General features: G+C 43.7%; 47 protein-coding genes and 1 tRNA gene (2 of these 48 running past the window's edge). 33 read left to right on the plus strand and 15 right to left on the minus strand.

Features of this window, described 5'->3' with window-relative positions:
* The 18 genes from H9628_RS05815 to H9628_RS05900 all read left to right on the plus strand — a co-directional run.
* Positions 1-508, plus strand: partial view of a 2Fe-2S iron-sulfur cluster-binding protein gene (locus H9628_RS05815; protein WP_251833181.1) — the end only. The gene continues 617 nt to the left of window position 1, outside the view; the window shows 508 of its 1,125 coding nt (coding positions 618-1,125); its start codon lies off the left edge, out of view; its stop codon occupies positions 506-508.
* A 77-nt stretch (positions 509-585) separates the two neighbouring features.
* On the plus strand, positions 586-1,143 hold the full coding sequence (locus H9628_RS05820) for a SanA/YdcF family protein (protein ID WP_251833715.1): 558 nt from the start codon (positions 586-588) through the stop codon (positions 1,141-1,143).
* A gap of 51 nt (positions 1,144-1,194) precedes the next feature.
* Positions 1,195-1,851 (plus strand): uridine kinase, encoded by a 657-nt coding sequence (udk, locus tag H9628_RS05825; RefSeq protein ID WP_317172620.1) that lies wholly within the window; start codon positions 1,195-1,197, stop codon positions 1,849-1,851.
* Positions 1,835-2,188 (plus strand): FtsB family cell division protein, encoded by a 354-nt coding sequence (locus H9628_RS05830; RefSeq protein ID WP_251833183.1) that lies wholly within the window; start codon positions 1,835-1,837, stop codon positions 2,186-2,188. The genes udk and H9628_RS05830 overlap by 17 nt, the downstream gene beginning before the upstream one ends.
* A gap of 2 nt (positions 2,189-2,190) precedes the next feature.
* Positions 2,191-3,357, plus strand: a complete 1,167-nt coding sequence (locus H9628_RS05835) for a methylmalonyl-CoA mutase family protein (protein WP_251833184.1) — start codon at positions 2,191-2,193, stop codon at positions 3,355-3,357.
* Between the two features lie 13 nt (positions 3,358-3,370).
* Complete coding sequence (locus H9628_RS05840) at positions 3,371-4,525, plus strand: class I SAM-dependent methyltransferase (RefSeq protein WP_251833185.1); 1,155 nt, start codon at positions 3,371-3,373, stop codon at positions 4,523-4,525.
* Positions 4,526-4,587: 62 nt separating this feature from the next.
* Positions 4,588-4,872 (plus strand): hypothetical protein, encoded by a 285-nt coding sequence (locus tag H9628_RS05845; RefSeq protein WP_251833186.1) that lies wholly within the window; start codon positions 4,588-4,590, stop codon positions 4,870-4,872.
* A 97-nt stretch (positions 4,873-4,969) separates the two neighbouring features.
* On the plus strand, positions 4,970-6,355 hold the full coding sequence (locus H9628_RS05850) for a dipeptidase (protein WP_251833187.1): 1,386 nt from the start codon (positions 4,970-4,972) through the stop codon (positions 6,353-6,355).
* A 178-nt stretch (positions 6,356-6,533) separates the two neighbouring features.
* On the plus strand, positions 6,534-7,241 hold the full coding sequence (locus H9628_RS05855; protein WP_251833188.1) for an SDR family oxidoreductase: 708 nt from the start codon (positions 6,534-6,536) through the stop codon (positions 7,239-7,241).
* A gap of 116 nt (positions 7,242-7,357) precedes the next feature.
* A complete protein-coding gene (locus tag H9628_RS05860; protein WP_251833189.1) occupies positions 7,358-8,104 on the plus strand; it encodes an electron transfer flavoprotein subunit beta/FixA family protein in 747 nt (248 codons plus the stop codon).
* Positions 8,105-8,136: 32 nt separating this feature from the next.
* A complete protein-coding gene (locus H9628_RS05865; RefSeq protein WP_251833190.1) occupies positions 8,137-9,084 on the plus strand; it encodes an electron transfer flavoprotein subunit alpha/FixB family protein in 948 nt (315 codons plus the stop codon).
* 222 nt (positions 9,085-9,306) lie between these two features.
* Entirely contained in the window at positions 9,307-9,900 is a 594-nt protein-coding gene (locus H9628_RS05870; protein WP_251833191.1) for a bifunctional nuclease family protein, read from the plus strand.
* 15 nt (positions 9,901-9,915) lie between these two features.
* Positions 9,916-11,238, plus strand: a complete 1,323-nt coding sequence (locus H9628_RS05875) for a nucleoside permease (RefSeq protein ID WP_251833192.1) — start codon at positions 9,916-9,918, stop codon at positions 11,236-11,238.
* A gap of 91 nt (positions 11,239-11,329) precedes the next feature.
* The gene (locus H9628_RS05880; protein ID WP_251833193.1) at positions 11,330-12,508 is read left to right on the plus strand and encodes an acetyl-CoA C-acyltransferase; all 1,179 of its coding nucleotides are present in this window, start codon (positions 11,330-11,332) and stop codon (positions 12,506-12,508) included.
* Between the two features lie 100 nt (positions 12,509-12,608).
* Positions 12,609-14,093, plus strand: a complete 1,485-nt coding sequence (locus tag H9628_RS05885; RefSeq protein ID WP_251833194.1) for an MFS transporter — start codon at positions 12,609-12,611, stop codon at positions 14,091-14,093.
* A gap of 92 nt (positions 14,094-14,185) precedes the next feature.
* Positions 14,186-15,112 carry a mevalonate kinase family protein gene (locus H9628_RS05890; protein WP_251833195.1) on the plus strand — a complete coding sequence of 309 codons (927 nt, stop codon included), beginning with the start codon at positions 14,186-14,188 and terminating at the stop codon, positions 15,110-15,112.
* 48 nt (positions 15,113-15,160) lie between these two features.
* Positions 15,161-16,051, plus strand: coding sequence for a UbiA family prenyltransferase (locus H9628_RS05895; RefSeq protein WP_251833196.1), 891 nt, complete (start codon positions 15,161-15,163; stop codon positions 16,049-16,051).
* Positions 16,052-16,327: 276 nt separating this feature from the next.
* Positions 16,328-17,272: a pseudouridine synthase gene (locus tag H9628_RS05900; protein WP_251833716.1), complete on the plus strand. Its 945-nt coding sequence runs from the start codon at positions 16,328-16,330 to the stop codon at positions 17,270-17,272.
* A 55-nt stretch (positions 17,273-17,327) separates the two neighbouring features.
* Here H9628_RS05900 and H9628_RS05905 read toward each other — a convergent pair whose 3' ends face one another.
* The 4 genes from H9628_RS05905 to H9628_RS05920 form a co-directional block, all read right to left on the minus strand.
* Positions 17,328-19,529 (minus strand): TonB-dependent receptor, encoded by a 2,202-nt coding sequence (locus tag H9628_RS05905; RefSeq protein WP_251833197.1) that lies wholly within the window; start codon positions 19,527-19,529, stop codon positions 17,328-17,330.
* A 75-nt stretch (positions 19,530-19,604) separates the two neighbouring features.
* A complete protein-coding gene (locus H9628_RS05910) occupies positions 19,605-22,418 on the minus strand; it encodes a T9SS type A sorting domain-containing protein (RefSeq protein ID WP_251833198.1) in 2,814 nt (937 codons plus the stop codon).
* Between the two features lie 111 nt (positions 22,419-22,529).
* Entirely contained in the window at positions 22,530-22,967 is a 438-nt protein-coding gene (locus H9628_RS05915) for a hypothetical protein (protein WP_251833199.1), read from the minus strand.
* 84 nt (positions 22,968-23,051) lie between these two features.
* The gene (locus H9628_RS05920) at positions 23,052-25,271 is read right to left on the minus strand and encodes an NADP-dependent isocitrate dehydrogenase (RefSeq protein ID WP_251833200.1); all 2,220 of its coding nucleotides are present in this window, start codon (positions 25,269-25,271) and stop codon (positions 23,052-23,054) included.
* 158 nt (positions 25,272-25,429) lie between these two features.
* Between H9628_RS05920 and tpx the strand changes: the two genes are divergently transcribed.
* From tpx to gcvP, 7 genes are all read left to right on the plus strand, one after another.
* Positions 25,430-25,927 (plus strand): thiol peroxidase, encoded by a 498-nt coding sequence (gene tpx / locus H9628_RS05925; protein ID WP_251833201.1) that lies wholly within the window; start codon positions 25,430-25,432, stop codon positions 25,925-25,927.
* Between the two features lie 148 nt (positions 25,928-26,075).
* Positions 26,076-26,504 carry a VOC family protein gene (locus H9628_RS05930; RefSeq protein WP_251833202.1) on the plus strand — a complete coding sequence of 143 codons (429 nt, stop codon included), beginning with the start codon at positions 26,076-26,078 and terminating at the stop codon, positions 26,502-26,504.
* Between the two features lie 72 nt (positions 26,505-26,576).
* Complete coding sequence (locus H9628_RS05935; protein ID WP_251833203.1) at positions 26,577-26,990, plus strand: SRPBCC domain-containing protein; 414 nt, start codon at positions 26,577-26,579, stop codon at positions 26,988-26,990.
* Between the two features lie 26 nt (positions 26,991-27,016).
* Positions 27,017-27,877 (plus strand): VOC family protein, encoded by an 861-nt coding sequence (locus tag H9628_RS05940; protein WP_251833204.1) that lies wholly within the window; start codon positions 27,017-27,019, stop codon positions 27,875-27,877.
* A 31-nt stretch (positions 27,878-27,908) separates the two neighbouring features.
* Complete coding sequence (locus H9628_RS05945; protein ID WP_251833205.1) at positions 27,909-28,349, plus strand: SRPBCC family protein; 441 nt, start codon at positions 27,909-27,911, stop codon at positions 28,347-28,349.
* Between the two features lie 70 nt (positions 28,350-28,419).
* Positions 28,420-29,070, plus strand: coding sequence for a J domain-containing protein (locus H9628_RS05950; RefSeq protein WP_251833206.1), 651 nt, complete (start codon positions 28,420-28,422; stop codon positions 29,068-29,070).
* A 292-nt stretch (positions 29,071-29,362) separates the two neighbouring features.
* Entirely contained in the window at positions 29,363-32,224 is a 2,862-nt protein-coding gene (gcvP, locus tag H9628_RS05955; RefSeq protein ID WP_251833207.1) for an aminomethyl-transferring glycine dehydrogenase, read from the plus strand.
* A 76-nt stretch (positions 32,225-32,300) separates the two neighbouring features.
* On the opposite strand, the gene H9628_RS05960 is transcribed toward gcvP, so the two are convergent.
* Both H9628_RS05960 and H9628_RS05965 read right to left on the minus strand, forming a co-directional pair.
* Positions 32,301-33,221, minus strand: coding sequence for a T9SS type A sorting domain-containing protein (locus H9628_RS05960; RefSeq protein ID WP_251833208.1), 921 nt, complete (start codon positions 33,219-33,221; stop codon positions 32,301-32,303).
* Between the two features lie 102 nt (positions 33,222-33,323).
* Positions 33,324-34,058 (minus strand): endonuclease, encoded by a 735-nt coding sequence (locus tag H9628_RS05965; protein ID WP_251833209.1) that lies wholly within the window; start codon positions 34,056-34,058, stop codon positions 33,324-33,326.
* A gap of 78 nt (positions 34,059-34,136) precedes the next feature.
* Here H9628_RS05965 and dgt point away from each other — a divergent pair, with 78 nt between their 5' ends.
* Entirely contained in the window at positions 34,137-35,492 is a 1,356-nt protein-coding gene (dgt, locus tag H9628_RS05970; protein ID WP_251833210.1) for a dGTP triphosphohydrolase, read from the plus strand.
* 1 nt (position 35,493) lies between these two features.
* Here dgt and H9628_RS05975 read toward each other — a convergent pair whose 3' ends face one another.
* Complete coding sequence (locus H9628_RS05975) at positions 35,494-37,281, minus strand: amidohydrolase family protein (RefSeq protein ID WP_251833211.1); 1,788 nt, start codon at positions 37,279-37,281, stop codon at positions 35,494-35,496.
* A 2-nt stretch (positions 37,282-37,283) separates the two neighbouring features.
* The gene (locus H9628_RS05980) at positions 37,284-40,121 is read right to left on the minus strand and encodes a S8 family serine peptidase (protein WP_251833212.1); all 2,838 of its coding nucleotides are present in this window, start codon (positions 40,119-40,121) and stop codon (positions 37,284-37,286) included.
* Positions 40,122-40,483: 362 nt separating this feature from the next.
* Here H9628_RS05980 and H9628_RS05985 point away from each other — a divergent pair, with 362 nt between their 5' ends.
* A complete protein-coding gene (locus H9628_RS05985; protein WP_251833213.1) occupies positions 40,484-41,416 on the plus strand; it encodes an SPFH domain-containing protein in 933 nt (310 codons plus the stop codon).
* A 110-nt stretch (positions 41,417-41,526) separates the two neighbouring features.
* Complete coding sequence (locus H9628_RS05990) at positions 41,527-42,201, plus strand: hypothetical protein (protein ID WP_251833214.1); 675 nt, start codon at positions 41,527-41,529, stop codon at positions 42,199-42,201.
* A gap of 32 nt (positions 42,202-42,233) precedes the next feature.
* On the opposite strand, the gene H9628_RS05995 is transcribed toward H9628_RS05990, so the two are convergent.
* Together H9628_RS05995 and H9628_RS06000 are read right to left on the minus strand one after the other, a co-directional pair.
* The gene (locus H9628_RS05995) at positions 42,234-42,545 is read right to left on the minus strand and encodes a DUF962 domain-containing protein (RefSeq protein ID WP_251833215.1); all 312 of its coding nucleotides are present in this window, start codon (positions 42,543-42,545) and stop codon (positions 42,234-42,236) included.
* Positions 42,546-42,552: 7 nt separating this feature from the next.
* Positions 42,553-44,241 (minus strand): amino acid permease, encoded by a 1,689-nt coding sequence (locus H9628_RS06000; protein ID WP_251833216.1) that lies wholly within the window; start codon positions 44,239-44,241, stop codon positions 42,553-42,555.
* Between the two features lie 130 nt (positions 44,242-44,371).
* Here H9628_RS06000 and H9628_RS06005 point away from each other — a divergent pair, with 130 nt between their 5' ends.
* The 4 genes from H9628_RS06005 to H9628_RS06020 all read left to right on the plus strand — a co-directional run bounded on the left by H9628_RS06005 (position 44,372) and on the right by H9628_RS06020 (position 52,964).
* Positions 44,372-47,920, plus strand: a complete 3,549-nt coding sequence (locus tag H9628_RS06005; RefSeq protein ID WP_251833217.1) for a T9SS type B sorting domain-containing protein — start codon at positions 44,372-44,374, stop codon at positions 47,918-47,920.
* A gap of 160 nt (positions 47,921-48,080) precedes the next feature.
* The gene (locus tag H9628_RS06010; RefSeq protein WP_251833218.1) at positions 48,081-51,041 is read left to right on the plus strand and encodes a tetratricopeptide repeat protein; all 2,961 of its coding nucleotides are present in this window, start codon (positions 48,081-48,083) and stop codon (positions 51,039-51,041) included.
* Positions 51,042-51,089: 48 nt separating this feature from the next.
* On the plus strand, positions 51,090-52,868 hold the full coding sequence (locus H9628_RS06015) for a porin family protein (RefSeq protein ID WP_251833219.1): 1,779 nt from the start codon (positions 51,090-51,092) through the stop codon (positions 52,866-52,868).
* 22 nt (positions 52,869-52,890) lie between these two features.
* Positions 52,891-52,964 (plus strand) — tRNA-Arg (locus tag H9628_RS06020).
* 77 nt (positions 52,965-53,041) lie between these two features.
* On the opposite strand, the gene H9628_RS06025 is transcribed toward H9628_RS06020, so the two are convergent.
* From H9628_RS06025 to acs, 5 genes are all read right to left on the minus strand, one after another.
* Positions 53,042-53,464 (minus strand): organic hydroperoxide resistance protein, encoded by a 423-nt coding sequence (locus tag H9628_RS06025; protein ID WP_251833220.1) that lies wholly within the window; start codon positions 53,462-53,464, stop codon positions 53,042-53,044.
* A 5-nt stretch (positions 53,465-53,469) separates the two neighbouring features.
* Positions 53,470-53,904 carry a MarR family winged helix-turn-helix transcriptional regulator gene (locus H9628_RS06030; protein ID WP_251833221.1) on the minus strand — a complete coding sequence of 145 codons (435 nt, stop codon included), beginning with the start codon at positions 53,902-53,904 and terminating at the stop codon, positions 53,470-53,472.
* 19 nt (positions 53,905-53,923) lie between these two features.
* Entirely contained in the window at positions 53,924-54,556 is a 633-nt protein-coding gene (locus H9628_RS06035) for an NAD(P)H-dependent oxidoreductase (RefSeq protein WP_251833222.1), read from the minus strand.
* A 139-nt stretch (positions 54,557-54,695) separates the two neighbouring features.
* Complete coding sequence (fsa, locus tag H9628_RS06040) at positions 54,696-55,349, minus strand: fructose-6-phosphate aldolase (RefSeq protein ID WP_251833223.1); 654 nt, start codon at positions 55,347-55,349, stop codon at positions 54,696-54,698.
* 74 nt (positions 55,350-55,423) lie between these two features.
* Positions 55,424-57,331 (minus strand): acetate--CoA ligase, encoded by a 1,908-nt coding sequence (acs, locus tag H9628_RS06045; RefSeq protein WP_251833224.1) that lies wholly within the window; start codon positions 57,329-57,331, stop codon positions 55,424-55,426.
* Between the two features lie 242 nt (positions 57,332-57,573).
* Here acs and H9628_RS06050 point away from each other — a divergent pair, with 242 nt between their 5' ends.
* A protein-coding gene (locus tag H9628_RS06050; RefSeq protein WP_251833225.1) for an aspartate carbamoyltransferase catalytic subunit crosses the window boundary here: on the plus strand, positions 57,574-57,671 show its beginning. Its footprint extends 793 nt past the window's final position; 98 of the gene's 891 nt are visible here — the first part of the coding sequence; its start codon is at positions 57,574-57,576; its stop codon lies beyond the right edge, outside the window.

Below are 57,671 nucleotides of genomic sequence, written 5' to 3' on the forward strand. Positions count from 1 at the left end.
TCATCTTATCATCAATCAGATCCTGCATTTGGATGATACTGATGAAGAAAGTACAATTTGGGATGCCGTAGATGAAGTGCTGATCTGCGGCAAAGGTGAGATGATCCGCTCGCTCGCTAACGCCTGCTATAACAACGGGATTCCAAAAAAGAACATTCATTTTGAACTTTTTGAAACATTTAATGAAGATATTTATCCAGTAGAAAAGGAGTTTCCGCTCGTGCAAAATATAGCGGTTGACTTTAAACTTTTTAATAGAGATTATCATTCTACACTACCAAATAACAAAGCCAGATTGTTGCAGCAACTGCTGGCGCAGGGTTTTCCGGTACCTTATTCATGCAAATCGGGGATTTGTGGTATTTGCGAATGTAAGCTTGTGGAAGGGGACGTGGAGCTGCTTGAAAACGAATATCTGACCGAAAAAGAAGAATCGGCCGGAAAGATTCTTGCGTGTATGTCAGTCGTCTTAAGTGAGAAGGTGAAAGTAAATTTTGATGTTGCTTAAATCCAGCTGCCGTGGTAAAAAAGATTTTAGACATATTCAGGACTTTTTTTACGCTGGTTGAGATCGCGGTATTGCTGATGATTCTTGCTAATATCTGGGTATATGCCCTCACGAATGGACGCACTTTCACCAAAATCTCCAAAATTCCGCCACGTGAGACGGCGTTGGTTTTAGGAACTTCGCCGCGAATGAAATCCGGGGCATCCAATCCGTATTTCACTTCGCGGATGGATGCCACCGCATTGCTTTATCATCACGGAAAAATAAAAAAAATCATTGTCAGTGGCGAGAAAAGTCCGGGTTATGATGAACCTTACGCGATGAAGAACTATCTTGTGTACCAGGAGGGCGTGCCGGAAAGCATCATTACGGAAGACCCAAAAGGCTTCAAGACGCAGGCCAGCATCCAAAACTGCAAACGCGTCTTCCAAAAGAACGATATCATCATTGTTTCGCAGGGATTTCACAATTTGCGCGCGCTTTTTTATGCACGTAACAATAATATGAATGCCCTTGGCTTTGATGCGCAGGACGTGCTGGCGAACAGAAGTTATTACAGAAACCAATCACGGGAGTTTCTGGCACGCGTGGTAGCGGTGATTTACTACATTTTCGGGATCGAGCGAAAAGGGTAGCGACGCTGTTTATTTGCCAAAGATTCGGATAGAAACCGCGCATAGTATTATATTTGCACAAACAAAAAGGATATGCTCGTAATAGGAATCGCAGGCGGAACTGGCTCCGGAAAAACCACGGTGGTGAATAAAATTCTTCAACAACTGAATACTGAAGGTGTAAATGTGCTTTCTCAGGATAATTATTATCATGATAATCAGCAGCTTACATTATCAGAGCGCGAGGTCCTTAACTATGATCATCCAAAATCAATCGATTTTGAACTGCTGATTCAGCACGTGAAAGCGCTCAAACGCGGTGAGTCTATCGAACAGCCGCTGTATTCATTCGTAACACACTCACGCACAGGCGACCATCTGCTCATCGAGCCGAAAAATGTACTGATAGTAGAAGGGATTTTAGTTCTTACCAATGCAGAGCTGCTTAAAGAATATAACTTAAAGGTGTTCGTACACGCAGATTCCGATGAAAGGCTCATCCGGCGTATCCGTCGGGATACACAGGAAAGAGGACGTGATCTGCAGGAAGTGCTTCACCGCTACCAGACTACGCTGAAACCTATGCATCAGGAATTCATCGAGCCTTCGAAAAATGAGGCAGATCTCATCGTTCCAAATATGAAGCAAAATACGGTGGCCATTGATTTTCTCTCCACTGTCATCAATAATACGCTGAAAAAGCAGACGCGCCATGAAAACACTAATTAAAGAAATAAAGCCTAAATCACCTGCGCTGCGCTGGTTTCGCAAATATATGCTCAATAAATATGCGATTACCATTGCACTTTTCCTTTGCTGGATGGTTTTTTTTGACAGTACATCATTTCTGGTCATCAATGAAATGAATGGCGAGATACGCAAATACGAAAAACAACTTGCGTACTACAAAGATGAGTACAAGAAAAACGACGATTTCTACAAGAAATTAATGAATGATAAGCAGGAGAAGGAAAAATTTGCGCGCGAAAACTATTTCATGAAGAAACCCAATGAAGAAATCTTCATTCTGGTGGTGGACAGTACAAACGTCAATAAAACGCAGTAAAGATGTTCGAAAAAACAACGCTTAAAGATTGGGAAAATCTGGTTCAGAAACAGCTGAAAACCGGTGATATTTATGCTGTGCTGCAGAAAGAAAACCTTGAAGGCATCAGCGTAAAACCTTATTATGGAGCCGGAGGAGCTTCGTTGCCGGTTTTGCCTAAAATAGAAGAGTCCACGCAATTGGTTTCTTACTTTGATGAAAATCTTGAAAGTGAAGTATTTGCTTTTTTGCTCGATGAAAACGTTGAAAATCTGTCTCAAAAGCTAGTCTTTATCAACAATAAAGACCTTGCGGAACACATCCTGGTTGAAGAGAACAACCGGTATATCTCCTTGGTTGACCCGATTGAAGATATTCAACATGCTGGATTGGATGAACAACTGACCAGGGAACTTTTGGCTAAAAACTTCGAACGCAACATCTGTATTGATGTATCGCTTCACCAAAACGCGGGCGCATCTATCGTGCAGCAGTTGGCATTTGCTTTGGCTAAAGCTAAAGAGCTTACCGAAAAATTTGGTTCCGAAGTGTTGTCAAAACTTTCGTTCAGGTTTGCTGTGGGCGCTAATTATTTCTTTGAAATTGCTAAAATCCGCGCGTTTAAACTTTTATTTAATGAGTTCTCGAAAGAATTCGGTCTTGATCTATGGCCCTATATTTTTGCAGAAACTTCCAAACGGAACAAATCGATAAGTGACCCCGAAAACAACCTGATCCGCTCTACGCTTGAGATTTCTGCTGCTATGATTGGCGGTGCAGACGCGGTTTACAGTCATGATTTTAGAATAGAAAATGCATACAGTCTCTCGCGCGAAATTTCCTTTAAACAGCAGATTGTACTGGCTTACGAAAGCATTGTAAACGTCTTCGAAGACGCGGCGAACGGAAGTTATTATGTGGAAGAAATCACGCGGCAATTTGCTGAGAAGACGTGGAAATTATTTCTGGATTTAGAGGCTGATGGTGGATTTATCACTGCTATATCGACTGGTAAAATCCAAAAAATGGTCTATGATCAGGCTACGGAAGAACAGCGTTGGGTTGCAGAAGGAAAAATAAAACTGATCGGCGTCAATCTTTATCCGGCAAAAGAAGCTACAAAAAGCATCGAACAGTTATACGATTCATCACGTATAAAAGCTGTACGCCTCGCCGAAATGTTTGAATAAATTGTTTTCAGGCATGAACCGGCACCTGCTTTCAGATGACGTACAGAATTTCATCGAAAAAAACTTAAATGCTGATCTGCATGCACTTCTGCTAAAGCGTTCGCCATTTGCGGACGTGGCAATGAATGAAATTGCGCAACAGATTAAAGGCCGCAAGGTTGCCGCCAAGAAATTTCCCTTTCTGCAAAAACGCGGAATTGTTTTTCCGCCAAACCTCAATCTGGAACAGGCTTCATCACAAACCACCGCAGAGTTTAAAACGCAGGGACTCTCCGGTAAAAGATTTGTTGACCTTACCTGCGGTTTCGGAATTGACGCTTATTTTCTAAGCAGGAATTTCGAAGAAGTTTTCCTGGTTGAACAAAATGCACAATTATCTGAAACGGTGGAGCATAACTGGGTTAACCTCAATCAGCAGGCGAACTTCATTGTGGACAATCTGGAAGCCTTTTTGGCCAAAAATTCGGTCTTTTTTGATCTTATTTATCTCGATCCGGCACGACGCGACGTGAACAAAAACAAAAAATTTCTGCTTGAAGACCTTTCCCCGAACCTGCTCGAAATCCTGCCTAAACTTCGGCAGATTTCGGCCAAAATAATGGTGAAACTATCCCCGCTGATTGATATTTCGTATTTGATTTCGATAATTTCAGATCTTGAGAGGATTCAGATTATTGCTGTCCGGAATGAGGTTAAAGAGTTGGTGTTGACCATCTTGCCGAATTCTACTTCAAGTGACGTTCAGATCGAATGCGTAAATCTGGAAAGTGCGGATTCGGTCTTTAGCTTTAAATTTAACGATGAAAAATCGGCCGCGGCGACGTACTCGGAAGTTCAGCAATACCTCTGCATCCCGAACTCTGCTGTGCTTAAAGCCGGTGCCTTTTCCCTGATAAGCAGTGTTTTTGCACTTAATAAACTGCATCCGAACTCGCATTTGTACACTTCTGACCGCTTAATCGAAAGCTTTCCGGGACGCGTTTTGAAAGTTGAACAAATTGAAGCAAAAGAAATCAGGAAAAAAGAGAAATTCAACATCATCTCTAAAAATCATCCACTTTCACCAGACCAGATCAAATCAAAATATAAGATAAGTGATGGCGGCGGGCAATATCTTATTTTCACGCAAGCCAACTCGGGTAAAGTGATTTTAAAATCTTTCGCATAAACACGCGTTCATTTTGCCAAAACTCATAATATTTCTTACTTTTGACCCATCAAAAATTTCATATGAAAAAAATACTTTTATCGCTGTCATTTTTAGGTTTGCTAATGAGCTGCCACAAGGTTCAGGAAGGTTCCAACAAATCTGTTCTCCGCATGAACAATGTTTCGCACGAAGGTTTCCCGTACAGCGCAGATGCTCAGGGTGAAAGAGAGAAACAACTCGCAAAACCCGTAGCCGCAGAAACACCTGCAATAGGCGTAAAACTCGATTCTACCGCTACAACTGAAGTTCAGGGCACGAAGATTTCTACAGAGCAGCCAACCTCCGGACAAGCTGACGTAAAGTAATAAGCCTTCTATAATAAAAACACGATGTCTTGCTGATGCAGGACATTTTTTTTATTTTTACAAGATTCGAATTTTTAAATTATTTAAATAAAATATAATGCAAGAAACCCTCAATTACATTCAGCAGAATAAACAGCGCTTCGTAGATGAACTTTTTGATCTTTTGAAGATTGCATCTATTTCGGCAGATCCCGCTTACAGTGCGGAAGTGCTGCGCTGCGCCGATGAAGTAGCAAAACATCTTACCAATGCCGGTGCTGACAAAGTAGAAGTTTGCAAAACTGAAGGTTACCCGATTGTTTACGGTGAGAAAATCATATCCGCTGATTTACCTACAGTACTGGTTTATGGGCATTATGACGTGCAGCCGCCGGATCCGCTTGATTTGTGGAGAAAGCCACCATTCGAGCCTTACATTGAAAAAACTGCGCTACATCCCGATGGTGCCATTTTTGCGCGCGGAGCAGCGGACGACAAAGGACAGTTTTTTATGCATGTGAAAGCATTTGAGGCGATGATGAAAGCCAATTCTCTGGCTTGCAACGTTAAATTTTTAATTGAAGGTGAAGAGGAAGTCGGTTCAAAAAGCCTGGAAGCGTTCGTGAAACAAAACACCGAAAAACTGAGCTGCGACACTATCCTCATTTCAGATACGCACATCTATTCTAATGAGCAGCCGACTGTGACAACTGGTCTGCGCGGGCTGAGTTACGTGGAAGTAGAGGTGGAAGGTCCGAACCGTGACCTGCACTCAGGCCTTTACGGCGGCGCGGTACCAAACCCAATTCACGTGCTTTCTCGCATGATCTCGAAGCTTATCGATGATGACGGACACATCACAATTGACGGATTTTATGACAACGTAGAAGTGGTTTCTGCCGAAGACCGCGCAGAAATGAACAAGCTGAAAGATGATCCTGAAGCTTTCAAAAACTCCATCGGTCTGAAAGGCACCGAAGGTGAAAAAGATTATACCACGCTGGAACGCACATCCATACGCCCAACACTTGACTGCAACGGAATCTGGGGTGGCTACACAGGCGAAGGAGCGAAAACCGTGATTCCAAGTAAAGCTTTTGCAAAGATTTCGATGCGTCTCGTGCCTTATCAAACGCCGGACGAGATTACGGAGAAGTTCACGAAATATTTCAACAAAATCGCGCCGGATAATGTGAAAGTGACTGTACGGCCGCACCATGGCGGAATGCCTTACGTTTTGCCAAGTGATACAAAAGAATTCAGAGCTGCTAAAAAGGCGATGGAAACTGCTTTCGGAAAAGAAGTTTTGCCATACCGAAGTGGTGGTTCCATTCCGATTACTGCGATGTTCGAGCAGGTTTTGGGCGCAAAATCTGTATTGATGGGCTTTGGATTGGATTCCGATGCGATCCACTCACCGAATGAGCATTACGGACTGTTCAATTTCTATAAAGGAATTGAAAGTATCCCGCTTTTCTTTGAAAATTATACGAACGGAAACTGATTTTAATTCAGTTGCTAAGATTGCCCGCAAACTGTTGCGGGCTTTTTTTATGTTTAAAAATTTCCTCTAAATCGCGAAATTTTGCGCTAATAATATCGTCTTTTTCCATTTAAAAATCTAATATAAAGCGTCTGATCACGATAAATATGTTAATTTTACAGAATAAGTACTTTTAAAAATGACAGATAAGAAAACAATCTACATTACAGGCGGAACTAAAGGAATCGGTTACGGAGTAGCTGAAATATTGCTGAAAAACGGCTACGCGGTAGCATTCAGCGGAAGAAAAGAAGAAGATGTGAAGCGTGCTGAAGAGCAGTTGTCTCAGATCTCTGAGGACGTTTTGGGTGTGGTTTCAGATGTGAAAAACTTTGAGGATGAAGTAAACGCTGCTAAGAAAGCAGTGGAGAAATTCGGACGGGTAGACAGTGTTATCGCAAATGCTGGACTTGGCGTTTTCAAACCGGTTGACCAGCTGTCACTTGATGACTGGAACAGCATGATTGATACCAATCTTACCGGTATTTTTCACACCCTGAAGGCGTTTGTTGAAGAACTTAAAAAATCTGAAGGTTATTATATCTCAATTTCAAGTCTCGCGGGAACCAACTTTTTTGAAAGTGGAGCAGGCTACAACGCGTCGAAGTTCGGTGCAGTAGGTTTCACACAGGCGGCAATGATCGATTTACGGAAATACAACATCAAAGCAGTGACCATCATGCCGGGCTCGGTTTCTACTCATTTTAACGGGAATGAACCTTCCGAAAAAGATGCCTGGAAAATTCAGCCGGAAGACCTTGGCGACGTGATAATGAATGTTTTCAACATGAATCCGCGCGCGTTGACGAGCAAAATAGAGATCAGACCTACAAGACCAAACAGCTAAAATTATGTATAAAATATTAAAATTGCAGGCGATGCTATGCATGCATAATATTTTAATGTTATCTTAGCCTCAACGTATTAGACAGTTTTAAACAAAAAATAAATTTAAACTTTAAGATGAAAATATTAGTTTGCATCAGTAGTGTTCCAGACACCACTTCCAAAATTAATTTTACGGCAGATAAAACTGCGCTGGATAAAACCGGAATTCAGTGGGTGATCAACCCGCTGGACGAGTTTGCGCTTACCAAAGCAGTGAAACTGCAGGAAACGCAGGGCGCGACAGTTACTGTTTTGAATATCGGAGAAGCTACGACCGAACCGGTAATCCGCAAAGCGTTGGCAATAGGTGCTTCTGAAGGAATCCGTGTGAATACGGAGCCTAAAGACAGTTTTTCTGTAGCTACCGAAATCGCTAATGTGGCGAAAGCAGGCGGATACGAATTAATTTTATGCGGTAAAGAATCAATTGATTATAATGGTGGCGCTGTTCCGGGAATGGTGGCACAAATTCTTAACCAGCCTTTCGTGAACGCTTGTGTAGGTCTTGAAGTAAATGGGGCGGAAGCTACGGCTATCCGTGAGATCGAAGGCGGAAAAGAAACCATTTCGGTAAAACTTCCGGCGGTTATCGCAGGACAGAAAGGTTTGGTAGATGAAAAAGATCTGATTATTCCAAACATGCGCGGAATCATGTCTGCACGTACGAAACCACTTCACTTGCAGGAAGCTACAGCTTCAGATGTGAAAGTTCAGGGTGTTTCTTATGACGCTGTGCCGCCGCGTGCATCTGTAAAGATGGTTTCACCGGATAATCTGGATGAGCTTGTGAGATTGCTCCATGAAGAGGCAAAAGTAATTTAATACAAATTCAAAAAAACTTAAAAAAGCATAAAATGGCAGTATTCGTATATGCAGAAAATATAAACGGTGTTTACAAAAAAGCAGCATTCGAGGCGGTTTCTTACGCAAAGGCTGTTGCAGGCCAGACAGGCGATACCGTGACGGCAGTTGCAATAAACCCGACAGATTCATCAGACCTTCTTTATAAATATGGCGCTGATAAAGTGCTGAATATTAAAGATGAAGGCCTTAAAAACTTTAGTGCGAAAGCTTACGCTCAGGCGTTAGCAGAAGTATCTGACGGCAATGTTTTCGTTTTTCCACACACTACAGACGCTTCGTCAGTAGCGCCGATGCTGGCTGTGATGAAAGATTTTGCATTGATCACCAATGTTTTGGAAGCTCCGGAAAGCACACAGCCTTTCCAGGTGAAAAGAAGAGCATTTTCCGGTAAAGGATTTATGCATGCAAAAGCTGAGGCTCAGGGTGCGATATTTACAGTTTCGCAAAATGCATTTGGTATAAAGGAAAATCCTGCGGCAGGTAGCGAAGAAATAAAGGATCTTACCGTCAGCAATGAGGATACAAAAGTACTTTCGCATGAACAAAGCACCGGAAAACTGGATCTGAAGGAAGCTGAAGTAGTAGTTTCGGCGGGTCGCGGTATGAAAGGTCCGGAAAACTGGGGCATGATCGAAGAACTTGCAGAAGTTCTGGGCGCAGCCACAGCTTGCTCGAAACCGGTTTCAGATATCGGTTGGAGACCACATTCCGAGCACGTGGGCCAGACCGGAAAAGCAATCGCTCCGAACCTTTACATTGCGGTTGGAATTTCAGGTGCGATCCAGCACTTGGCGGGAGTTAACTCCTCTAAAACCATTGTGGTGATAAACAGTGATGCGGAAGCGCCATTCTATAAATCAGCAGATTATGGAGTGGTGGGTGATGCTTTCCAGATCATTCCTGAATTGACTCAGAAAATCAAGGCTTTGAAAGGATAAGCCAACATTGTAGTTTAATAGTTGAAGACCGGAAAATTTTTTCGGTCTTTTTTTGTTTAATAACTTAAAAAATGCCTGTTCGATCCAGCGTGCATATTTTTGGAAGCAGGAAAATATCAGTTCTTCACAAAAGCCCGTGATTAAGCTGTTTTAAAGCAGGTTTTTCATTTAATATGCTTTTATTTAAATCCGAAATCTAAAAAAACAATTATATTTGTAACCATGGATTACCAACGATTAACGATTCGCGGAATTTCTTACAGCCAGACGCAATCCGGTGCTTACGCGCTGCTTTTGGAGCATGAAGAAACGAACGTAAAACTTCCGGTTGTGATCGGCAACTTTGAAGCGCAGGCCATATCTTTAGGTCTTGAAAAAGATATTCATCCACCAAGACCGCTTACACACGATCTGTTTTCAAAATTTGTACGGTCTGCGAATTATTCGCTCGCCTCAGTGATCATCTATCAGATCCTCGACGGCGTCTTTTTTTCTAATCTGAATTTCAAAAATAACGAGACCGGGGACGAACTGATTCTGGATGCACGAACTTCCGATGCCGTTGCAATGGCAGTGCGGTTTGATGCACCCATTTTCACCACACCTCAGGTGCTCAGTGAAGCCGGTATTTTGCTCGAACTGGAAGAGCCAACACCTGCGCAGGAAGATATTGATGCTGTGATGGAAGGTGATCTCGCGATGGTTCCGCTTGAAGGATTACAGAAATTGCTGGATGAAGCTGTGAAGGATGAAGATTTTGATGCCGCGCTGGAGCTTCAGAAAGAAATAAAGCGCAGAAACCGCAAAATAGAATAACGTTATAAATAAACTATGAACTTAAAATTACGTCTTACTTTTCTAAGTTTTCTGCAGTTCTTTGTTTGGGGTGCGTGGCTCACAACCCTGGGAACCTACGGATTTTCTTATAAACAATGGAGTGGTGCCGAATTTGGCGCCGTATTTTCTACCCTCGGCATCGCATCGATATTCATGCCCGCATTGATGGGAATCATCGCCGATAAATGGGTGAACGCAGAAAAACTTTACGGTACACTACACATCCTCTACGGTATTACACTTTTCCTTCTGGCCCGAACCGATGATCCAACCACATTCTTCTGGATCTTGCTCATTGGTATGTGTTTCTATATGCCAACCTTATCGCTTTCAAACTCAGTATCTTATAAACTTCTCAAAGACAGTCATTACGATGTAGTGAAAGTTTTTCCGAAGATCCGTGTATGGGGAACCATTGGGTTTATTGCCGCGATGTGGTGTACTAATATCTTCAGTGACGAACGCTCATTTTCGGAAACCGGTATAAGCATCGGTAACACATTTGCCAATATTTTTGGCAATTCACTAAATGCGAACCAGTTTTATTTTGCCGGAATTTTTGCCGTGGTCCTGGGAATCTTTGCATTCTTTCTTCCGAAATGTCCGCCACCACGTTTGATGGGCAAGGAGTCTACTTTGGCTCAAAAATTAGGTCTTGATGCGTTCAAGCTGTTCAAAGAGAAGAAGATGGCTTTGTTTTTCATTTTCTCGATGTTTCTGGGAGCGGCGTTGCAACTTACCAATATGTATGGCGACACTTTCCTTAAAGATTTTGGAAATGTAGCGGCATTTAAAGATTCTGCGGTGGTGCAGTACTCAACGATGATCATCTCGATTTCGCAGATTTCTGAAACTCTTTTCATCCTTGCGATCCCGTTTTTCCTTTACAAATTCGGTATAAAGAAAGTGATGCTTATTTCGATGTTTGCGTGGGTATTGCGTTTTGGCTTTTTCTCATTGGGTGGACCTGAAGGTTTTGGTTTGGTGCTTATTATCTTCAGTAATATTATCTATGGTATGGCCTTCGATTTCTTTAATATTTCGGGTTCACTCTTCGTTGAAAGTACTACAGACAGCAAAATCAGATCCTCAGCGCAGGGGCTGTTCATGATGATGACCAATGGTTTTGGAGCTATCCTCGGAAGTGCCGTAAGCGGCTGGCTGATAAGCACCTATTACACCACAACGGACGGCGGAAAAATGTGGCCGGATATCTGGCTTGTTTTCGCGGTTTATGCACTGATAGTGGCCATAGCTTTTGCTTTAATGTTCAAGCACAAGCATGATCCCGCCCGTATGGCACAGATTAATCACTAAGAAATACACTAATATTATTTTAAAAACACATTCCCTTCGGCGTGTGTTTTTTTTGTAATTTGCCATTCATAAAAAACCATTTAAAAATATTATGCAAGAAGTATTCATCGTATCAGCCGTGCGAACACCGATAGGAAGTTTTATGGGAAGTTTGTCCGGTGTTCCGGCCACAAAATTAGGTTCAGCAGCCATCAAAGGTGCATTAGAAAAAATAAACCTGGCTCCGGAGCAGGTGAAGGAAGTATATATGGGCAATGTGCTGCAGGCAGGCGAGGGCCAGGCACCTGCCCGTCAGGCTGCGTTGGGAGCTGGCCTGTCAAATAATACGCCGTCAACTACCATCAATAAAGTATGTGCGTCCGGAATGAAAGCGGTGATGATGGCTGCACAGGCTATTAAAGCCGGTGATCAGGACGTTATTGTTGCCGGCGGTATGGAAAACATGTCTTTGGTTCCGCATTATTTTAATGCACGGAATGCTACAAAACTGGGCGACGTGAAAATGCAGGACGGAATGTTGCTTGACGGCCTCACTGATGTTTACGGAAAAGTTCACATGGGTGTCTGCGCTGAGAAATGTGCGGCAGAACATCAGTTTTCGCGTGAAGACCAGGATAATTTTGCGATAGAATCCTACAAACGTTCAGCTGCAGCTTGGGAAGGAGGTAAATTTAAAGATGAAGTGGTTCCTGTAGAAATTCCACAGCGAAAAGGAGACCCAATAATTTTCGCCGAAGATGAAGAGTATAAAACTGCCAAATTCGACCGTTTCCCGACTTTACCTACGGTTTTCCAGAAAGAAAACGGTACGGTAACCGCTGCAAACGCTTCAACCTTGAATGACGGTGCGTCTGCTTTGGTCTTAATGTCTAAAGAGAAAATGGAAGAACTTGGCTTGAAACCATTAGCCAAAATCATTTCATACGCCGATGCTGCACACGAGCCTGAATGGTTCACTACTGCACCCGCGAAAGCGTTGCCAATCGCTTTAAAAAAGGCCAATCTAGAGGTTTCAGATATCGATTATTTTGAATTTAATGAGGCGTTTTCGGTTGTAGGTCTTGCCAATAACAAAATTTTGGGACTGGATGCCGCAAAAGTAAATGTGAATGGCGGCGCGGTTTCCCTTGGTCATCCACTGGGGAGTTCAGGCTCGCGAATCATCGTTACATTGATCAATGTCTTAAAACAAAACAACGCAAAATACGGCGCTGCCGCTATTTGCAACGGGGGAGGTGGTGCTTCCGCGATAGTGATTGAAAATATATAATAAACACGATTTACAGCCCGAAACCATTAAGTAATATGCATGAAGTTTTCATCTGATTCTTAATGGTTTTTTTATTTTTGCGCTACTAATTTCTTCAACCATGCCTGAAAACGACCAATTGCCCATGTCTCAAATCAAAAATAACCCGAAAATCATGCGGGCTTGGGCATATTATGACTGGGCAAATTCGGTGTATTCGCTGGTAATAACGTCCACCATTTTCCCGATCTATTATTCAATTCTTACCACTGCTTCAGAAAAAGCAGAGTATGTGAAGGAGACCGGACAGTGGATCAAAGTGCCGGTGCGTCATATGATTACGATATTCGGAAAAGATTATCAGCCGGATGCAATCTATGGTTATTCGCTTACCATTTCATTCCTGATTGTGGTTTTGCTGTCGCCGATATTATCTTCGCTGGCCGATACAATCGGGAATAAGAAGTCGTTTTTGCAGTTTTTCTGTTATTTGGGAGCCACTTCGTGCATGGGTTTAGCTATGTTCACAGGAATGCAGAATGTGTTTCTGGGTTTGCTTTTCAGCATAACCGCCAGTGTCGGATTTTGGGGTAGTTTGGTTTTCTACAACTCCTTCCTGCCCGACATTGCATCGCGCGACAGGCAGGATGCGCTTTCCGCGAAAGGCTATGTTTATGGCTACATCGGGTCTGTGGTGTTGGTTGTGATCTGTTTGATATTGATTCAGGTTTTCGCCAAAACACCGGAAGACGCCAAACTTTATACCCGGATTTCGTTTCTGCTGACGGGTGCGTGGTGGTTTGGTTTCTCGCAGTACACTTTCAAGCATTTGCCTCAATTTGGCGCAGTACATTCCCAGTTGCCAAAAGATTTAGTGCTGCTCAACTATAAGAACATTTTTAAGCAACATAAGGAACAGGGAGGATTTTGGATGGTTCTGAAAGATAATATCAGTTTCTATAAAGATGTAGTAAACGAGAGTTTTCATGAACTTTTCAAAGTAGGACGTAAGCTTTTTGCTGACCGAAACCTGAAATTTTTCCTTTCGAGTTTCTTTTTTTACAGTGTGGGGATGCAGACCATTTTCCTTATGGCGACACTGTTTGGGAAAAGTGAGATCAATCTGGCGCAGGATAAACTTATCCTGACACTTTTGGTGATCCAGATAGAAGCCATCATCGGAGCGATTATCTTTTCAAGACTTTCACGCGTCATCGGGAACAAGAATGTGATTTCAATCGCGATCATCCTTTGGATCGTTGCGTGTCTGTCTGCATATTTTCTAAACAAAGAGAATCCGTATGTGGAGTATAAATTTTACGGAATCGCAGCCATTATCGGCCTGGTAATGGGCGGTTTGCAGGCGATGTCGCGTTCCACGTATTCGAAACTGCTGCCTGAAGATTCAATGGACAACACCACATTTTTCAGCTTTTATGACGTGCTCGAGAAACTGGCGATCATCCTCGGAACCTTTATTTTCGCGACAATGATTGATAAATACCACAATATGCGGTATTCAGCGCTTTCGATGTCACTGTTTTTCGCGGTTGGTTTAATATTAATCCGGTTTGTGAAACTTTCAATCTTTAAACCTAAGGAATAAGAATCAAAGTGCCGTTTTGGCTGCATTTTTGGTAGTAAGAGTTTAGCAAACAAATTCGTATCTTTGCATTTGAAAATCAATCCTTTGAGCTAATGACAAATCCTCTATTTTACGCTAAAATACTCCTTTTCGGTGAATACGGTATCATTGAGGATTCTCAGGGACTTACGCTTCCCTACAGTTTTTATAAAGGCACGCTTAAGTTCTCAGATTTAAATACCGACTTCGAAAAAAAATCGAATACATCTCTTGGCAAATACGCTGATTATCTCACAGATATTACGCTTCCCGAAAAGTTTGAACTTGATGTAAATGCCTTCAAAGCAGACATTGCTAAAGGTTTGTTTTTCGATTCTAATATTCCTCAGGGGTACGGTGTAGGAAGCTCCGGCGCTTTGGTGGCCGCGATCTTTGAAAAATATTCGGTTCTAGATTATCAGCCTGAAAGCATTTCAAAAGACGAACTTAAAGAACTTAAAAAAGTATTTGGTTTGCTAGAAAGCTACTTTCACGGCAAGAGTTCGGGCATCGATCCGCTGATCTGCTACATGAACCTTCCGATTCTTATTGAAAACCGAGATAATGTGGACCGTGTTACTATTCCCCAAGGTGAAGCGGGAAAAGGAGCGATTTTTCTTATTGATTCTGGTATGACCGGCGAAACCGGTCCGATGGTGCAGATTTTCTTTGAAAAAATGAAGACCGAAGGCTTCCGCAAGACACTAAAAGAAGAATTCATACGCTACAATAATGCATGTATCGACGCTTTCCTTAAAAAAGAGATGACGCCGCTGTTCAGGAATCTTAAAAACCTTTCGGTATGGGCATATGAACATTTCAAACCAATGATTCCTGAAAGCCTATACAACGCCTGGAAAAAAGGTCTTGATAGCAATGCATACTACCTTAAACTCTGTGGTAGTGGTGGCGGTGGCTATATTTTGGGATTTACCAGAGATTACGGAAAAGCTGAAAAGATGCTTGCGGGCTTTGAAAAAGAAGTTATTTACAGATTTTAATCATTCGGTCGCGAGCTAATTTTCATAATTGATTTCGGTTTTTTTCGAATGAAAAACCCTTTATTTTACCGTTTTTCACAACTCGTAGGTTTTTTGCTTGGCGCACGGATTTTCGTGGCTTTGCTGCTCACTTTCGCGCTGTATGTGTCCACCTTTTTCCTCTTTAACCAGGAGGAAAGTCTGGCCGATTTTGTGTTTGATTTCCGCGTCCACGGCATTATTTTTTGCACCGTTCTGAGCATTTTGGCCGGTGGGATCATCAATCAGTTTTATGACCTTGAAAAGGACCAGCTCACCAAACCTTTCCGCACAAAAATACAAAGCTTCTTAAAGCAAAAATACTTCCTGTACGCCTATCTTACATTGCTGGTGGCTTCGTTACTGTTCTCATTTCTTATCTCACCACGCGTCTTTTTCTTTTTTGTAATCTACCAGTTTTTTATGTGGTTTTATAGCCATAAACTTAGCAAGGTGTTGATTGTGAACAATTTGACATTCGTAAGTCTTACACTTTACCCCTTTTTCGGGATGATGGTTTATTACCGGACCTTCTCGCTAAATGTTTTCCTGATGGCGCTTTTTATCTTCGTAATTCTGCTGCTGATAGACATCATCAAAGATACACTCACCAAAAACGCCGATAAAATGTTCGGTTACAGCACCATTCCTAATTTTTTTGGAAATAAAGTCAGCCGTGCAGTCATTATTTTCCTTAGTCTTTCACTCATGCTCTGCTCGGCACTGATCATCAGACTGAATGGAATTCACAGTATTATGGATATTTATTTCGCCAGTGGATTATTGGTGATTGTCGCAGTCATCTTTCTGTCACTGCAGTCTTTCAAGAAATCGAATTTTTATGCGCTGAATATGCTCAGGATTTGGATTTTTGCAGGCATCATCGCGATGCTTTTGGACGGAATTTATACCCAATTCTAGCCTTTAATAATTTTACTATAATATTTTAATCCTGCGCAGCCAATTGCAACAGGTAGCAGATTATCAGCGATAAAGTTTTATCTTTGCCCTAAATTTTTAAATATAATGAGCCGAGACCGAAACAGCAACGATAAACCGAAACGACCACGAATTTCCAAAATCTCAAATTCCGGTAGTTCACGCACCGCTGCATCGCGCGCCAGAGCTCCAAAGAAAAGCGACGAGCCCGAAGCCAAAAAGACTGCACGCTCCGAGAAAGCCCGTGAACCAAAACTGATGTCCGAATCTGAAGCAAGGTCTTACGAGAAAAATATAAACAGACCCGCATCGCGGAAACCTGCCGGTAAACGCACCGGAAAATCCTTCGATACACGCGACAAATACGAAAAGGGCGACAGTAAGTCAGGACCTAAAAAGCCTTTCAAACCTTTCGACAGGAAAGATGAAGGCGAAAGAACACGCTCTTTTGTACAAAAAAGACGATTTGATAAGCTTGCTAAAGAAACGCCGAAAGAATCTATCCGACTGAATAAGTACATTGCCAATTCCGGCATTTGCTCACGCCGGGAAGCTGATGAACTCATCACGCAAGGTTTGGTAACGGTAAATGGCCAGGTGGTGACAGAGATGGGTTACCAGGTGCAAAAAACCGATAAAGTGGTGTTTGACGGGCAGGGAATCACACCTGAGAAGCCGGTTTATGTACTGCTGAATAAACCTAAAGGTTACATTTCCACTACGAAAGACGAAAAAGCCAGAAAAACAGTGATGGATCTGGTGGCGAACGCGTCCCCGTACCGAGTTTTCCCGGTCGGAAGGCTTGACCGTTCCACCACAGGTGTCATCTTGCTGACCAATGATGGTCACATGACCAAGAAACTCACGCACCCTTCATTTAACATGAAGAAAATCTACCATGTCACTTTGGACAGAAAACTTGACCGTGCTGATCTCAACACGATTGCGGAAGGCATCCGTCTTGAAGAAGGTATCGCCGAAGTTGACAGCATTTCATACATCGAAGGAAAACCAAAAAACGAGATCGGTATCGAAATTCACATCGGCTGGAACCGTGTGGTTCGCAGAATTTTCCAGAAATTAGGTTATGAAGTGGAAGCGCTGGACCGTGTGATGTTTGCAGGTCTGACGAAGAAAAACATCAAACGCGGACACTGGCGGATCCTTACCGATTTGGAAGTGAATAATCTTAAGATGATGTAGTCATTTATTAAAATACACAAAAACTTCCCGCAGACTGTCTGCGGGAAGTTTTTATTTAGAAATGGTATTTTAAGTTAAGTCCTGTAAAGAAATAAGCCTTGCCAGGCCCCGGATTCACGTCCGTGAAAACATTTGGATCGTTGTATTGGTTGTCTGCATCGGTATCATTGATGCTGTTTCCATAAAACAAAAACGTGTAATTGATTTGGTTCAACAGGTTGTTGCCGACCACGAAGATATCAGCATCTATTTTGTTGAAGCTGTGTTTGTAGCCGATCTTTGAATTCAAAAGACTGAAACTCCGAACCTCATTGCTGTTTGCAAAATCGGTGAACACGCTTCCCATGTAATTCAATGTATTCTGCCAGTACAATCCGGGGTTCGTCTCGATATCGAAACCGATGGAATACTTGTATTTGGGAATTCCGGGCACGTTTTTCCCGTCATAATTCATCACCGCTGCAGGACTGCCGCTTTCTTTTAAATAAGTTTTAAAATCAGAATATTTAAAATCACTGTACGTCACACTTGCAAATGGCTGAAAGTTTTTCACAATAGATTTCTCGGGTTGCAACAGGTAGCCGATACTGAATTCCAGACCGCGGTTCCGTTGGTTTCCGGTATTGGCCCAGTAGGTGTAGGCCGTCGTAAGGTTATCCGGAATTTGCCCGCGCAATTGGGTAAGTTTGTCGTTAATATCAATTTGAAAAACTGAAAACTGGTAATCCACTGACGTGTCCGCAAAAAGTCCGTGCACACTGAAATCCCACGTTTTGGCCTTTTCGGGAGTCAGATTGTCGTTGGTCTGATTAAGTCCGGCAATAAAAGCCGTGGCTGACGTCGGCGCATTATATCCCTCGCTGTAGCTAAGGTTAAAGATGTGTCTGTTAAAGCTTTTTTGGAGTGCAAAATGTGGAGTAGCCACAACATCAAAACTTTTCCCGAACGAAAGATTTTTGTTGTAAAGGTCTTTTCCATTAACCACGAAAAGTCCAGGCAGCGCAAGCAGATCCTCGCGGTGGTAACTGATTTTATTTAAACTTACGCCACCTAAAAGCAGCAGGCCCCAGGGCTTGTATGTCACTTTTTCGACAATGAAAAAATTTGACTGATTGTTTTCATTCTTAAAGTAAGATCCCTCATAGATCGGTCTCAAGACCGGCGGTTCTGTGCTTTTTACGCCTTTGTACCGATAATTTGTAACCAACGGTCGTGATTGCTGCATTTCCACTCCAAACTCGGTTTGGCTGCTGAATTCTTCCCAGTCCTTTGCAAAATTAAAAACCGAACGTAAGCCATAGTTTGGCGTAGAAGAGGTTTCGTTGGCGCCCGCTGCGATCCGGTCACTTGTTGTCCCGCTGTAAAAAAAGGTGGTGTTATTCCGCAAGTCCCCTGTGATATCCCAAGTGTGTCCTAAACCTACGCGACTGGTGATGAATTTGGTTTTCGCGCCGCGACGGATGTAGGCGAAGTTTCCGTTATCAATACCATTATAATAATCGTCGTATGAGATTTGTCCGGATACCTGCTCCAAAGAATTGCCGTGAGTAGCAAGCCACGTTATTTTTTGGGAAGGATTCAGCTTGACTTCGCCCGTCAGATTATAAAAATTTTTGATTGTTTTACCGTTTGGTCTGTAACCGTCACTTCCGATGTGGCCATAATTTGCCGTTACCGAATGGTTTGCACCCACGTTGTTTAAGGCCGTCAATGACTGGAAAAGCCCAAACGAACCGGTAGTAAACTGTTCAGAAACGGAAGTTCCCATTTTGGTTTCAGGCCGAACGTAAAATCTTACCGCACCACCAGACCCGCCACCATAAAGCGTTGCCGCGGGACCTTTTATCACCTCGATTTGATTGACCGTGGCAAAGTTTACGTCGTCTAACACCGTTACGCCGTCTGCGCCCGTAAGCGGTACGTTGTTGAGATACATCTTGACGCCCCAGCTGTTGAATTTCTGATCGTTTCCATATCCGCGAAGGATGATGCGCTGGCCGCCGAGCTGCGTGCGCTTTTCTACCTGCACACCAGCCATCGTATTCAGGCTCTGTTCTATAAATGCAGGGTTGTTTCTGTTAATTTCGTATTCCGAAACTACCTCGGTGGCCTGTGCGTGACGCTTGAACTCATCACGTTCTTTCTGTACTTTCTTTCGGGCGTGGATATTCACCGTTTCAATATTTTCCGTAACCTCCTGTCCTTTAATTGCGATTACAGAAAGCAATGCTGCCGCAAGAATATAATTTTTAAGCATATTTTAATTATTTAAATCTTAAACCGAAAAAAAGGTAAAGCACAGCCTTACCTTTTTATATAGTTTTGATTATATCTATTTTCTTATCACGACAGAAGAGTAAATCATCGTACCGTTTTGGCTGGCTTTCAGCACATAACTTCCTTTGCTGAGGCTTTCAATGCTGAACTCTTCATTTGATTTTATATTTTTCTTCTTGAAAACCAGTCTTCCAGCCGCGTCGAACACTTCAATGTCTGCAGTGTTACCGCCTTTCGTGTCAAATTTCAACTGTATCGGACCGCGCGTAGGGTTCGGATATACTACGTTCGAAAGTAAACTGTGCTGCCCATCTGATGTGGCAAGCGTACGGTCTATCTTCGTAGTGAACGCTCCCCGGCCATACGTTACTGCCAGGATGGTCTTATCCGAAGGTCTATAATCAAAATGGTTTACTTTAAATTTACCTAAACCGTCAGAATACAGTGCCCACTGCGGAGTCTCACTCTGGAAGGTGGATGTTCCCCAAACACCGTAATACGTTCCAAGGATCACTTCATTATTATCTTCAGGGTTCATGAAGATCGCTTTTACAGGGATATCAGGTAGGTTTCCTTCTTTTGAAACGAAGTTTACACCGCCATCGGTACTGTAAAATACGCTGGTTTTGTTAAAATTGGAAACCGTCACCAGGATTTCATTTTCCGACGCCCCAAGTTTGACATCTGAAATGTAACCGCCAAAATTTAAAGCGAACAGGCTTGTAACAGGCGTTGTATCTGCATTGGTAACTTTAAACAGTTTTCCGGACGACAGACCTACAAACAATGTAGAACTTGTGGTGGAATAGGGCGAAACCAAAATATCCGAAATCAGTTCACCACTGGTCACCGTAGCTATATTGAGCTGCGAACGGGTTGGTGAAAAAGGCAATGTATCGAGCCCTTTGATTCTGTGCAGGATTACGGAAGTGCCGCTTCCTGTGGCGTTGGTGTAGGCGATATCAAGATTTCGGTCCACAGCTAACGGATTGATGAACTGACCTGAATTTTGTTGGGTCGAATTATTAATCAGTGCATACATCCCCTGACTGTTAAACAAATAGTGGAAATTGTAAACGTAAGAAGCAATCAAATATTTGTCCTGGTCGTCAAAGGCTGTGTACGCTCCGTCACCACCATATACTACGGATGAATTGTAGAAAGCGTTTGATAGTGCAGAACCTGACAGTTCCTGCGTACCGTTATCCTGAGCTCCCAAAATCATTTGCTCATTTGCTGTAGTGGCAGTTGGATTCAGTGTACCGTGATAAAACTGGGTGATATTGAATCTTCGGTTTCGCATTGCGATTGCCGAAGTACTTGCAAGGCTGTTTTTGTTTGCGGCGAAGAAGATCCCGCCGTCATTTCCCATTACAAATTGATCGGTATTTTTTGGATTGAAAACCAATGCATGCTGATCGGCATGTACCAGTGAGATTGGAGCGGCAGCCATCAGGTTGTTATTGCTCCATTTCGTAATCTGCGCCCAGGTAAGACCTCCGTCGATACTTTTATAAGAATCAACGCCACCGGCGTAAACTATCTGGTCGTTGGTAGGATCTGTTTCAATCACCAGATCGTAAAAAGCCTGGCCGCGCGTGAAGTCATTGTCCGGTTGGCCTGTGTCAATAGGGTTTGGCAAGGTAATCCCAGAAAGCGGAACATTTGTGGAGCTCCAGGTTACCCCACCGTCAATGGTTTTCGCCATCCGGATCGGTTCGGAGCTCGTATTGGCGCCCTGCATCAGCGCGTACGCTTTCAGCGGATTGGTTTCTGAAACTTCCACCATCACTCTTGAACTGGCGTTCCCTACATCGTATACGTTTGTAAATGTGGTACCGTTATCAGTTGATTTAAAGATTTTCCCGCCGGAGTTACTACCGGAAAAATAGCTTCTTCGCGTGGCTACCCAGATGGCATTGTCTGCGCCGATCTCAATGTCCTGAATATCGTAGCCACGCGTGCTGGTGGCCATCAAACTTGCCATTAAGGTAAAGTTAGTACCGTCAGTTGACTTATAAAGGCCCGCTTCGTAAAGTCCGGCAAAAGTTTGCGCATCACCGAAATAAGTTCCGGCAACGCCGGCAAGTACGATTGATGCACCGTTGTTGTTCAATACTTTAATGGTTGGAATGTTATACATCCCTCGTTTTACATTACCATTATATCCGTTCTCCAGGGTGAAGACCTGCTGCCAGGTTGCGCCACCATCGCTAGTTTTCCAGATTCCGAGACCGCTGAAGTCTCCGGTTTCCACTTCACCCGTACCTACATAGAAAATCATCGGGTTATTTGGGTCCGATGTAATACAGGAAACGGTAGTGTTAGACCAAAAGGCATCTACAAGTGTCCATTCCGAGTTGGCATTGGTGATATCATTGTTGTACCACAATCCGCCGGAAACACCTCCAGCCCAAACCTTTTTACCGGTCGCGTCATTTGGGTCGAACATGATGCCGCGTACACGTCCACCCACCGAATAAGGGCCACGTTCAACCCATTGGTTCGAAATTCCGTCTTTGGCATTCATGTCTTTTACGCCCCCAAACATTTTAAGTGACTGTTTGGGTGTATATTTCCCGGCAGCAACTGCCTGCTCCAGTGCTACATAATTTTGGTTTCGTACCGCGCCGGTTTCGGGGTCCATGGTTGCGATATAATCGTGCAGGAAGTACTCATCAGGTGGTTTTTGGTTATGCTCTTTCGCATAAGCGACACTTTTTTGATAAGAATTAATGATTTCGCGGACGTGTTTAAGGTATTTTTTATTTACCTTATTATTTCGTGCAGCGTTTATGGGCGAAACCTGCGCATTGAGGTGCAGAGAGGCTACTGTGAGCCCAATTCCTAGAATAAATTTAAATTTCATGGTATTTGGATTTAATATTTTGTAAATATAAGTGTATAACGTTGATGTTTTTAATGTTTTTTTAATGTTTCCGCGATGTTATTTCTAAGGAAGTTTCAAAATCGCTGTCCTTTATTCAGGGACGTCCTCGTTTTCCGGTGAAGAGGCGCCATTTGATTTATTTTTAAAGATGATTTTCTGGCGTATTTCAGTTTTTGCACTGATATTCTCGGAGACCAAATAAGCGGCATTCAAATCAAAATTATCGTCCGTATGCACAGTTGTTCCGCTTTCAGTTACTGTGGGTTGGTTTTCGGGGAAGTAAGCGCCCGTCAAAATTATATTACCACTATGTCTTGAGCTGGTCAAAGGGATTTTAATATTTCCAATCATTAAATGTAGCGGCTTCACCGTTTCGTTTTCTTTCACGATAATTGTAAAACGCTCGGCTCTTGCACCTCGAACGCCGCCCAAACTCACTTCGTGCCACGCATTTTCAATCTTTAAATTTTGCGCTGAACTGCACGAACACACTAAAAACAGCACAGTAAGAAGAATTAAGGTTCTCATGATTTGTGTAAATTAATTGCAGGAAATGTACAAAAAAAACTTCCTGCGGTATGCAGGAAGTTTACTGTTTATCTTTTTGAAGCATCAAATAGAATCGATGATTTGGTTCAATGTTTTGGACGGACGCATTGCAGCGTAAGTTTTAGAAGAATCGGGGTGATAATATCCGCCGATATCCTGTGCTTTGCCCTGTGCACCAATAAGTTCCTCATTGATTTTTGATTCATTTTGCATCATTGCGTCCGCAACAGGTTTGAAAGTTCCAGCAATGCCCTGATCCTGTGTTTGGTTTGCCAAGGCTTCTGCCCAATACATCGCAAGATAGAAGTGCGAACCACGGTTATCAATAAGGCCTACTTTTCTTGCCGGCGATTTGTCTTCAGCTAAAAACTTTTCATTGGCCGCATCTAACGCGTCAGCCAAAATTTGCGCTTTACTGTTGTCCTGAGTCTGTGCAACATGCTCAAGGCTCGCCTGCAGTGCCATGAATTCACCCAAAGAATCCCAACGCAGGTAACCTTCCTCAATGAACTGCTCAATATGTTTCGGTGCAGATCCTCCGGCTCCGGTTTCGAATAGACCGCCGCCATTCATCAAAGGAACGATGGACAGCATTTTTGCAGAGGTTCCCAGCTCCAGGATAGGGAAGAGGTCGGTAAGATAATCCCGCAGTACATTTCCGGATACCGAAATCGTATCAAGTCCCTGACGGATTCTTTCGAGCGTCAAGGTCATCGCGTCCTCAATATTCAAAATTCGGATGTCCAGACCTTCAGTATCGTGATCTTTAAGGTATTTTTCTACTTTATTGATCATTTCATTATCGTGGGCACGCTTTTCATCTAACCAGAAAATCGCCGGTGTAGCTGAAAGTCTTGCGCGGTTTACCGCCAGCTTTACCCAATCCTGAATTGGAGCATCTTTCGTTTGGCACATTCTGAAAATATCCCCTTTTTCCACAGTTTGTTCCATGAAGATATTTCCGTCTGCATCGGTTACACGCACTGTACCGTCAGCAGTCACCTGGAACGTTTTGTCATGCGAACCGTACTCTTCGGCTTTTTGCGCCATCAGCCCCACATTTGGCACAGAACCCATCGTACGAGGATCCAATGCACCATTTTTCTTCATGTCATCAATCGCAGCCTGATAAAAGCCGGCATAGTTGCGGTCTGGAATCATCGCGATGGTATCTTCTTCCTGACCCGCTTTGTTCCACATCTTGCCGCCACCGCGGATAAGAGCCGCCATCGAGGCGTCCACAATAATGTCAGACGGCACATGGAAATTCGTGATACCTTTATCGGAATTCACCATGGCTATTGCCGGTCCGTTCGCGATGCTGTTTTCTATTTCGGATTTGATCTCGGCTTCCTGTTCTTTACCTGCAATCTTGTCGAACAGATCCTGCAAACCATTATTAGGATTAATGTCCAGCTCCGCAAATAAATCCGTATATTTTGTGAAAACATCTTTAAAATAAACCTCGACCATCGCCCCGAAAATAATCGGGTCTGAAATTTTCATCATCGTGGCTTTCAGGTGTCCGGAAAGCAAAACACCTGCTGCTTTGGCTTCTTCGATGGTATTTGCTACAAAAGATTTCAAAGCATTAAGGTTTAAAACTGAAGTGTCGATGATTTCACCGGCCTTCAATGGTGATAAACCTTTTAGTTCCGTTACGGCGCCATCTTTAGCGACAAATTCTATTTTAAATTGAGTCGCGTTCTCTACGGTTACCGATTTTTCGCTTCCGTAAAAGTCGCCGTCTGTCATGTGCGCAACTTTAGTCTTCGAGTCACTGCTCCAGGCACCCATTCGGTGAGGATTTGCTTTTGCGTAATTCTTTACGGCTCTTGGTGCGCGGCGGTCTGAATTTCCTTCACGCAGCACGGGATTCACGGCGCTGCCAAGTACTTTTGCATATTTTGCTTTGATGGCTTTTTCTTCATCATTTTTAGGCTCTGCAGGATAATTCGGAACGGCAAAACCGTGTTTTTGAAGTTCGGCAATCGCACCGTCAAGCTGCGGTACAGATGCAGAAATATTCGGAAGTTTGATAATATTAGCTTCAGGGGTAGTGGCCAATTGGCCAAGTTCTGCCAGAGCGTCTTCTACCTTTTGGTCTTCTTTAAGGTATTCGGGAAAGTTTGCGAGGATCCGGCCTGATAACGAAATATCTTTCGGAAGAATCTCGATATCAGCAGTTTTTGCAAATGCTTCTACGATTGGTAAAAAAGAATGGGTGGCCAACATCGGCGCTTCATCTGTCCAGGTATAGACGATTTTAGATTTATCTGACATTATTAATGATTTAAAAAAATTAAAGAAACAAATTTAGGCAAATTAATAGGACTGTGAAATAACTGCAACCCGCAGTTTTAAGATTATTTTAACCTTAAACATATCCTAACCTTGCCCTATAATGGCTACTTTTGGAAGGAACAAAAAACAAAACTATTATGGCAAATATCACTTTGAAAGGAAACGCAGTGAAGACGGTGGGCAACCTGCCCCAAATTGGCGATGACCTGAAAGACTTCAAACTTGTAAATGAGAAACTTGAGGAAAAAACGCTAAGCGATTACAGCGGAAAAAGGATAATCCTTAATATTTTTCCGAGCATCGATACCGGAATTTGCGCAGAATCTGCCCGAAAATTTAACGTAGAAGCCGGAACGTTGAATAACGCGGTGGTCATCAACGTTTCGAAAGATCTGCCATTTGCATTGGGTCGGTTTTGTGCGGCAGAAGGTTTAAATCATGTAGAATCGCTTTCAGATTACCGCGGAACTTTCGGTGATGATTACGGTGTTGAGATGGAAGATTCGCCAATGCAGGGCTTGCTGAGCCGCGCGGTGATTGTGGCCGATGAAAACGGCAAGGTGATCTATACCGAACAGGTGCCCGAAATCGCGCAGGAGCCAGATTATCAAAATGCGCTCGCCGCTCTGGCATAATCAATAAAAAAACGCAATTCATTTTGCGTTTTTTTGCTTTAATGCGCCGGTTTGCAATTATTTAGATGCAAAAAAAGTTGTGACAACAATTGTTGCGTTTTTAAATTTTTGCTTTTAACTTTGATAAAAACTGATAAAAATAAAAACCATGGCAAAAGTAAATTCTTACCTGAACTTTGATGGCACTGCGGAAGAAGCGTTTCTATTTTACCGCTCGGTATTGGGCGGAGATTTCGCAGGAGGGATCATGAAAATGGGTTCCGCGCCAGGTGCTGAAAATCTTTCAGACGAAATGAAAAACCGCGTACTTCACGTTTCACTACCGATCGGGGATAATCTTCTGATGGGTTCAGACATCGTTCCCGAAATGGGTCAGAAGCTGCAGACCGGCAACAGTAATTATATTTCGCTGCATACGGACAGCCGCGCTGATGCAGACCGGATCTTTACCGCGCTGGCAGAAGGCGGAGAAGTTGAGATGCCCATAGAAGACCAATTCTGGGGCGACTATTTCGGCAGTCTGCAGGATAAATTCGGGATTTTCTGGATGATTAATTTCAATGAAGCCTACACGTAGTTGCCCGCATCAGCCCCGTCACCTTGTTTACAACAATCTTTTTCCTTATTTTTAGAGGAAATTATAACTTTTATGGAACCAATTAAGATTGAAATCACAATTCTAAAACCTGTGCGTAAGGTTTGGGAATTTATGAATGACCCCAAACATATTACCAAGTGGAATTTTGCCAATGACCAATGGCACTGCCCGAAAGCTGAAAATGACCTGCGTGTCGGCGGCACCCTGAGAACCCGCATGGAGGCGAAAGACAAAAGTTTTGGTTTCGATAATGTAGCGGTGTATGAAGAGATTCAGCCGGAAAGGCTGATCCGTTACCGCCTGGAAGACGGCCGCACGGTAGAAATTGTTTTCAATGCTGTAGATCCCGGCACTACTCAAATCATCGAAACGTTTGAACCTGAAACCCAGAATTCACGCGAGATGCAGCGTGAAGGTTGGTATGCGATCCTGAACAATTTTCATAAATATGCTGAAAACAATTAGTACTTCTCATTTTCTTAAATTTAAAAATGACCAACAAAATATTTCCATGTCTCTGGTTTGACGGCGACGGCAATAAAGCAGCAAAATTTTATGTCGAAACCTTCGGAGGCAAAATCACCGTAGATACGCCAAGTGTGATCAATTTTGAACTGTTTGGGCAGCGCCTGATGATCCTGAATGCCGGTCCGCAATTCAAGAAAAATGCGTCTGTATCTTTTATGGTGTTTTGTGACAGTGAACAGGAAGTAGAAAAATATTGGTCTGCGTTATCCGATGGCGGTAATGCGCTGATGGATATCGGCGAATATCCGTGGAGCAGGAAATATGGTTGGGTTGAGGACAAATATGGTGTTACGTGGCAAATCATGTTCACAGAAAAGGCAATTGCACAGAAAATAGTTCCGGTGTTGATGTTCATCCATCAGAATAATGGTAAAGCGATGGACGCGATGCGCTTCTACACTGATTTATTTCCCAATTCAGAGATTCAAAGCATTTCCAAATATGGAGAAAATGGTGGTGATGCGCATGAAATCGCGGGAAATATTAATTTCGCTCAATTTTCCGTAAGTGGTTATACGCTTGCGTGTATGGACAATTCATATGATCACCAGTTCGATTTTAATGAAGCTGTCTCTATCGTTGTAATGACCGATGATCAGGAAGAAACAGATCAACTTTGGAATGCTCTAACTTCTGATGGGGGGCGCGCATCGATGTGCGGCTGGCTGAAAGACAAGTTTGGACTGAGCTGGCAGATCGTTCCAAAGAAACTTATTGAGCTGATGAATGATCCCGATCCGTTCAAGGGTAAAAAGGTGATGGAAACGATGATGACGATGCAGAAAATTGACATCGCGCAGCTCGAAAAAGCGTACAGTTCTTAGATTTTAAAAAAAAATATATTAAATAAACATTATGGCGACCTTCAACTATGAAATTATAATCAATGCACCCATCCAAAAAGTGTGGGATCTGCTTTGGGGCGAAGAGACCTATGGCGAATGGACTCAGTTTTTCTCCGCCGGGAGCCAGTTTAAGACCGATTGGGAAGTTGGCGGCGAAACCTATTTTATGGACAGTGAAGGGAACGGTATGTTCTCCACGATCCGTTCAATCAATGAACCGGAAGAAGTGATCTTCAGCCACCTCGGAATGGTAAGGAACGGTGAAGTGGATACAGCGACAATCAATCAGCTGGAATGGAGCGGTGCCGAAGAAAAATATTTCTTGCGCGAAATAGGTCCAAATACGACGGAACTTCGTGCGGAAGTGCACGCTACCGGCGAAATGGAAGGGATGATGAACCGTGGCTTCAATGAAGGTTTTAAAGTCCTCAAAAATCTTGCGGAAAAGTAAATATTTAAAATAAGACACTTTCCGCCCAACTTTCAGATAATCCTTATTTTTGCGCGAAAGTTCCAGCCAAATGAAAAACTACTATTATTTTCTCAGCGTAGAAGAAAATGCAGGCGATGAGGAAATAAGAAAGGCCTACCGCAAGCTTTCGGTGAAATACCATCCGGATAAAAACGAAAATGACGCTTTTTTCGCCAAACGTTTTATGGAAGTTCAGGAGGCGTACGATGTGCTGGGTGACAGCGAGAAAAGGCGAATCTACGATGAAAACCTGAGTCATCAGCAGCGCAGTTACCGGCCTACACTGCCGCCAGCAATCAAAAGTTTTTCTTCAAATAAGATCAGGGCACAAAAAGGGGAGGAGATCATCATCAAATGGCAGACAAACAATGCCGACATCGTAAAAATCATTCCTTTTGGGCTTGAAAAAGGGTATGGCGAACGTGCTTTTAAAATCACCGACTTCAAGAACGGCGAGTTTCAACTTTTGCTTCACGCAACCAATTCGCTTTTGAATAAAACGGTTGTCCGTGCGCTTACAATTACTGAAGTTTTCGAAAATGACTCAGAGAAGTTCCGGAATGAGGTGGAAGAACTTTTTAAACCCCAAAAACCTTCACGCACGAACCCTGGCGGTCAGCCAAAAATTATCCGGCTCGTGCTCGCGCTGGTTTTCGTACTTATCGCGGTTTTGCTACTCTACAAAACGTTTAATTCTTAAGAAAGTCAGGCTAATTTAAGGCGACCCGGACACTTTTTACAGCGTTTTCCTTTCTTAAATTTTTTGCAGCATTTCTTTTTATCACAAAACATTTCTTCATGTGAAGAAGAACTTGGCAGTGGTGCGACCTTAAAAGGGATGATGGGTGAAATCATGCCGCGAATATACAATAATTTAGAATAATTATAAATAAAGTCGTGTGTGTAAATATTGTTCACAGCCTGAAATTGTGGCTGTAAGTTTAAAGTTGTATTTTTACAACATTAGTTTTCACCAAAATTTACCCTTAATAATGAACACCACAAAGTTTGTAAATCGCCATGTTTCACGGGACGGGGCGGATCGTGATGCAATGCTGCAGCGTATTGGCGTTGCCGGAATTGATGAACTGATTTCCCAGACCATTCCAGATTCCATCCGTCTTGAGAAAGAACTTAATATTTCAGAGCCACTGTCAGAGTACGAAATGCTTGCGCATTCGAAAGAGCTGGCCTCAAAGAACGCGCAGTTTGATACCTACATTGGTTTCGGATATTTCAATACCATACTTCCGAGCCCTATACAGCGCAATATCCTTGAAAATCCTTCCTGGTACACGGCTTACACACCCTATCAGGCTGAAATTGCACAGGGTCGGCTGGAAGCCCTGCTGAATTTCCAAACTGTAGTTTGCGACCTCACAGGATTCGAACTTGCAAACGCCTCATTGTTGGATGAATCTACGGCAGCGGCCGAAGCCATGCACATGTTCTATGAATCCAGAAATAAAGACCAGAAAAAATCTGGTGCGGCTAAGTTTTTTGTTTCGGATATGGTCTTGCCACAAACACTCGCAGTACTGAAAACCAAAGCTGAAGGTCTTGGCATCGATGTTATAGTTGGTGATCATCAGACGCACGCATTCGATAATTCCTACTTTGGCGTTTTGCTGCAGTATCCGGGTAAAAACGGCGTGGTACACGATTATACGGAAAATATTAAAGAATACAAATCGCACAATCTTCAGGTTGCTGTGGCATGTGATCCGATCGCACTTGTAAAATTAAAGTCACCTGCAACAATGGGCGCTGACTGTGCCGTGGGAACTACGCAGCGTTTTGGTATCCCGATGGGTTACGGTGGGCCTCACGCGGCATTTTTTGCATGTAAGGAAGATTACAAACGCGATATTCCGGGAAGAATCATCGGTATATCTCAAGATGCAAACGGGAACAGAGCTCTTAGAATGGCGCTTCAGACCCGCGAACAGCATATCAAAAGAGAGCGTGCAACATCCAATATCTGTACTGCTCAGGTTTTATTGGCCGTAATGGCAGGTATGTATGCAGTTTATCATGGGCCGAAAGGTTTGGCTTTCATTGCCGAGCAGATTCATTTTAAAGCGAATGCGCTTCACGACGGACTAAAACTGTTAGGATACGACGTGGTAGAAGAGCCGATCTTTGATACCGTTAAATTCAGGATGAATGAAGAGGAGAAAAATTCGCTTCGTCAGCTTATGTCTGACCGTCATCAAATCAACCTCAATTATTTCAGCGACGGAGTGGTGAGCATCGCGATAGATGAAACAGCGACGGAGAAAAAACTGCAGGTTCTGTTTGATGCGTTTGCACAATTCAAGGAAAAGCAAAGTTTTAAACTTTCAATCAAAGAAGAGATGCAGATTCCGGCGAATTCACTGCGAACTGATGAAATCCTTACAGCTGAAGTTTTTAATAAATACCATACGGAGACTGAACTGATGCGCTATATCAAGCGTTTGGAAAGAAAAGATCTGTCCCTGACGCATTCTATGATTTCGCTTGGCTCCTGTACGATGAAACTGAATGCCGCAACACAAATGCTGCCGATCACGTGGCCGGAATGGGGTAATGTACATCCATTCGTGCCGACTGAACAGGCAGGTGGCTATCAGATGCTGATTAAAGAACTTGAAAAAGACCTTGCCGAAATCACCGGTTTTGCAGGCACTTCCCTTCAGCCAAACTCTGGTGCGCAGGGTGAATATGCAGGTTTAATGGTGATCCGCGAATATCACCACTCACGCGGCGACAAGCACCGGAACATTGTGCTGATACCGCAGTCTGCGCACGGAACCAATCCTGCCTCTGCAGTGATTGCCGGGATGAAAGTTGTGGTCGTGAAAAACCTTGCCAGCGGCGAAATTGACATCGAAGACTGGAAAGCGAAAGCAACGCAGCACGCGGAAAACCTTTCTGCCGCGATGATTACGTATCCTTCAACCTACGGTTTCTTTGATGAAAACATTAAGGAAATCATTAAAGTAGTTCACGATTTTGGCGGACAGGTTTACATGGACGGCGCGAATATGAACGCGCAGTGCGGCTACACCTCACCGGGTGCGATTGGTGCCGATGTGTGCCACCTGAATCTTCACAAAACATTTGCTATCCCTCATGGTGGCGGCGGACCTGGTGTAGGACCGATTTGTGTGGCTGAACATTTGGTGAAATTTTTACCATCTAATCCATTGATCAAAGTAGGTGCGAAAGAAGCGATCGCTGCGGTTTCTGCGGCACCTTACGGTTCTTCACTTGTTTTGAATATCTCTTACGCATACGTAAAAATGCTCGGTACAGCTGGTTTGAAGACCTCTACTGAACACGCGATACTGAATGCCAACTATCTAAAGGAAATCCTCGCTGAACATTTCCCGATTCTCTACGCGAATGCAAACGGACGGGTTGCCCATGAATGTATTGTAGATTTCCGTCAGTTCAAGGCTGTCGGTATTGAGGTGGCGGATGTAGCCAAACGACTTATGGATTATGGTTTCCACGCGCCTACAGTGAGTTTCCCGGTTGCAGGCACGCTGATGATCGAACCTACGGAATCTGAAAGCAAAGCAGAAATCGACCGTTTTGCTGAAGCACTTATTTCCATTAAAAAAGAAATCGATGAAATAGCTGACGGTACCGCAGATGCAACGAACAACGTGCTGAAAAACGCACCGCATACGGAGCAACTCGTGATTTCAGATTCATGGGACAAGCCATACGGGCGCGAAAAAGCAGCGTATCCGCTGGAGTGGGTTCGAGAGCATAAATTCTTCGCTTCTGTAGCGCGGGTTGACGAGGCCTTCGGAGACCGAAACCTGATCTGCACATGTGAGCCTATTGAGTCTTACATGTAAAACTTGAAATAATTAAATAAAAAAAATTCCCAGACTTAATAGTTTGGGAATTTCTTTTGGTTGAAAGTACAGAATGTTACTGCTTTACAAATTTCGAGGAGTAAGAAACACCTTTTGTATCGGTCACCGTGAGCACATAGGTTCCCGCCTTCAGGTTTTGAACGTTAATTTCACCAGCTGAATCTACAGAGCTGATTTTTTGTCCTACCAGGTTGTACACGGCAATGGCCGCTACTTTTTCTGTCGCCGGCAGCCGCACGTGAAGCACGTCTTTCACCGGGTTTGGATACACGCTTGCTTTTCCTTTCTTCACGGACGCAACTGCCATGTTTGCCTCATTGATCTTGATGTTATCATAGTATGCATCTCCACCAAAATTGTTGTGTAGCAATGTCATGCCGTTAATGTTCACTTTGCTGTTATTCGGTGCATCAAGCATCAACTCGTTATCCAGAAAGAATCTGATCGTTTCTTCTTTAATTTCAATTCTCACATTATACCATGTGTTGGTTTGCCACTTCTGTTCTGCATAGCTAAATCCTCCAAAGTTCAGTTCCGGATAAATATAGATAAAACCACGGTTTTCAAATCCTAATGCAAGTACGATATCATATTCTTGAGTTGCCTGGTTTATACTGTAAAGTGCAAATTCAAAGTCGGAGCCTAGCTGACTAGGCGAGTAGAAATCATAGGAAATTGTCGTATTTTGGTAATCAGATGGCGGTGAAATGGATTTTTCCGCACCAAAAATAGGGAACCACTGATCGGAATACTGCGGAACATGAGCGTTTTTAAAGGATTGCGTTCCACTTTTTGATACTTCATCCGTTACAATTTGATTAGTCAGCAGTCCGTCGCTGGTTTCGGTAACAGTCCAGCCATTTTGGTTATTGATATTCCCTAAGGAAAAGCCTTCGGAGCTTTCAAAGGTAATTGTCTGTTGTGCTGAAACTGTTGCGCAAGCCACCATGGCTGCAATAAAATAGATCTTCTTCATTAAAAAAATTTTTGCAATGATAACCAATATTGGCCTTAGATAAAAGGTTTGGACGGAAATCAAAACAATTTTGAAGAGCTATCAAAGTACGGTTTCAGAAAGCTAATAAAGCTTCTGGTCTTCTTCACAGAAAAAACTTCGCCGGTTCGTAGTTCCCGTATGTTTTTTTGTAATGGGTCCGCCGCATTTAGAACAAATTTTTTTCGTGTGTGCAAGCCAGTTTTTCTTCAGGACGTATTCTTTTTTCCATCGTAAAAAGTCGAAACTGTAATTTCTAGCTTCAAAAATCAAAGCGTTGAGTTTTTTCGGTGGTAAATTTCCGACCAGACTTTCAGGGTGCACACCGATCCTGAACAGAACTTCATTTTTGATGATATTGCCCACACCGGAAAATATGCTCTGATCGAGCAATACGTCGCAAACCATTTCTTTCGGAAGGATTTTGAGCTTCTTTTTTGCTTTTGCAGGCTTCCATTCATCACTTAACACGTCTGCCTGCCAATCGATTTCCTTTAAAATTTTCTTTTCTAAAACTTTCACCGAGCACGAATAGAAATAAAGGTCTCCGTTTTCAAATTTGAGATGCAGCCGAAGCTGTCGGTCAGGTTTTGTCTGTTCGTCCACCGAATAAGAACCGAAAAGAAGCAGATGGATACGGATCACCACATTATTCAATACCAAAAAAGACTGTTTGCCATATACGCGGTATTCCTTAAAAATGGACTTTGGAAGCAGGTTCATTTCTATTTTTGCATTTCCACTTGCGGACAGGATCTTTTGTCCACGGAATTTTTGCGCAGCTTCTTTCAGTATTAATATTGACGGACCTTCGGGCATGGTTCAGGGAGTTTGAAATCTGAAAGTCCAAATCTTAAACCATTTTAGGAAGCTGGATAATTAATGTATTTTTGGCGCATGGATTTAAACAGAATCTTCACCAACCAGCGTACTGGCAAAAGCGTGGCTACCGAAGCTTCGCGAACAGATTATCAGCGAGATTTTGACCGCATCATCTTTTCGGCGGCTTTCCGCAGACTTCAGAACAAGACGCAGGTTTTTCCGCTACCCGGCAGTGTTTTTGTGCACAACCGTCTCACGCATTCGCTGGAGGTTTCATCGGTTGGCCGAAGTCTTGGCAGTGCAGCCGGTGAATTTATCTTTAATAATTTCGGAAAGGAACTGTCACCCGAATCTCAAAGCTTTTATCAGCATAATCTTCAGAACGTGATAGCTGCGGCCTGTCTTTGCCATGATGTGGGTAATCCTGCGTTTGGACATTCTGGCGAAGACGCGATCGCGAGTTATTTCGAAAAGAATGAATCGGGTTTGAAAGAAAAATTCAGCCCCAAAGAGTGGGCAGATCTGGTCAATTTTGAAGGAAATGCGAACGCGATCCGGGTTTTAACGCATCAGCAAAACGGTAAGGACGATGGCGGAACGCAACTTACGCACAGCACGCTGGCGAGCATCGCCAAATATCCGTGCGAGGCTGTTGCTAAAGATAAAGCGAGTATTCACCGAAAGAAATTTGGGTTTTTCCAAAACGAAAAAGATACTTTTCTGCGCATTGCGGAATCTGTTCAGATGCTGCAGGACGCTGATGAGCCAACGGCATTCCGCCGACATCCGTTCGTTTGGCTTGTAGAAGCGGCCGATGATATCTGCTACAACATCATCGACATGGAAGATGCACACCGCCTGGGCATTGTCTCCACCAGCGACTGCGAAAATCTCTTCTTTGAACTCATAAAATCAGAAAACAAAAGTACAGGCAGGGTAGAAGATAAGCTTGCGGCTCTCGGCAATGCCAACGAGAGGATCTCCTATCTGCGTGCAAAAGTGATCAATGCACTCATCAACAAATCGATAGCGCTTTACGAAAGTAATTTTGAATCGATCTTAAATGGTTCTTTAAACAGGTCGCTGCTCGATATTTATAAGGACGGAAACCGCTCTCTGCAGGAAATCGAAAGTTTTTCGAGAGAGAAAATCTACAATCATAAAGCCGTTGTAGAGATTGAAAATGCCGGCTACAACGTGATGTATGAACTTTTAGACCATTTTATTCCGCCAATTCTGAAGACTGCCGACAAACGTAAATCCTACGATAAGATGGCTCTGAAACTTCTTCCGCATCAGTTTCTGTACGAAAACGGAACCGATTACCAGAAGATCCTGGGTGTGGTAGATTTCGTGTCGGGCATGACCGATAATTTTGCGACCGATATTTACCGCAAAATCAAAGGGATCGAAATTGGCATGACGATGTAGGTCAAATCCCGAAATTGGCAAGCCAGCGGTCGATAAAACCGCGGCCGTTTTCGAACATTATTCCACGAACAATAGTCTTTAGCTCTGCGGTAGGTTTCTTTGAGAGCACGCATTTACCGCCGTTTTCTTTTACGTAAGCCTCTTCCGCTACTGCCAGCCATTTGATCAGGTTGGCTTCCAGTTCATCGAGCGAGGTGACTTGCGGTGATACTTTCAGCGGTTCTATCAGTCCGTCAAAATCGCTGCCGATACAGATGTGTTTCCACGGCTCGCCGATTTCCGTTCGGAGCAAAGCTACCTGAATGATATGGATGATATTGAAACAGAAAGCCAGCGGATGCCGGTCTTCTTTTGTTGGTATCAGCCAGCTTTCATTCTCAGAAATCATTGATTCCAGATTGTTGGTCGGCAGATTCTTTACGGTGATCTGTGGAAAATGCGTCTGGAAATCGGCTGTACTTAAATATTCATTGTCACTTGTAAGTTGAATGCCAAATTCCGATTGGAAACCTAAGATACGCACATCGAGGCTGATGCCGATAAGCCCGTTACTATTTAGGATTTCTGTGATGTCTTCATCCATCAAATTAATTGACCACGCATTGAAACTGAAATCATTATTGACGAACGAACCCCATTTGCCACAATTTTTGCGCTGCATCTCGATTGAAACGGCGCGTGCACCCTCAAAGTTGTAAACCGTGCAGGAATCGCGTTTCAGGGCATTTTTCCATTCGTTATAAGTATATCCGGTAACACCGACGTGAGAAGCGATGATCGGTATCTTTTCGTAAGCCGGATTTTTCTCAAGTAATGTTTTACGGTAACTGTAATAATCCTGTCTGGACTTTAAACCCAAATGTTTCATATCTATGAGAATAGGCCGGTGTTCGCCCTTATGGTTGCGCATGCTGTAACAGGTGCTTATCACTTCCAGGCCCAGATTGGTAATTCCATTTCCGAAAGGGTAAAAAGACGGATGTCTCAGCATTTTCATTCCGAACGCGTGCGTTGCGAGAAACTGTTCGTTGATGTGCGTGAGATGGGTGAGTGTGAGGTACAGCAGATCCATTTTTTCGCGTGCGAGACTTTTATAGAAGCGTTCAAAATTTCTTGCCGGGTTTTGGCTATAATTGTCTGGCAATGGATCATTGCTGCTATCTGTTATTATCTCGCGCCACAGACTGTCCGCAACTTTGGAAAGTTTTAGGGTTTTCTGTATATCGATAAATCTGTCAGGAACAAAATCGGTTTTCAAAGGATTCCCGATCATCAGCTTGCTGAAATTATGCGATCCTTCAAGGCTTAAGATAATGTTGAGTTTTTTTGGCGCCGATTTATTCCCTACATTTCTGGACAGAATGCTGACCTGGCTTTCGGGCATGTCACGAAGCTGCTTGTAAAGATTCAGTTCCATCAGCATCAGGCGGTAATAGGAGATTTCACCGCTGCGTACTTTTTCAAAAAATGTTTTATCGAGCGGATTAGAGAATTTGCTTTTCAGGATGTTGCTGAAAAATCCACGGCTGTCCGCAAAGCCATATTCAAGATTGACTATGGACGCAACGGCAAAATGCAGATTCCCCTGCAGGCACTGGCTCACACTGCTTTGGCTTTTAAGAATGTGAATGAAAAGCTCATCAAGCAGATTGGTGACCGCATTAGACATGCGTACCGGCTGTGCAAGGTCATCGAATTTTTTCTGTGGCAAAGGCACGAGTGTGTCATATTTACTCAGAAAATTTTTAAAAAGCGGATGCAGGTGCAGGTCAAAATATTTCTGTTTCATGGCTAATTGTGTTTGTAGCTGTCAAAATACATTTTGAGGATTTTCTCAGAATCTGCACGTGCGGTGATGCTTTCAGACTCAAATATGCTGGACGTGGTGTTGCCGGTCATTGCCGAAAGGGCGATCCGCGAACGTTCGGTAAGTTCAAACTCCGAAAAACTCTCGTGAGTTAGATTTGTCTTGCGCAGTGCTGTTTTCCAGAGGAAGTGTATGCCCTCACGGACGCCGAGATCCCACTCCTGCCTGGTGTCGTTTCGGTACGCATATGTACTTTGGTCGATTTCCGGCAATGCGGTGGAGAGTAGTGCCGGGATATTCAGGATGCCGGCTCCATAATTCTCACTATCCCAAGTTGCGGGTTTGGAAACCGATTGTTTTAGGCAACACCGGAAAGCTTCCACAATCTGCCACGGGAAACGGTATTTCTCCATAAGTTTGTCGTGGTGCACTGCTTTCCAGAGCGCCGCAGCCGCAGCAACATGTGGCGTGGCATAACTTGTTCCGCTGCCGTACACCATAATTTCGTTATATTTTTCGTCAATCGAAGGCACATAAACGTCTTCACCGGGCGCTGAAATGTCAACTTCGCTGCCGTAGCTGCTGCCACGCCAGGGCTTCTGGTTCGGATTGATTGCGGCGACGGCAATCGTTCCCGGATAAAGTGCGGGCGAAACTACCATTTCCACTTCATTGCCGGCTGCACAAACCCAAATGACACCGTTGTCGTAAGCGGCTTTCGCAGCTTCAGCCAACATCGGCCGCGGGTAACTTCCCATACACATGAACATGATGTCTGCGTTGGTATTGATCGCCTGGTTTACGGCATCTACCACGTTTTTTCCACGGCTTATCAGAACTACGGATTCTGAAACACGGTACGGAATGATGCTCAGCAATGGATTTTTTTCAGCATCACAAAGGATTCCGTAGTTGCCGTCATTTTTGTAGATGTCTTTCATTTCGCCCCCGGTGATGATGCTGGCGGTTCTGGTGCCATGACCAGGATGCCGTAGGAAACCGTTCCGTGTGACATCGCGCGCATCTGAACCATCGATGAAGTCCTCATCACAGTTCAGATTAAAACGGCCTTTTATTTTCGCGTGGTCGGTATAGCCCGTATCAAGCTGTACGAGCTGTATGTTCTTTAAATTATTAAGTATTTCTGAGGCGAGGTCATCGGTGTTTTCAGCCTCTGTGGCATTATCTGCCGGTGAACCGCCACGGTTTTTTTTAATTAATGATACTACGTCCGTCGGTTGTCCCGGTATCAGATCCAAGCCTACGGCAGTCCGGTTCCATATTCTTTGGCGCAACTCATCAGCATCGTCTAAATTAAAATACGTGGACGCGCTCCATTTGCTTTTAAAATCATCCTGCCGGCCCACCGCATGGCTTGTTTTCATACTTTCAAGCATATCAGATTCCGTAAGCCGACCGTAACTATCGGTTCTTATTTGAAGGTCCGTTTCCATTTCCAGATCCGGCGTGGCGGTTTTTATTTGCGGTAATGCTTCGAGTTTGGCCGCCATTTCCCAGGGATTCAGGTGTGAGCGCAGGGTGATGTAGTGCATGGCTTTTTGAGAAGGAATGGTAGACATCGGAAAAAGTGGTTCAGATGTCATGATTTCAGCAACCAGTGCTTTATAGTTATATCTCCAGTCATCCTGCATAATAACTATATTTGAAAGCTCGATTTCAAAATATTGGAGAGGTGCATCCACATTCAGGGTATTGTTTTGAATCTTGTTGATGGCCTCATTTACGACGTTTTGCTTTGAATTATTCATTACATGGGCTGGTATTTGGGTGGAGTTTGAATCTTTCTGATCATCAGACCTGTCTGTTATCCTGCCAAAAATTGAATTTTTAAAAGCATTCATTTCGTCCGGAAGCACGGCATTCTTTATTGCGCGAATCAATGAACTTACACGCACACCTTCGTTCCCAAGCCAGTCTATGGTTTCATCTGCATCGCCCTCACTGTACACACCGCCATCTTTCCGAAGCCACTGTCCCTGCTGGTTTTTGTTCGGAATACTGCTGTGATGAAGCGCCACCACCTCGCCGGTTCCAAGTCCAATGACGGCCGCACCGGAAGAGCCCGGCAATGTATCTGACTCATAAATCAAAAAGTCATCTTTCAGCGTGAGCATCCGGATGTCTTTCATCACCGTCTTCTTATAGTCGCCTTTTGGATGTTGTATGATGACACAGTTTTCGCCTTCGATAATTTTACCTGCATTCTCGTCGAGTACCGTGTGCGGAATCTCAGCGATGTTCTTGCCTTCTTTTGACTTTTCAGATACTGCCACGATTGTAAAATCCAGTCCGCTGTCAGGTTTACCGGTTTCAACCTTAAAAGGGGACGTAAAAAAGAGTTTTTCCGGCACAAAACCGAATGTCTGCGTTTTTTTGGATTCGTTCCTGTCATCAAGTTCATAATAAAACTGAACCACAGAATTTTTCGCGGTTTCGGCATCGCCGAAAACATGGTTGTTGGTAATCAAAATTCCCGGTGCAATTAGAAATCCCGTACCATACCCTGAATTGCCGTAGCGTGTCTTGATGGTGATGCGGCCCACAGATTCTGAAATTTTCAAAATTTTATACAATACCTGGATGTCCTGAAAGTTCGGCACACCATTGATCCGTTCCAGCGCGGCAGAGATCGGCATGTTTTCACGAGCGATTCGTTTGGAGAGACGGTCGCTGTCTGTCTGGATCTCGGTAAGCGTAGCTTCGCCGAGACGGTTGTGTTGGATCCCTCTTTTCACAGCATCGATCTGCTCACTGGCATCGCGGAAGCGTTCGAAGGAAATATCATTGATTAATTTCTGCATGGCCATTATTTAAAACTTAAATTTAAAAAACAGGGCAAAGTTTTCCGGTTGCGGACGGATCTTGAAATCGGGTAGGGTGCCGACAAAAGGGATGAGTTAAGGTACCTCACCGCCGTTATTGCAGCATAACAAAGCGTAGTGACTACGTAGACGTAAAAGTTTCAGGGAAAGGCAGATTCATCATTTTTGTGTTCGGATTATTAGTTTAATCAAATATACTAATTATTTAAAATACAGTGCACTATGGAATTATTTTAATGGGATTGACTTGCGGACTGGCATTTTTAGACAAAAAAACATTATCTTTATAGAAATCTACTTTTTACTATTATTAATCAATCATAACCATCAAAAATTAAACAATGGCAATTTTAGGCTTTCTTATTTTTCTGGGACTCATCGTCCTTTTTGCCTCCTTTTTCACGGTGAAGCAGGCTACAGCTGCAATCGTGGAAAGACTTGGTAAGTTTCACTCAGTGCGCCATGCCGGTTTGCACCTAAAAATCCCGTTTATCGACCAGGTTGCGAAACGGATGAATCTCAGAATCCAGCAACTCGACGTGATCATCGATACAAAAACACTCGATAACGTATTCATCAGGATGAAGGTTTCTGTACAATATCAGGTCATCAAAGAGCAGGTGGCAGATTCATTCTACAAACTCGAAAATCCGGAAAACCAGATTACTTCCTACGTTTTCGATGTGGTGCGTGCGGAAGTTCCGAAGCTAAAACTGGATGACGTTTTCGTACGTAAAGACGATATCGCAATCGCCGTTAAAGGTGAGCTGCAGGACGCGATGCAAAGTTACGGGTACGACATCATCAAAGCCCTGGTAACGGATATTGATCCGGATGAGCAGGTGAAACATGCGATGAACCGGATCAATGCTGCCGAGCGTGAAAAAACGGCCGCTGAATACGAGTCTGAAGCACAGAAAATCCGTATCGTAGCTGTGGCGAAAGCTGAGGCTGAATCTAAAAAACTTCAGGGTATGGGTATCGCCGACCAGCGTCGCGAAATCGCCAAAGGTCTTGAAGAATCTGTGAAAATGCTGAACGAAGCGGGCATCAGTTCGCAGGAAGCTTCTGCCCTGATCGTGGTTACACAGCATTACGACACCCTGCATTCCATCGGTGCGAACAACCGAAGCAATTTGGTTTTGCTGCCTAATTCACCTAGCGCTGCAAGTTCTATGCTGAATGACCTGGTGGTTTCTATGGCTGCGACGCAAAAAATGGAAGAAACGGGCAAAGGCGATTATCCGCCGCCAACCGGTAAGCATTTGCATTAAAAAAAACAAAATCCCGAAAATATTTTTCGGGATTTTTTGTTGATAACAGTCAGCGATTTAATGCCTGATTAGACCTAAAGTTTCCTTAGTTTTAGCAAAAAATAATTTAAATGAAAAAAATCAATTTTCTTGGGCTGATTGCCCTTTTCTTTATTCTGATATCCTGCCAGGTTCAGGTTCCTATGAGCGCTGAGTATTTCTCAAAACCGTCCAGAATAGGATTATTTGTAAATGTTACAGAACCGCAAAAGTACCGCGAAGGATCTCAGGGCCTTCTGGATATGGCAGTGACTTCCGGTGATAAGTACCAGCCGCTGCTTGACCTTGCAAAAACGAATTTGGACCCTAAGCAGGACCTGATTAATATTTATTCGGAGCTTCTACGTGCGAAAGGAAAGGAAGTGGTGATCATTACTGATGCCTTTGATCCTAAAACCGCTGAAAAATACAAAGGTGACAAAATTGAAGGCAAAAAGTATTCGAACTATGATTTCCGCTACCTTAAGGCTAAATATAATATTGATGAAGTAAATTACGTGAACGTTGGTTGGGGAGTGATGATCAGCTATTACAGTATGATTGAGACCGGCCGCGCGGGTTATACATATATTGATAACAGAATCGTAAACCTTTCCGACAATACGCTTTATTTTGCGAATGACAATGTGAAAACCGCCATTATCAAAGGAAAATGGAATACGCTGCCCAACTATGAAAATGCAATCTCGAAAATTTCTGAAGCACTAAACAGTGCAAAAGAGACCGAAAAAGAATTATATAAATAGTAGCAACATAAAACTCCCGCAAGGGAGTTTTTTTATAACTTAAATTTTTCTTTTCCCGTGATCAGTTCATAAGACATCCTGAAATCTGAGATGAGTGTCCACATCGGATAACTGTAAAAAGTTGGCCGGTTTCGCTCAAAGATAAAATGGCTTAGCAGTGGCAAACCATATCCTACGATCGGGATATACCACAAAAACCGTTCTTTACCGGTTGAAATCACATAAGCCAATACAAACAGTATGACAAGTATTCCCACAAAGTGTAAGATGCGCGTACCGACCTTTCGGTGCTCTGCCAGGTAGTACGTGTAAAATTCTGAATAGGTTTGGATCCGCTCTTTCATTTAATATTTAATCTAAATCCCCATTGAGTTCTTTGTTCAGTTTGCTGTTCTTGAACCCGTAAGAGAAATAAATAATCATACCAATCGCAAACCAAAGCAGGAACCAAAACCAGTTGTTGTGGCTCATCCCTGTAAGCAGATAAAGGCATGAACTGAGGCCCATGAGCGGAATTAAGGATAAATTCCGTGCAAAGGCCATCACGCAGAGTACGAGATTTATTAAGATGAAGAAGGTTACAGACACGCGGAACTCACCTTCATTTACGTCATTCCAATCGAGCAGGTTTTGAAAGAAAGCCGGTTGCCAGAAGTAGAAAAACGCCAGGCCGCCGAGGAAAAATACCGGAAAAATAAAGCGCGCATTGATGTACGGCAAATGAAATCTTCCTTTCAGTTTTTCCTTGGCCGGAAGCAACAGTACACCGCCGCAAACAAGCACAAAGGCGAAGATCGTCCCGATGCTGGTGAAATCAAGTATGAATGATTTGTCAGTAAAAAGGATCGGAACACCCACTACGAGACCGGTAATGATGGTAGCGAAGGACGGTGTTTTGTGTTTTGGATGAATTTCCATGAATTTTTTCGGCATCAGTCCGTCACGGCTCATTGCATACCAGATTCGGGGCTGGCCCATCTGGAAAACCAATAAAACCGTCGTGATTGCTACTATCGCTCCGAGTGAAACTACAAATTCCATCCACGGAATATTGGCATTAGAAGTTTCAAATATAAAGGAAAGCGGGTCTCCCACACCGTCAAACCTGCGGTAATCAATCATTCCGGTGAGAACGAGTGTAAGAATGATATAAATTATGGTGCAGAAAACGAGTGAGAAGATCATTCCGCGTGGCAGATTTTTCTGCGGATTCTTGGTTTCTTCAGAAAGTACACTCAATGCATCAAACCCGATATAGGCAAAGAAAACACCCGAAACTGCACTCATCACGCCGGAGAAGCCGGTCGGCATGAAGGATGATTCACCGGTTACCGCGCTTACCGGAAACCAGTTGTCTGTATTGATATACGCGATACCCACAGCAATTACAAGTAGAATGATAAACAGTTTCAGTAGTACGAAAATGTTGTTGAAATTTTTCGATTCTTTTACGCCCACATAGCAAAGCCACGTAATCAAACCGTTGATGACCAGTGCGGGCAAATCAAAGATGATCTTAAGGTTTCCTACCAACGGTGCAGTAGTCCAGGCATTCAGAAGTTCCTTGTTTTCAGAACCTGCGAGGAAAGCTTTTTTAGCTTCAGTGTAGCTGCAGCTCAGATAATCGGGGATATGAATGCCGATACGTTCCATAAAACTCGTGAAATAATCACTCCAGGAAAATGCGACGTAAATATTTCCAAATGAATATTCCATAATCAGTGCCCAACCGATGATCCAGGCAATCAACTCACCAAAACTGGCGTAGGCATAAGTATAGGCAGAACCCGCTGTTGGGATTCTGCTTGCAAATTCGGCGTAGCAAAGTGCGGTAAATCCACACGCGAAGCCGCAGATCAGATACAGAATGATGACACCCGGGCCGCCCCTGAAAATGGCTTCGCCCAAGCTGCTGAAACTGCCCGCACCGATGATTGCCGCTATGCCGAAAAATACGATATCCCAAACACCCAAAACGCGGAGAAGGCCCGAGGGCTGGTCACTTTCGTTGTAGTGCTTTCTTCTGAAAAGCTGATTCATACTCAAGTTTGTTTTTGACAAATTTAGCAGAAAAATTAAGAAAGTGTTAAAAATTATTAAAACCGCCATACGAAAAAGCGCAGCGACGCGGTTTTTAAATAAAACAGTATTTTTGGTCAAATTTCTATTGATGAAGAAAATTTATACAGTACTGATCGCGTTTTGCAGCGTGTTGGGGTATGCGCAGTCTGTAAGTCTGTACACGCCGCCTTCCGGTCCTGCATATGGCGCTGAGCAGTACTTTTGCACGGGAGAGAAATTTAATCTGAAGGTGGATGCAGTAGCCACTTCAACGGGCGATTATTCTATTACTCAGCCACACATAACGATAACACCGCCAGCGAACAATATACCTTTCAGCAATAAGGTTGGAAATGATCATTTCAGCCGGCCGATTCCGATACCTTTTACATTTGAATTTTACGGTAAGCAGTATACAGAGCTCGTGGTGGGTTCTAATGGCAGGCTGCTTTTCGGATCCGGAACCGACTTCGCCAACCTTCACACCAGCCGGTATGTAGACAAAATGCATTCTGGTAACGATGCCACTTCAACGAACATCAAAATTCCGAATGACGCTTATAATCAGATTGATTCCAATGACTTTACGCGATCGCTCAATTTCGCGCAGATCTTCTTTGGATATACAGATATCGGATATTATGACCCGAACTATTATGACAAGTTAAAATACGGCAACGTAACTTATAATGGTGTGGCGGGTCTCAGCATCAGTTTTGACAAGGTGCTGGAGAGAACTGCGGCTGGCGGTTACAGCGCGACTATTACGAGCCAAGTGGTGATATTTGCGGATAATAGCATCATCATCAGAGTAGTGAAAGCAGATTCCTCTAAAAATGCCATTATCGGCGTGCAGAATGAGGATGGAAAGCTTGGCCGATGGCCGCCGGATTCAGGACCCACGTCACCATATAACAACGGAAAATGGAGTGATAACGGCGCCAAATCCTGGGTTCTTACACCGTCACAGAACCTTACGCCTCAATTTAAATGGTTCCGGAATGGTGTTCAAATCCCGGGCGAAAACGGCGATACTTTAAATAATTTCACGCCGAATGCAGGCGATATCCTCAGAATTGACGTCACCTATCATGATCCCAGCGGTACGCAGGTGGGTGCTGTGGCATCGGATCAGGTGAAATTCAATCTACTGCAAAACCCGCAGATTTCCGCACCAAATTATGCAGCTGGTTGTGGCAGCCCTGCGGAACTTCACGTCATAAGTCCGGACCCGAATCTCGTATACGAATGGCGCTCTGATACTGATGCGGGTTTCAGCCAAACCGGCACCAGCATTCTGGTCGGAAACGGTAGCTATTATGTTCAGGTGAGGAATACAGCCGGCACGTGTATTGTAAAATCTGCGAGCCAGGTTGTGAATATCTCTTCAAGTCTGCCGACATTCGTCCACGATGACCAAACGCTTAAATTCTGTGATAATGCAGACCAACCATCGCGTGTTTTTGATCTTGCCACGGTCACCGGATATCCTATTGGCAGCGATTATACCATCGAATATTTCGAAGCCGGATCTTCAACACCGATTACAACGGCCACTGTGCTTTCCGGTCAAACCAAACTTTTCAGGATTAAAGTAACCACGAATGCCGGCGTAAGTCCTTTTTGTACTTTCACTAAAAATTTCAGCATCGCCTACCTGTCTTTTCCGCCAAACAATAAAACCTATACAACTTCAAAACTTTGTGATGATGTAAGTTCTTATACAGCCGCGCAGTTTAAAGCTGAATTTTTCACCGCTTCCACATTTCAGATTCAGTTTTCGACGGACGGCACTACTTTTAGTCCATCACCGGTCAATCCACAGACAAACGTAAGTGTTTGGGTTAAAATTACCGACCCAAATTTCACCTGCCAAAGCATCGTGAAGTTGAATTTTGATTTTCATCCGCCGGTTCAGGCGAATACACCGACAACGCAACTTCCGCCCCAATGCGCAAATGGTACCGAAACCTTTGATCTGGCCTCGCTGATTCCGGAAATCAACGCAGATCCGAATGTTACTGTAAGTTTCCATCGGAGTTTACAGGATGCGCAATCGGGTAACAGTCCTGTTTCCCTCAATTTTCGTGGCGGTATAGGAACTACGACTTTGTACATTAGAGTAGTTAATAATGTGACGGGATGTGTTGCCCAAAACAATCCCGATATTTCTTTTTTGGTATACAGCAAACCTACATTGCTTAAAAGTAATGTCTCGCTTACAAACTGTCAGGGAAATACGGTTTTCGATCTGACGCAGAACGTTTCGGATCTTGTAAATGCGGATCCTGCGGTGACGGTAACGCTGCAGTATTATAGTCCTTCCGGCGCCTTACTTACCGCGGCGCAGGTTGCAGCCTACGATGAATCAGTTTATGGCGCGGCTCCATACATTAAGGTTGTGTACAATCCCACTTGCAGTGACGTGGTGAGTTTTAATTTAAATTATAATCCGAAACCTGTATCGCTCATTTCCCAAATCCCGGTTTGTGGCGAGACCACCTATGCATTGCAGGATTTGAAAGATAAAGCCATCGCGAATGAATCACAGTACACTTTCACCGATGAATTTGGCAATCCGCTTCCGAACAGTTTTAATTTGGCTACACTGCCGCTGACCGTGCGTTTCTATATTAAAAACAACAGCACCGGTTGCGTCTCAGATCTTCAGTCCATCACTTTTGCACAGGGAACGCCCACGGCAATTTTGAGCAATGGAACCGATTACGAATTATGTGACGAAGACTTTGATGGCAAGACTTCATTCAGTTTAGATTCAAAGAAAGCGGTTTTTTCAGGGGATCCTGCAGCGGTATTTGAATATTTTAAAGATGCTGCATTCACCGAAAAGATTCCGTCGAATTACAGTAATGCAACTCCATTTGCGCAGACTGTGTATGTGCGGATCACTTCTCCCGGCCAGTGTCCGGTATCGGCTAAGATCAATTTAAAGGTGAAGACGCCGGTGCGTTCCAGCACTTTGGTTGATAAATATTTCATCTGTTATGGTGAAACTTTAGCCATTGATGCGGGTTCTGAAAACAGCATTTTCAGCTGGAGCGACGGCCAAACTGCCCAAGTTGCCCATTTCACAGCGCCCGGAACTTATTCGGTTGTGCTTAAAAACGGCCCGAATGGCTGTCCGTACACGCACAGTTTCATCATTTCAGATGAAAACCAACCAAAAATCGAGGTGGTAAACCAAACTTCAAACTCAATTGAGGTAGTAGCAAGCGGTGGTGCGCCGCCGTACCAATACTATTTTAACGGCATTCAGCAACCTTCGAATATTTTGATGAATCCTACGGAGCCGTATTATGAAATCCAGGTACAGTCTGCCACAGGTTGTTTTGGGCCTCCAAAAACGGTTTATTTCATCAAGATCCATAACGCGTTCACGCCGAACGGCGACGGAAAAAATGACGTTTGGAAGATTGAGAACCTCGATAAAATGGAGAATGTTTCGCTGGTAATCGTCGACCGTTTTGGAAACAAAGTCTTCGAATCCCAAAATAAAGACAAAGTGGAGTGGGACGGTACCTCGGGCGGCCGAAAAGTACCTTCGTCTACCTATTGGTACACGCTCACTTTCTACGACGCAGTGACGCAGAAAGCCGAGCAGCGCCAGGGCTGGATTTTACTTAAAAACAGAAACTGATTTAGCCGCGCTACTTTTTAGCAGAAAATAATGCTTAAATATTCATGTAAAGTGCTTTCGCAGGCACTTTACGCGTTTGTGCAGGCAATAAGTTTTTTATATTTTCGTTGATTGATAGTGGAAACGCAATACGCAGAAACTCCACGAAATCCAGGATTCAATGAAATCAAAAAAAATTCTTATTGCGGCCGCTCTTTTTAATTACGGCCTTTCCGAAGCACAACAATCCCAATTCTTCAGCGACCGCGAAAATTACCGCTTTGGTCTCGCTGAGAATCTTTATCAGAACAAAATTTATGGCGCCGCGCAGTTCGAATATGCACGGCAATATTTTTACAATGAAAACCTTTCACAGTCGCGAAAAGAAGCTGCGCAGTTCTTTGATAATGTGATTGGTGTCATCCTCCGGAAAAACCATGCGGAAGAAGGTCTGGAAGCCTTCATTAAAGAATATCCGAACTCCGCTTATTTTGCACAGGCGAATTTGCCGTTGGCCGATTATTATCTGACGCAGAAAGATTTTGATAAAGCCCTTGAAACATTAAATAATGTCAATCAATACCAGCTTTCAAAGGAGGAGAATACGCAGTATGTGATGAAATTGGGTTATGCCAAATTCATGACTGGCGATTCGCGCGGTGCAATAGAAGCCCTGGAAGAAGCGTACAAAAATGCGCAGGGCAGTGACCAAAAGGATATTGCGTACATGCTTGGCCATCTTTATTACGCGGACCGCCAGAATGAAAAAGCGTTTTCGTTCTTTGACCAAATCAGGGAAGACCAAAAATATGCGCGAGTTGTAAAGCCTTACTACGTGCAGATGTATTTTAACGATAAGGATTTTGACCGCGCTATCGAGGAAGGGAATTCACTTCTTGGCGAATCTATATCAGCTGACTATAAAGCCGAAGTTCACAAGATCATCGGGGAAAGTTATTTCATGAAAGGAGATTATGAATCGGCGTATCCTCATCTTAAAAACTATCTTGAAAGCAAGTCTGAACCGTCTGAAAGTGACCTTTACGAAATGGGTTTTGTCTCGGCTCAGCTTAAAAGATATGACGAAGCGGTTTCCTACTACAACCGACTGATTAACAGTAATTCATCGGTTTCCCAGAATGCGTATTATCAATTGGGTAACGCGTATCTGGCCGTGGGCAAAAAGCAGGAAGCGCTGTCGGCTTTCCGTTCGGCGAACCAAATGAGTTATGACCCGAAAGTTCAGCAGTTGGCGCACGTTCAGTACGCGAAGCTGAGCTACGATGTCGGAAACCCGTTTGAGTCGGCACCGGTAGTAATCCAGAATTACATCAACAAATATCCGAAAAGTGCGGAGGCTGCCGAAATGAGGTCTCTGCTCGTAAAATCTTATCTGTATTCGGGCGATTACAAAGGCACGCTTAGCGCAATCGATAAAATGCCGAATTCTACTCCTGAGCTTAATAAAATCGATCAGGAAGTTTCGTTTTTAGTCGGGACTGAAGAATTTAACAAAGGTAATTTTGATGCGGCCGAACGCTACTTCCTGCGCAGTCTGGAATTCAATATCAATAAAGAATTTAATACGCGCGCGACCTATTGGCTGGCCCAAACCTACTACCAAAAAGGCAATTATCCTTCCGCTATCGTGCGTTATGAAAGGATTGCGCATGAAAACTTCCCGGAGAAGCAGCAGCTTAGTTATGATTTGGGATATGCTTATTTTAAATCTAAAAAGTTCTCACAGGCCAAACAGTATTTCGAGGAATATCTGAAGAACCCAAAAGCTGACTTCAAGAATGATGCGGAGCTGCGTTTGGCGGATACCTATTATGCAGATAATCAGCTGAATGAGGCCATCGCAATCTATGAAAAGACCGTGAATGCGGACGATTACACCTTATTCCAGAAAGCGATGGCGCTTGGTTTCAAAGGTGATACAGAGGCGAAGATTTCCGAACTTAAAAAACTGCTTGTTCAGTTTAAAAATTCTGAATATACCGACGATGCGCAATACGAAATAGCGACCGCCTATGCCGCGAATGACGATTACAGCAGCTCAAACGATTACTTTTCGCAGGTTATCAAAAACAGTCCGGACAAGGATCTGGTCGCGAATGCTCAAATCTACCGCGCGCAGAACTACATCGACCAAAACCAGACAGAAAAAGCTTTGGCTGAGCTGAAATCGCTGGCCAACCAATACCGCAACACCGCGTACGCAAGTAAGATCGTGCAGGCCTCGCGTCCGATTTTCATTAAAAACGGCGACATTAAAGGTTACGAAAGTTTTGCTAAAAGTGTAGGTGTACGGATCGATGCGTCGGAACTCGATGAAATCAACCTGACTACTGCTAAAAACTATTACGCAGCTAAAGATTACGCCAAAGCCATTCCGCTTTATGAGCGTTATCTGACGCAAAACCCAACCGGTGACGGGCTTTATCAGGCTCAGTATGAATTGGGCGAGAGCTATTACCAGACCCAAAACGCGACGAAAGCACTTTTGGTACTTCAGGAAGTGGCAAACGTGCAGAATGATTATCAGCAGGATGCTCAGACACGTCTGGCGCAAATTTATCTGGAGCAAAACAATACGGCAGAAGCTAAGAAATTCCTCGAGCCGCTGGCAAATTCTGCCAATTCGAATTTGAAGAATTTCGCAAATATTGAACTGATGAAGATTTTTGCCGAAGAGAAGAACTTTGCACAGGCCGAAAAATTCGCGGATAATGTGTTGGCAAATACCAAAAATCCGGCGTCCGTGACAGAGCAGGCGCGTGTCATCAAAGCACGCAGCCTGATGAACAAAGGCCGGGACAATGAGGCGAAAACGGCTTATTCGACACTTGAAAAGTCGTCGAATACGGAAGTGGCGGCGGAGGCACTTTATGCAAAAGCATTTTATCAAAATAAAGCCAAAGCCTTTAAAAACTCAAACGAAACTATTTTCAAATTGGCTAATAACTACGCCTCAGAGGAATATTGGGGTGCAAAATCGCTCATTCTGATGGCCCGAAACTACATCGGTCTCAAAGACAAATACCAGGCTAGCTACACGGCAGACCAAATCATCGCGAATTATCAGGATTTCCCGGAGATTGTGGCCGAAGCCAAAGAGGTGAAAAAACAAATCAAGTAGTGTCCAAAATTCCTAAAAGTCAATTTTAGCTAATCTCAAAAAGAAAACATGAATTTCAGAATCCCCATATTTTCACTCCTAATGATCGGTTTTTCTCAGAGTGCCTTTGCGCAAATCAAAGAAGAACAACTTATCCTGGACCGCAAGCGTGAACCGGAAATCAAGAAAATAGAAAAGAAGAAAACTTCTGTAGAAGCCGAAAAAAACTATCCGCCGCGAGAAAAGAAGATTGAAGACTCGCTGAACCTGCGGTATACGGTAACGGATGTGCCGGCGGCGTCAGATTTCAAGACATCAACCATACAGGGCGAAGACATTTCACCCAAATTCGAGGCAGAAAACCTGAACAATTATTTCCAGTTGGGAATGGGAAATTTCGGTCGCATACTGGCCGACGGAAATATCGGGACAAAGCTTGAAAACGAAATAGAGGTGGGCGCAGATTTCCATGTACTTTCAACTTCCGGACTCAAAAAAGAATATCCTTGGAGTTCTAAACAAAACATCGGCAATGTTGCGGCTTATCTGAATGCAAACGGTGAAAAAGGCAAATTCAATGTAATCGCAGATTACGGCCTGAACGATTATAACCTGTACGGAATTTACGCGTTGCAGCCGGACGCAGACACCGATCTTAAGCAGAGAACCAACCGCTTCAAAGTAAACGGCTACTACGACTTTTACAGCAACGAAATATTAAATAACGTCCGGCTTAAAACTTCGTTTTTGGGCGATCATTTCAATGCAAAGGAATCTCAGGCAGAGATCAGGGTCAATCTTTCAAAGCACGGTGTAGAGCTTCCGGTTGGGAATGATGTGGTGTTGAATGCAGATTTAGGGCTGAACCTTGAAACTTTAAATACAGATTTCGCCATCTTGCAGGAGAATTCTTCTAAATTTTTAAATGCGACCGTGGCGCCGCAGGTCACGTTCTTTAATGGAGATTCCTACTTAATGCTGGGCTCTGATTTTTCATTTTTAAATGCTAAAAATTCTACCGCAAATACCGATCAGGTGCAGGAAAACAGGACCTATTGGTTCCCAAAAGCTGAACTTCAGTTTGCGGCTGCTGATGAGTTTAAGTTTTATGCCGGTGTGACAGGCGGCCTGCAACTGAATTCGTTCGCGAATCTCCTTGAGACCAATCCTTATCTGCTTTCTGACCAGCAACTGCGACCGACGGAAACGAAATACAAAGGTTATGTAGGTCTTCGTGGTGACATAGACCAGCAGATTAAATACGATTTCCGTGCAGGTTTCGGCAAGATCAACGATATGGTATTCTTCCGTGCGAATGATCTGTTTGATACGTCTGTTTCGGGAAATCGCGCAGCTTACGATTATGCGAATTCTTTTTCTGCGGTGTACGACAACGGAAAAGTGAGCGAGGTGAAGGCGAGTGTACAGTATTTTCCGCTGGCCAACCTTACGCTTGATGCAGAAGCACAGTTTACTAAATACGATCTTGAGAACTATGAGCATATCTATAATGTGCCCTTGCTGAAAGCCGGGATCGGGGCAAAATATTCGATGCTGAACAAGAAACTGCACCTTGGCGCCAACGCTATTTTCTCTACCGACCTGACAACCAATTCGTTTGAAATCACGGAAAGCGGAAGCCAGCCGAACGTGTTTATTTCGACTGAAAACAACGATGATAAAGTTGGCGGTTATGCCGATTTAAATTTATCCGCGGAGTACCGAGTTCACAAAAATTTCAGTATTTTCGCACTCGGAAACAATCTGCTGAACAGCAACTATCAAACTTTCAAAGGTTATAAAGTTTTGGGAGCACAGATACTCGGAGGCGTGAAGATCAGTTTCTAAAGCGTAGCGAAATGCTACAAATGGCTCGGTAGTTCAATTGGATAGAATATCAGATTTCGGCTCTGAGGGTTAGGGGTTCGAGTCCCTTCCGGGTCACAAAAAAAGCGGCAAACTTTTTACAGTTTGCCGCTTTTCATTTTACGTCTTACAAAGCTCAATTGTGTGTATCCACCTTAATTATTGGTTACGTTCAGCGTTACATCGATGTTATTCCGCGTCGCGTTGGAGTAGGGACACACCTGATGCGCTTTTTCTACCAAAGTCTCAGCTTCCTCCTGCGATACGCCCGGAACGTTCACGTTCAGCAGTACAGCCAGGCCGAATCTACCGTTTTCAATCTGCCCGATACTTACTTCGGCAGTAACCGTAGTTTCACCGGTTTCAGTTTTGGATTTGCTGATCATCAGGTTCAGCGCGCTGTCAAAACACGCGGCGTAGCCTGCCGCGAACAACATTTCGGGGTTGGCAAAGTCATCGCTTTTGCCGCCGAGTGCTTTTGGAGTTCTGACATCAAGTTCGAGAATTCCATTCTCACTTTTTACATGTCCGTCGCGGCCGCCTTTTGCAGTAACGCTTGTCGAATACAATGTTTTCATATCTTTTAATTTTCGATTTTGTTTAATAATTTGTTCAGTGTCTCTTTCAGCGTACTGAGTTCTTCAGCGGACAGATTCAGCTTTTGCTGCATCTTTCCGGGAATAACACATGCTTTTTTCTGCAGCAGGTTTCCTTCCTCCGTCAAAAAAACTTCCACCACACGTTCATCTTCCTTTTTACGGTGCCTCACGATGTAGTTCTTGGCTTCCAGCCTTTTGAGCAGTGGTGTTAGTGTACCACTGTCCAGATAAAGTTTTTCACCGATCTGGTTTACGGTAAGGCGCTCATATTCCCACAAAACCATCATCACCAGATACTGCGAATAGGTGATATCAAGCTCTTCCAGAAAAGGACGGTACATGCCCGTGATTTCTTTGGCGATCACGTAAAACGGAAAGCAAAGCTGGTTTTCAATTTTCGGCGTATCCGGTTGATCCATGGTGAAGAATTTTAATTAATTATTTGATGATTACAAATTCCTCCATCGGAATCCGTACTTTTTTCATGTTTGAGAGCCAGTCATTTTCGGCATCTCTGTACCCAAGATAAAGCAAACTAACGCTTTTAAGCCCAAGTTCTTTTAAACCAAGCACTTCATCCACCACTTCGGTACTGAAACCTTCCGCAGGTGTACTGTCGATCTTCAGTTCCGCAGCCTGCGCCATCGCCAAACCTAATGCGATATAAGTTTGTCTGGCCGTATGCGCGAAGTTTTCTTCGGCTGTCTGCGCACCATAAATTACTTTAAGCTGGTCTGTGTAACTGCTGAAGCGTCCTCTTGGTAACCCACGGACCTCGGTGTGGTAATCGTACACTTTATCAATTTTTTCCGCGGAGTAGCTGTCCCATGCTGCAAAGACGAGGACGTGCGAACAGTCGCGCATCACTTCCGGATTCAATGCTCCGGGTACCAATTTCTCTTTCAGTTCCTGATTTTCCACCAAAATCACACGGAAAGGCTGAAGGCCTGAAGAGGTAGGTGCCAGGCGGCTAGCTTCTAAAATTTTATTTAAATCTTCTTCGCTTACCTTTTTTGTTGAATCGTAAGCTTTCACGGCGTGGCGCCATTTTAAGTTCTCTATTAAAGACATATTGCTTTTGTTTTAATTTTCTGACGTCAAAGATACGCAAAATTATATTGCGTGCAATATGATTGCTTAAAATTATGTAGCATTAAAGCAAAAAAACCGCTTGCGGTCAGCAAACGGTCTCATATAAGTAAAAATATCGTTAACCCATTTTCTTCGCGTCAGCTACAAACTGCGCCAGACCGGAGTCTGTCAAAGGGTGTTTGAGTAAATTTAAAATAGATCCAAGCGGTGAAGTCACTACATCTGCACCAATTTTTGCACAGTTGATGATGTGCATCGGCGAACGGATAGAGGCGGCGAGGATTTCAGTATCGAACATATAGTTATCAAAAATAATCCGGATTTCCTCAATCAGGTTCAGGCCGTCAACCGAGATATCATCAAGTCTTCCAAGGAAAGGTGAAACGTAGGTTGCACCTGCTTTAGCGGCCAGCAAAGCCTGTCCGGCAGAGAAAATCAGCGTACAGTTGGTCTTGATGCCTTTGTCTGAAAAATATTTGAGCGCTTTGATGCCGTCTTTGATCATCGGGATCTTTACCACGATGTTTGGGTGAATGGCGGCCAGTTCATCACCCTCCGCAATCATTTCTTCGTAGGTTGTACTAAGAACTTCCGCTGAAATATCGCCGTCTGCAATCTCACAGATGGTTTTATAATGTGTAAGGATTGCTTCCTTGCCGCTGATGCCTTCTTTGGCCATCAGTGATGGATTGGTGGTTACGCCGTCTAAAATTCCGAGGTCCTGTGCTTCTCTGATCTGATCGAGATTGGCCGTGTCGATGAAAAACTTCATATTAAAAATTGTTTGGGCAAAGATAAGATATTAAGCGTCAAGCCGAAAGTGATTTTCTCCCGAATGTGCCCGAATTAAACCCTTTCATTCTTGATTTCATCCACGATCTCCGGGTTCAGGAGGGTAGAGGTATCGCCAAAATTGCTGAAATCGCCTTCCGCAATTTTTCTGAGGATTCTACGCATGATTTTTCCTGAACGTGTTTTCGGCAGCGCCGACACAAATTGTATTTTGTCGAGTTTGGCGATAGGTCCCACGGTGTCGCTGATGACCTGGTTAATTTCCTTTCGCAGGTTTTCACGGTCGCGGCTTTCACCGACATCTTTTAAAATAACATAACCATAAAGTGCACTTCCTTTGATGTCGTGCGGATAACCTACAATCGCTGATTCTGCTACGGCCGGATGTTGGTTTACACTGTCTTCGATTGGTGCCGTACCCAAATTGTGACCCGAAACGATAATCACATCATCTACACGTCCCGTAATCCTGTAATAGCCGACTTCGTCCCGAAGTGCGCCGTCTCCGGTGAAATATTTGCCCGGAAAAGCCGTAAAGTAGGTGTCTTTGTACCGCTGGTGATCGCCCCAGATCGTGCGCGCAATTCCGGGCCAGGGAAAACGGATGCAGAGGTTGCCGTCAACCTGATTTCCCGTAATCTCGTTCCGCTTGTCGTCCATTAAAACCGGCTGAATCCCGGGAAGGGGAAGTGTAGCATACGTGGGTTTGGTGGGGGTTACAAACGGTATCGGTGAAATCATGATGCCGCCGGTTTCTGTTTGCCACCAGGTATCGACGACCGGACATTTTTTCTTGCCCACATGATCGTTATACCAGTGCCAGGCTTCATCGTTAATAGGTTCACCCACAGAACCGATGACACGCAAGCTCGACAGATCATGTTTCTCAACCCATTCATAAGATTCTTTCGCGAGTGAACGGATGGCAGTGGGCGCGGTGTAAAACTGTGTAATCTTATGTTTTTCAATCACTTCCCAGAATCGGTCAGGTTCGGGATAAGTGGGTACACCTTCAAAAATCACTGTGGTAGCACCGTTTGCGAGCGGTCCGTATAGGATATATGAGTGGCCGGTGATCCAGCCAATATCAGCCGTACACCAGTAAATATCGTTTTCCTGATAATTAAAAACATTTTTAAAAGTGTATGCTGTGTAGACCATGTACCCGGCAGTGGTGTGAAGCATACCTTTCGGCTTGCCTGTAGATCCGGACGTGTAAAGGATAAACAGCGGATCCTCGGCATCCATAATTACCGAAATAAAATCTGAGGGCGCTTTCTCATACAGCGGTTCCAGCCAGAAATCGCGTCCTTCCTTCATGGTCACCTCGCCGCTGGTGCGTTTCACCACCAGAATTTTTTCAACACTTGGGCAGCTTTCCACTGCTTCGTCGATAATTCCTTTTAAATCTATGGCTTTGTTCCCCCGGTAACTTCCGTCTGAGCATACGATCCATTTTGCTTCACAATCATTAACCCGTGAGGTCACTGCCGCAGCGGAAAAACCCGCAAATATCACGGAATGTACAGCTCCCAGCCGCGCGCACGCCAGCATGGTCACCGCCAGCTCCGGAATCATGGGAAGGTAGATGCATACGCGGTCTCCTTTTTTCACGCCCAAATCACGCAGCACGTTCGCCATCTTGCAGACGCGCGCGTGCAGATCGGCGTAGGTGATATGCTGCGCCTCCTCGCCCGGATCGTTGGGTTCCCAGATGATGGCGGTTTTTTCCCCACGAAGGGACAGATGGCGGTCCAGACAGTTTTTGGTGATGTTCAGTTTGGCGTTTTTAAACCATTTGATTTTCGCCTCCTGCATGTCATATTCCACCACTTTACTCCAGCGCTGGTACCAAACAAAGTTTTCGTCAGCAATTTTGTCCCAGAACTTTTTGGGGTTTTTAATTGATTTTTTATACTGTTTGAAATAGTCGGGAAGACTGTCTATATAATAGTTTTTCATTCCACATTAATTTTATCTTTAAATTTAAAAATAAAAAGGATACAGAATGACGCTGTAAGCGTTTTTAGCAGAAATTGGTTCCACCTGTTCGCAGGAAACAAAATATTTCGTACATTTGCGCCTAATGAAAGGTACATTTCCATTAGACGATCTACACAAAGGCAGCGACGCCGGAAAAACAATATTTATTTAAAACGAAGCTTTTTTGGCTTCGTTTTTTTTTGATTTAAAATCTAAAAACTATGTTAAGAATCACCGACTTATCCATTGAAAAAATCAATTCATTGCTCGATTCAGCTGATGAATTCGCGAACGGCAAGATCCAGCGTGCTACGCAGGA

It is taken from the genome of Kaistella pullorum, from assembly GCF_014837035.1.
GTDB classification, from domain to species: domain Bacteria; phylum Bacteroidota; class Bacteroidia; order Flavobacteriales; family Weeksellaceae; genus Kaistella; species Kaistella rhinocerotis.

Excerpts from the sequence above, each read along its gene's own strand:
- H9628_RS06005 (WP_251833217.1), top strand. The coding sequence starts at position 44,372 with ATGAAGAAAATTTATACAGTACTGATCGCGTTTTGCAGCGTGTTGGGG.
- H9628_RS05880 (WP_251833193.1), top strand. The coding sequence starts at position 11,330 with ATGCAAGAAGTATTCATCGTATCAGCCGTGCGAACACCGATAGGAAGT.
- fsa (WP_251833223.1), bottom strand. The coding sequence starts at position 55,349 with ATGAAGTTTTTCATCGACACGGCCAATCTCGATCAGATCAGAGAAGCA.
- H9628_RS06030 (WP_251833221.1), bottom strand. The coding sequence starts at position 53,904 with ATGGATCAACCGGATACGCCGAAAATTGAAAACCAGCTTTGCTTTCCG.
- dgt (WP_251833210.1), top strand. The coding sequence starts at position 34,137 with ATGGATTTAAACAGAATCTTCACCAACCAGCGTACTGGCAAAAGCGTG.
- H9628_RS05875 (WP_251833192.1), top strand. The coding sequence starts at position 9,916 with ATGAACTTAAAATTACGTCTTACTTTTCTAAGTTTTCTGCAGTTCTTT.
- H9628_RS05990 (WP_251833214.1), top strand. The coding sequence starts at position 41,527 with ATGAAAAAAATCAATTTTCTTGGGCTGATTGCCCTTTTCTTTATTCTG.
- H9628_RS05950 (WP_251833206.1), top strand. The coding sequence starts at position 28,420 with ATGAAAAACTACTATTATTTTCTCAGCGTAGAAGAAAATGCAGGCGAT.
- H9628_RS05960 (WP_251833208.1), bottom strand. The coding sequence starts at position 33,221 with ATGAAGAAGATCTATTTTATTGCAGCCATGGTGGCTTGCGCAACAGTT.
- H9628_RS05930 (WP_251833202.1), top strand. The coding sequence starts at position 26,076 with ATGGCAAAAGTAAATTCTTACCTGAACTTTGATGGCACTGCGGAAGAA.
- H9628_RS05910 (WP_251833198.1), bottom strand. The coding sequence starts at position 22,418 with ATGAAATTTAAATTTATTCTAGGAATTGGGCTCACAGTAGCCTCTCTG.
- H9628_RS06015 (WP_251833219.1), top strand. The coding sequence starts at position 51,090 with ATGAATTTCAGAATCCCCATATTTTCACTCCTAATGATCGGTTTTTCT.
- H9628_RS05905 (WP_251833197.1), bottom strand. The coding sequence starts at position 19,529 with ATGCTTAAAAATTATATTCTTGCGGCAGCATTGCTTTCTGTAATCGCA.
- H9628_RS05845 (WP_251833186.1), top strand. The coding sequence starts at position 4,588 with ATGAAAAAAATACTTTTATCGCTGTCATTTTTAGGTTTGCTAATGAGC.
- H9628_RS05860 (WP_251833189.1), top strand. The coding sequence starts at position 7,358 with ATGAAAATATTAGTTTGCATCAGTAGTGTTCCAGACACCACTTCCAAA.
- H9628_RS05840 (WP_251833185.1), top strand. The coding sequence starts at position 3,371 with ATGAACCGGCACCTGCTTTCAGATGACGTACAGAATTTCATCGAAAAA.
- H9628_RS05985 (WP_251833213.1), top strand. The coding sequence starts at position 40,484 with ATGGCAATTTTAGGCTTTCTTATTTTTCTGGGACTCATCGTCCTTTTT.
- H9628_RS05865 (WP_251833190.1), top strand. The coding sequence starts at position 8,137 with ATGGCAGTATTCGTATATGCAGAAAATATAAACGGTGTTTACAAAAAA.
- H9628_RS05920 (WP_251833200.1), bottom strand. The coding sequence starts at position 25,271 with ATGTCAGATAAATCTAAAATCGTCTATACCTGGACAGATGAAGCGCCG.
- H9628_RS05895 (WP_251833196.1), top strand. The coding sequence starts at position 15,161 with ATGAAAAACCCTTTATTTTACCGTTTTTCACAACTCGTAGGTTTTTTG.
- H9628_RS05915 (WP_251833199.1), bottom strand. The coding sequence starts at position 22,967 with ATGAGAACCTTAATTCTTCTTACTGTGCTGTTTTTAGTGTGTTCGTGC.
- H9628_RS05965 (WP_251833209.1), bottom strand. The coding sequence starts at position 34,058 with ATGCCCGAAGGTCCGTCAATATTAATACTGAAAGAAGCTGCGCAAAAA.
- H9628_RS05885 (WP_251833194.1), top strand. The coding sequence starts at position 12,609 with ATGCCTGAAAACGACCAATTGCCCATGTCTCAAATCAAAAATAACCCG.
- H9628_RS05835 (WP_251833184.1), top strand. The coding sequence starts at position 2,191 with ATGTTCGAAAAAACAACGCTTAAAGATTGGGAAAATCTGGTTCAGAAA.
- H9628_RS05935 (WP_251833203.1), top strand. The coding sequence starts at position 26,577 with ATGGAACCAATTAAGATTGAAATCACAATTCTAAAACCTGTGCGTAAG.
- gcvP (WP_251833207.1), top strand. The coding sequence starts at position 29,363 with ATGAACACCACAAAGTTTGTAAATCGCCATGTTTCACGGGACGGGGCG.
- H9628_RS06000 (WP_251833216.1), bottom strand. The coding sequence starts at position 44,241 with ATGAATCAGCTTTTCAGAAGAAAGCACTACAACGAAAGTGACCAGCCC.
- H9628_RS06010 (WP_251833218.1), top strand. The coding sequence starts at position 48,081 with ATGAAATCAAAAAAAATTCTTATTGCGGCCGCTCTTTTTAATTACGGC.
- H9628_RS05995 (WP_251833215.1), bottom strand. The coding sequence starts at position 42,545 with ATGAAAGAGCGGATCCAAACCTATTCAGAATTTTACACGTACTACCTG.
- H9628_RS05890 (WP_251833195.1), top strand. The coding sequence starts at position 14,186 with ATGACAAATCCTCTATTTTACGCTAAAATACTCCTTTTCGGTGAATAC.
- H9628_RS05830 (WP_251833183.1), top strand. The coding sequence starts at position 1,835 with ATGAAAACACTAATTAAAGAAATAAAGCCTAAATCACCTGCGCTGCGC.
- H9628_RS05820 (WP_251833715.1), top strand. The coding sequence starts at position 586 with ATGATTCTTGCTAATATCTGGGTATATGCCCTCACGAATGGACGCACT.
- H9628_RS06025 (WP_251833220.1), bottom strand. The coding sequence starts at position 53,464 with ATGAAAACATTGTATTCGACAAGCGTTACTGCAAAAGGCGGCCGCGAC.
- H9628_RS05940 (WP_251833204.1), top strand. The coding sequence starts at position 27,017 with ATGACCAACAAAATATTTCCATGTCTCTGGTTTGACGGCGACGGCAAT.
- H9628_RS05980 (WP_251833212.1), bottom strand. The coding sequence starts at position 40,121 with ATGCAGAAATTAATCAATGATATTTCCTTCGAACGCTTCCGCGATGCC.
- H9628_RS05870 (WP_251833191.1), top strand. The coding sequence starts at position 9,307 with ATGGATTACCAACGATTAACGATTCGCGGAATTTCTTACAGCCAGACG.
- acs (WP_251833224.1), bottom strand. The coding sequence starts at position 57,331 with ATGAAAAACTATTATATAGACAGTCTTCCCGACTATTTCAAACAGTAT.
- H9628_RS06035 (WP_251833222.1), bottom strand. The coding sequence starts at position 54,556 with ATGTCTTTAATAGAGAACTTAAAATGGCGCCACGCCGTGAAAGCTTAC.
- H9628_RS05855 (WP_251833188.1), top strand. The coding sequence starts at position 6,534 with ATGACAGATAAGAAAACAATCTACATTACAGGCGGAACTAAAGGAATC.
- H9628_RS05850 (WP_251833187.1), top strand. The coding sequence starts at position 4,970 with ATGCAAGAAACCCTCAATTACATTCAGCAGAATAAACAGCGCTTCGTA.
- H9628_RS05900 (WP_251833716.1), top strand. The coding sequence starts at position 16,328 with ATGTCCGAATCTGAAGCAAGGTCTTACGAGAAAAATATAAACAGACCC.
- tpx (WP_251833201.1), top strand. The coding sequence starts at position 25,430 with ATGGCAAATATCACTTTGAAAGGAAACGCAGTGAAGACGGTGGGCAAC.
- H9628_RS05945 (WP_251833205.1), top strand. The coding sequence starts at position 27,909 with ATGGCGACCTTCAACTATGAAATTATAATCAATGCACCCATCCAAAAA.
- H9628_RS05975 (WP_251833211.1), bottom strand. The coding sequence starts at position 37,281 with ATGAAACAGAAATATTTTGACCTGCACCTGCATCCGCTTTTTAAAAAT.